Annotated in this window: 37 protein-coding genes; 21 read left to right on the forward strand and 16 right to left on the reverse strand. The window is 70.9% G+C overall.

The window, feature by feature from the left end; translation table 11 throughout:
* The first annotated feature begins 563 nt into the window (after nt 1-563).
* Nucleotides 564-2,309 carry a serine hydrolase gene (locus tag HNQ61_RS27200; protein WP_170035022.1) on the forward strand — a complete coding sequence of 582 codons (1,746 nt, stop codon included), beginning with the start codon at nt 564-566 and terminating at the stop codon, nt 2,307-2,309.
* Nucleotides 2,310-2,943: 634 nt separating this feature from the next.
* Here HNQ61_RS27200 and HNQ61_RS27205 read toward each other — a convergent pair.
* Complete coding sequence (locus tag HNQ61_RS27205) at nt 2,944-4,464, reverse strand: DUF1990 family protein (protein ID WP_170035023.1); 1,521 nt, start codon at nt 4,462-4,464, stop codon at nt 2,944-2,946.
* Between the two features lie 348 nt (nt 4,465-4,812).
* Here HNQ61_RS27205 and HNQ61_RS27210 point away from each other — a divergent pair, with 348 nt between their 5' ends.
* From HNQ61_RS27210 to HNQ61_RS27225, 4 genes are all read left to right on the forward strand, one after another.
* A complete protein-coding gene (locus HNQ61_RS27210; RefSeq protein WP_170035024.1) occupies nt 4,813-6,042 on the forward strand; it encodes a tetratricopeptide repeat protein in 1,230 nt (409 codons plus the stop codon).
* 388 nt (nt 6,043-6,430) lie between these two features.
* Complete coding sequence (locus HNQ61_RS27215; protein WP_170035025.1) at nt 6,431-8,401, forward strand: acyl-CoA dehydrogenase family protein; 1,971 nt, start codon at nt 6,431-6,433, stop codon at nt 8,399-8,401.
* 484 nt (nt 8,402-8,885) lie between these two features.
* Nucleotides 8,886-9,317 (forward strand): RDD family protein, encoded by a 432-nt coding sequence (locus HNQ61_RS27220; protein ID WP_170035026.1) that lies wholly within the window; start codon nt 8,886-8,888, stop codon nt 9,315-9,317.
* A gap of 248 nt (nt 9,318-9,565) precedes the next feature.
* On the forward strand, nt 9,566-9,766 hold the full coding sequence (locus HNQ61_RS27225) for a hypothetical protein (protein WP_170035027.1): 201 nt from the start codon (nt 9,566-9,568) through the stop codon (nt 9,764-9,766).
* Nucleotides 9,767-9,929: 163 nt separating this feature from the next.
* Here HNQ61_RS27225 and HNQ61_RS27230 read toward each other — a convergent pair whose 3' ends face one another.
* Entirely contained in the window at nt 9,930-10,703 is a 774-nt protein-coding gene (locus HNQ61_RS27230) for a creatininase family protein (RefSeq protein ID WP_170035028.1), read from the reverse strand.
* Between the two features lie 101 nt (nt 10,704-10,804).
* Complete coding sequence (locus tag HNQ61_RS27235; protein WP_170035029.1) at nt 10,805-11,470, reverse strand: hypothetical protein; 666 nt, start codon at nt 11,468-11,470, stop codon at nt 10,805-10,807.
* A 638-nt stretch (nt 11,471-12,108) separates the two neighbouring features.
* On the opposite strand from HNQ61_RS27235, the gene HNQ61_RS27240 reads away from it, so the two are divergent.
* Together HNQ61_RS27240 and HNQ61_RS27245 are read left to right on the forward strand one after the other, a co-directional pair.
* The gene (locus HNQ61_RS27240) at nt 12,109-12,555 is read left to right on the forward strand and encodes an Hsp20/alpha crystallin family protein (protein WP_170035030.1); all 447 of its coding nucleotides are present in this window, start codon (nt 12,109-12,111) and stop codon (nt 12,553-12,555) included.
* A gap of 100 nt (nt 12,556-12,655) precedes the next feature.
* Entirely contained in the window at nt 12,656-12,901 is a 246-nt protein-coding gene (locus HNQ61_RS27245) for a hypothetical protein (RefSeq protein ID WP_170035031.1), read from the forward strand.
* Between the two features lie 65 nt (nt 12,902-12,966).
* On the opposite strand, the gene HNQ61_RS27250 is transcribed toward HNQ61_RS27245, so the two are convergent.
* The gene (locus tag HNQ61_RS27250; protein ID WP_170035032.1) at nt 12,967-13,812 is read right to left on the reverse strand and encodes a phosphodiester glycosidase family protein; all 846 of its coding nucleotides are present in this window, start codon (nt 13,810-13,812) and stop codon (nt 12,967-12,969) included.
* A 131-nt stretch (nt 13,813-13,943) separates the two neighbouring features.
* On the opposite strand from HNQ61_RS27250, the gene HNQ61_RS27255 reads away from it, so the two are divergent.
* On the forward strand, nt 13,944-14,930 hold the full coding sequence (locus tag HNQ61_RS27255) for an ion channel (protein WP_170035033.1): 987 nt from the start codon (nt 13,944-13,946) through the stop codon (nt 14,928-14,930).
* Nucleotides 14,931-15,368: 438 nt separating this feature from the next.
* Here the strand turns inward: HNQ61_RS27255 and HNQ61_RS29400 are convergent, their stop codons facing one another.
* The 5 genes from HNQ61_RS29400 to HNQ61_RS27280 all read right to left on the reverse strand — a co-directional run bounded on the left by HNQ61_RS29400 (nt 15,369) and on the right by HNQ61_RS27280 (nt 21,332).
* Nucleotides 15,369-16,232 carry a MerR family transcriptional regulator gene (locus HNQ61_RS29400; RefSeq protein ID WP_170035034.1) on the reverse strand — a complete coding sequence of 288 codons (864 nt, stop codon included), beginning with the start codon at nt 16,230-16,232 and terminating at the stop codon, nt 15,369-15,371.
* A 41-nt stretch (nt 16,233-16,273) separates the two neighbouring features.
* Nucleotides 16,274-17,200, reverse strand: a complete 927-nt coding sequence (locus HNQ61_RS27265; protein WP_170035035.1) for a phytoene/squalene synthase family protein — start codon at nt 17,198-17,200, stop codon at nt 16,274-16,276.
* On the reverse strand, nt 17,197-18,729 hold the full coding sequence (crtI, locus tag HNQ61_RS27270) for a phytoene desaturase family protein (RefSeq protein WP_170035036.1): 1,533 nt from the start codon (nt 18,727-18,729) through the stop codon (nt 17,197-17,199). Before crtI ends, HNQ61_RS27265 begins: the two co-directional genes overlap by 4 nt.
* Entirely contained in the window at nt 18,726-19,850 is a 1,125-nt protein-coding gene (locus tag HNQ61_RS27275; protein WP_170035037.1) for a polyprenyl synthetase family protein, read from the reverse strand. Before HNQ61_RS27275 ends, crtI begins: the two co-directional genes overlap by 4 nt.
* A gap of 243 nt (nt 19,851-20,093) precedes the next feature.
* Nucleotides 20,094-21,332 (reverse strand): lycopene cyclase family protein, encoded by a 1,239-nt coding sequence (locus HNQ61_RS27280; RefSeq protein ID WP_170035038.1) that lies wholly within the window; start codon nt 21,330-21,332, stop codon nt 20,094-20,096.
* A gap of 107 nt (nt 21,333-21,439) precedes the next feature.
* Here HNQ61_RS27280 and HNQ61_RS27285 point away from each other — a divergent pair, with 107 nt between their 5' ends.
* From HNQ61_RS27285 to HNQ61_RS27310, 6 genes are all read left to right on the forward strand, one after another.
* Nucleotides 21,440-22,537, forward strand: a complete 1,098-nt coding sequence (locus tag HNQ61_RS27285) for a hypothetical protein (protein ID WP_170035039.1) — start codon at nt 21,440-21,442, stop codon at nt 22,535-22,537.
* Complete coding sequence (locus HNQ61_RS27290) at nt 22,537-23,751, forward strand: glycosyltransferase family 2 protein (RefSeq protein ID WP_170035040.1); 1,215 nt, start codon at nt 22,537-22,539, stop codon at nt 23,749-23,751. Before HNQ61_RS27285 ends, HNQ61_RS27290 begins: the two co-directional genes overlap by 1 nt.
* A 568-nt stretch (nt 23,752-24,319) precedes the next feature.
* On the forward strand, nt 24,320-25,066 hold the full coding sequence (locus HNQ61_RS27295) for a lysophospholipid acyltransferase family protein (protein WP_170035041.1): 747 nt from the start codon (nt 24,320-24,322) through the stop codon (nt 25,064-25,066).
* A complete protein-coding gene (locus tag HNQ61_RS27300; protein WP_170035042.1) occupies nt 25,059-26,540 on the forward strand; it encodes a phytoene desaturase family protein in 1,482 nt (493 codons plus the stop codon). Before HNQ61_RS27295 ends, HNQ61_RS27300 begins: the two co-directional genes overlap by 8 nt.
* A gap of 26 nt (nt 26,541-26,566) precedes the next feature.
* Nucleotides 26,567-27,337 carry a hypothetical protein gene (locus tag HNQ61_RS27305; RefSeq protein WP_170035043.1) on the forward strand — a complete coding sequence of 257 codons (771 nt, stop codon included), beginning with the start codon at nt 26,567-26,569 and terminating at the stop codon, nt 27,335-27,337.
* Nucleotides 27,338-27,365: 28 nt separating this feature from the next.
* Nucleotides 27,366-27,776, forward strand: a complete 411-nt coding sequence (locus HNQ61_RS27310) for a DUF3085 domain-containing protein (protein ID WP_170035044.1) — start codon at nt 27,366-27,368, stop codon at nt 27,774-27,776.
* 347 nt (nt 27,777-28,123) lie between these two features.
* Here the strand turns inward: HNQ61_RS27310 and HNQ61_RS27315 are convergent, their stop codons facing one another.
* The 7 genes from HNQ61_RS27315 to ggt form a co-directional block, all read right to left on the reverse strand.
* Nucleotides 28,124-28,711 (reverse strand): hypothetical protein, encoded by a 588-nt coding sequence (locus tag HNQ61_RS27315; RefSeq protein ID WP_170035045.1) that lies wholly within the window; start codon nt 28,709-28,711, stop codon nt 28,124-28,126.
* A gap of 136 nt (nt 28,712-28,847) precedes the next feature.
* Nucleotides 28,848-29,201 (reverse strand): hypothetical protein, encoded by a 354-nt coding sequence (locus tag HNQ61_RS27320; RefSeq protein WP_170035046.1) that lies wholly within the window; start codon nt 29,199-29,201, stop codon nt 28,848-28,850.
* Nucleotides 29,202-29,289: 88 nt separating this feature from the next.
* Entirely contained in the window at nt 29,290-29,670 is a 381-nt protein-coding gene (locus tag HNQ61_RS27325; RefSeq protein WP_170035047.1) for a hypothetical protein, read from the reverse strand.
* A gap of 54 nt (nt 29,671-29,724) precedes the next feature.
* Nucleotides 29,725-30,087 (reverse strand): DoxX family protein, encoded by a 363-nt coding sequence (locus tag HNQ61_RS27330; protein ID WP_170035048.1) that lies wholly within the window; start codon nt 30,085-30,087, stop codon nt 29,725-29,727.
* Between the two features lie 53 nt (nt 30,088-30,140).
* Nucleotides 30,141-30,443 (reverse strand): helix-turn-helix domain-containing protein, encoded by a 303-nt coding sequence (locus tag HNQ61_RS27335; protein WP_170035049.1) that lies wholly within the window; start codon nt 30,441-30,443, stop codon nt 30,141-30,143.
* A gap of 138 nt (nt 30,444-30,581) precedes the next feature.
* The gene (locus HNQ61_RS27340) at nt 30,582-30,965 is read right to left on the reverse strand and encodes an endonuclease domain-containing protein (protein WP_170035050.1); all 384 of its coding nucleotides are present in this window, start codon (nt 30,963-30,965) and stop codon (nt 30,582-30,584) included.
* Nucleotides 30,966-31,195: 230 nt separating this feature from the next.
* Entirely contained in the window at nt 31,196-32,983 is a 1,788-nt protein-coding gene (ggt, locus tag HNQ61_RS27345; protein WP_170035051.1) for a gamma-glutamyltransferase, read from the reverse strand.
* Between the two features lie 179 nt (nt 32,984-33,162).
* On the opposite strand from ggt, the gene murQ reads away from it, so the two are divergent.
* The 7 genes from murQ to HNQ61_RS27380 all read left to right on the forward strand — a co-directional run bounded on the left by murQ (nt 33,163) and on the right by HNQ61_RS27380 (nt 42,958).
* Nucleotides 33,163-34,080, forward strand: a complete 918-nt coding sequence (murQ, locus tag HNQ61_RS27350) for an N-acetylmuramic acid 6-phosphate etherase (RefSeq protein ID WP_170035052.1) — start codon at nt 33,163-33,165, stop codon at nt 34,078-34,080.
* Nucleotides 34,077-34,538, forward strand: a complete 462-nt coding sequence (locus tag HNQ61_RS27355; RefSeq protein ID WP_170035053.1) for a hypothetical protein — start codon at nt 34,077-34,079, stop codon at nt 34,536-34,538. The genes murQ and HNQ61_RS27355 overlap by 4 nt, the downstream gene beginning before the upstream one ends.
* Nucleotides 34,535-35,686 (forward strand): anhydro-N-acetylmuramic acid kinase, encoded by a 1,152-nt coding sequence (locus HNQ61_RS27360; protein ID WP_170035054.1) that lies wholly within the window; start codon nt 34,535-34,537, stop codon nt 35,684-35,686. The genes HNQ61_RS27355 and HNQ61_RS27360 overlap by 4 nt, the downstream gene beginning before the upstream one ends.
* A gap of 17 nt (nt 35,687-35,703) precedes the next feature.
* A complete protein-coding gene (locus HNQ61_RS27365) occupies nt 35,704-36,909 on the forward strand; it encodes a HEAT repeat domain-containing protein (protein WP_170035055.1) in 1,206 nt (401 codons plus the stop codon).
* A gap of 133 nt (nt 36,910-37,042) precedes the next feature.
* Complete coding sequence (locus HNQ61_RS27370) at nt 37,043-38,545, forward strand: glycoside hydrolase family 3 protein (protein WP_170035056.1); 1,503 nt, start codon at nt 37,043-37,045, stop codon at nt 38,543-38,545.
* Nucleotides 38,546-38,970: 425 nt separating this feature from the next.
* Nucleotides 38,971-40,278, forward strand: coding sequence for an AmpG family muropeptide MFS transporter (locus HNQ61_RS27375; protein WP_205761544.1), 1,308 nt, complete (start codon nt 38,971-38,973; stop codon nt 40,276-40,278).
* Nucleotides 40,279-40,987: 709 nt separating this feature from the next.
* Nucleotides 40,988-42,958: an N-acetylmuramoyl-L-alanine amidase gene (locus HNQ61_RS27380; RefSeq protein WP_170035057.1), complete on the forward strand. Its 1,971-nt coding sequence runs from the start codon at nt 40,988-40,990 to the stop codon at nt 42,956-42,958.
* Nucleotides 42,959-43,351: the final 393 nt, after the last annotated feature.

Here is a 43,351-nt window from a genome sequence, read left to right on the forward strand (position 1 = left end):
TACACTACCACCAGTCAACCGCTTCCTAACCAGTTGCAGCTCTTCGACTTGTAAGCCGGACAGTAGTGGGGGGAGGGTTGGGGCGGGCGGATGGTTCGGCGTGTGGGGCGGAGTTCCGGGCGGGAGCGAGCCCCGTTGAGCGAATGAATCCGCCGCTCCAGAAGCGGGAACCCCCGACACGACGCCCACAGGCGCCGTTCGGGGCTTCAACTGCATCAGGAATACACAGCGCGGCGGCCGCAGTTCGCGCAGGCGGACTTCGTGTTCTTCGAGGCGCGGTTTCAACCGCCGGACGCAAGCCCGCGAACGCGCCCCGAATCCATTCCCACACCGATCTGGGGTGTGCTCCCTCTCCCACATCCGTTCGTGGGAGAGGGTCGTCGTGCGCAGCACGCGGGGTGAGGGCCCAGCCCGCCGCCGCGCACCGACCCGTGTCCCACGCGGATGCCTTCCATCCCCTCCCGACCAGCCAGCACGCGCAAAACCTGAAACCCCGGGCACCCCATCCGCCGTACGGTGCCGCACATCATCCCATCCGGCCTCTCCCATCTCCATCGAAACCGATGACCCGTCGTTCAGGGCTCGCGCCCCTCGCACTCGTCGTGTCCCTGGCCGCCGCCGGGCGCGCGGCGGCGCGAACCGGGCCCGGCGCACCCGCGTCACCCGCACTCAGCGCGCGCATCGCCCGGCTGGAGGCCGAGGTCCCGCGGCTGATGGCGGCGGGCGAGGTGCCCGGCGTTTCCATCGCGCTCATCGAGGACGGACGGGTCGCGTGGACGCACGGGTTCGGCGTGGCGAACGCGGATAACCGCGATCCCGTGCGGGAGAACACCGTCTTCGAGGGGGCGTCGCTCAGCAAGCCAGTGGTGGCGTACATCGCCCTGCGCCTTACGGATGAGGGGCGGCTGGATCTGGACGCGCCCCTCACGCGCTACGTCCCCGATCCCTTTGTCGCGGGCGATCCGCGCCTCGAGCAGATCACCGCGCGGCGTGTGCTCGACCACACCTCGGGGCTGCCGAACGGGCGGACGGCCGACGCGATCCGCATCCACTTTGCGCCCGGCGAGCGCTTCAGCTACTCTGGCGAGGGCTACATCTACCTGCAGGCCGCCCTGGAGCGCATCACGGGCGAGCCGCTGCAGACCCTTGCTGAGGGCATGGTGTTCGGGCCGATGGGGATGACGAACAGCGCGTTCGTGTGGCAGGAACGGCTCGACTCGCTGATGGCGTACGGGCATGCGGAAACGGGCGAGGTCACCGGCCGCCGCCGCTTCCCCGTGGCCAGCGCCGCGTCCAGCCTGGAAACGACGGCCGGGGACTACGCGCGCTTCATCGCCGCCGTGCTGGGCGGCGCGGGCCTGCGCGACGAAACGCGGTCGGAGATGATGCGCGCGCAGGTGCGGACGGATTCCACCTGTTCGGTGTGCGTGGAGCAGCGGACGGCCCCGCGCACCGGCGCGGACGGCTGGGGGCTGGGCTGGGGCGTCGCGCCCACGGCGGAGGGCGGCACCGTGCTGTGGCACTGGGGCGACAACGGGGTGATGAAGGCGTACGTGGCCGTCCGGGCGGATGGGCGGCGCGGCGTGGTGATCCTGACGAACGGCGCCAACGGGCACGCCATCACCCCCGACATCGCGGCCGCTGCGCTTGGTGCGCCGGCGCCGGGGTTCGCGTGGCTCCGCTACGATCACTACGACTCGCCCGGGCGGCTGCTGCTGCGCCGCATCGTCGCGGGAGACGCGGCGGCGCTCCCGGACCTCGCCGCGCGGCAGCGGGGAGAGCGCCCGGAGCCGGCGCTGGAGGAGACGGACATCAACAGCCTTGGATACCGCCTTCTGGCCCGCAAGCGCTTCCCCGACGCCGTCCGCGTGCTGCGGATGAACGCCGAGCGCCTGCCCGCCTCCGCCAACGCGCACGACAGCTACGGCGAGGCGCTCCTCGCGGCGGGCGACACGGCCGCGGCCGTCGCCTCGTACCGGCGGGCGGCGGAACTGGGCGGAGAGAACGCCGCCGCCGTCCTCGCCCGGTTGACGCGCCCCGTGGTGCGCGTGGCGCCCGGGATCCTGGACGCGTACACCGGCCGCTACGACACGCCCATGGGCCCGCTGACGGTCACCCGCGACGCGGACGGGCTGGAGGGCACGCTGGGCACCGAGGGCTCCGCGCGCCTGATCGCCATTTCCGAGACGCGGTTTTCAGTCGGAGGCAACAGCAACACGGTGGATTTCGTGCGCGGCGCCGACGGGCGGGTGACGCACGCCATCATCCGCGCGGGCGGCCAGGAGATCCGCGCGACCCGCGTTCCCTGATCGCCGGACGCGCGTGGATGCGGTGGGGACGGGGTGTGGAGGACGGCGGGTGGAGAAGGGCGGGGAGGATGGGAGGAGTTACGTGGGGTACCAACCTGATGTGCGGTCCGCGGGCTGTGGGCCCTCACCCCGCGTGCTGCGCACGACGACCCTCTCCCACGAACAGATGTGGGAGAGGGAGCACACACCAGTATCGGTGTGGGAATGGATTCGGCGCGGTGGCGGGCTTGCGTCCGGCGGTTGAAACCGCGCCTCGAAGAACACGAAGTCCGCCTGCGCGGACTGCGGCCGCCGCGGTGTGTGTTCCTGATGCAGTTGAAGCCCCGAACGGCGCCTGTGGGCGTCGTGTCGGAGGTTCCCGCTTCTGGAGCGGCGGATTCATTCGCTCAACGGGGCTCGCTCACGCTACGATCTTCGCCCCACACGCCGAACCATCCGTCCGCCCCCAACCCTCCCCCAGTCTTTTTTGGGGGAGGGTGGGCCGGTGGTGCCGGCCCGGGTGGGGGCCGCCCTGAGCTCCGCCACCTACAACGAAGCGGCCGGAGCATCGCTGCCCCGGCCGCTGTCGCTTCTGTCTGCATCATCCGGTCGGATCGAGACGATCACCAATCTCCTGATCCCGCCTGCGCCGGCCTCAGCCGTTGGAGGTGCCTTCGCCCTGCGCGGGCGACTGGCTGCGGCGAAAGTCCATCACCACCTTTTCCACCCAGTCCTCCACGTCCTTGGCGGCCTGCCCCTCCAGCGTGTCCTCCTCCTCTTTCACGCCGTCCACCGCCGTTCCGCCGCTGCGGTCCACCACGGCGTCCACCACGGAGCGCCAGGTCGCGCGCTGGGCCACCTTGCCCACCGTCCGCATCCCGATCAGATCAATCAGCCCCGCGGACCGGGTAAAGGAGCGCACCTCGAACCGCAGCATCCCCGGCCCCTGCTCCGTCACGTCGAAGCGGATGGCGCCGGTGAGCGGATGCCCTTCCAGCGTCACCAAGGTGATGGTGTTGTCGCGCACCTCCACGCACCGCACCTGGATGTGGCCCCGCATGGGGATGGAAAGCGTCAGCGTGGCGCCTTCCTGGATGGCCGTTTCCGTCCCCGGCTCCACCCCCACCTTCATCAGCGGCTCCGGCGCCAGGCTGTAGAACTCGCCCTGCACCGTGCGGAACAGCTCGTCCGCGGTCAGCTGGCTTCCCCCGATGTCGGCCCAGTAGCGCTGGCGGTGCAGCTGCCCTGTCCCCTCCGACGGAAGCGACTCGGGGAGCGTGTCGGCCAGCTTGCCGATTCCCTCCGCCAACCGCGTGGGCGTCACGCCGAAGATTTCCGTCAATCCGTTGACGCCACCCTCCGGAATCAGGTTCCCTTCCTCCAGCATGGTCAGCTGGTCCGGCTTGATGGGGAATCCGACGCCCGCCACGTCCAAGGCGTGCGTCCCCATCCTGGCCAGAAACTCGGGGACGGGGATGAGGACGGGGTGCAGTTCCGTCACGTTGCCCATCAGCTCGATGAGCCCGCGCATGCTGGTGGTTTCCGTTCCGGCGATGTCGATGACGGTTTCCCGCAGGTCCTCGCGCTCCACCGCGCGGGCCAGCGCGAGACCCAGGTCATCCACCCACACGGGCTGAAACGGCTGCTCCCCCGTGCCGACCAGGGGGATGGCGGGAAGGGTGCGCACCATCTTGAGCAGCAGGGAGATGACCTCGTCCCCCGGGCCGTACACGTTGCCGGGACGCACGATCAGCCATCCATCGGGCGCCACCTCGCGCACGGCGAGCTCCGCCTGGTACTTGGACTTGTGATAGCCGCTCTGCCCGCCCTCCGCGCCCAGCGACGAGACATAGACGAAGCGCCGCACCCCCGCCCGCTTGGCCTCGCGCGCCAGCCGCCGCGTGCCGTCCACGTTTACGGCCTGAAAGGTGACTTCGGGCGGCTCCTCGGCCACGATGCCGGCCACGTGCAGCACCGCGTCGCAGTCGTTGGCCGCGCCCAGCACGGCCTCGTCGGACGAGACGCTCCCCGCGTGCGCCTCCACGCCCTCCGCCCACTGCTTCGCATCCTGCTCCGCCCCGCGCGACAGCAGCCGCACCGTGTGGCCGGCCTTGAGCAGCTCGTTGACCGCCGCGCGGCCCACCACACCCGTTCCCCCCGTCACCAGCACCTTCATCCCGTCCTCCCGGTTGCCGTTTGCCGGGGGAGCAAGGGCACGTCCGGTGCCAGCATGCGCCGGCCCGAACGGCGCTCACATGGGGACAGCCGAACGCGCTGATTCGCGCATCCGGAGCAGTCGAACGAACGTCCGCCACTCGAAACTCTGGTGAAGACGGCCTCGGTGCCGCATAATTAGCACACTAGAAAACTCCAATCCGGTTTCGTGCCGGTCCGGTGCCCCCGCCCATGCCCCGATCGATCGGGGTGCGAGCGGGTTCCTGTCCTTCTTTTCAGACGCCGAGACGCCATGGAAGCATCGCCGCCAAACCGCCCCCGCAAGCCTCGCCGCCGTTGGCGCTGGCACGTGCCTCCCGCCCTGGTGCATGGCGGGGAAAGCCTGGAAGGCGTGCAGGTGCTGGACGAAGTGCAGGGGCCGCTTGGGCTGTTGCTGTGGGAAACGTACCGCGACGTGGCGCTGTGGGCGTCGGTGGAGCCGGAGGAGCGGGCCGGCCTGTTCGCCGCGGGATCGTACGAGGCGCGGATGGCGGCGCTGGAGAGCGCCGGCGCCGACGCCACGCTGGAGCCCGCCCTGCGCGCGGCCGCCGAGGTGCTGCGCGAGACACCGACGGTGGATGAGCCCGAAGTGACCGCCGCCTGCCGCAAGGCTGCGGAGTGGGCCGAGTCGCGCGGGCTGCTGGCCACGGCGGTCACGCTGGCCACCGGCGCCGCGCTGGCCTCGCCGGCGGACGCGGGCGCCGCCTTCCGCGTAGGACAGATCGCGCGGGAGCGGGGCGAAAACAACCGTGCGGAAACGTGGTTCCGCCGCGCGGTGGGGCTGGGCCGGCAGGCGCGGGACTGGGCCAGCTACAGCGAAGCCTTTCTGGGCCTGGGCAATCTGTACAAGCTGCGCGGCAACTACCCCGCGGCGCGGCGCTTTCACATCCGCGGGCTGCGGGCGGCGCGCCGTCACGCCCTGCGCGACATTCAGGCGCGCGCGCTGCACGACCTGTTCTGCATCGCCGTGGAAACGGCGACGCCCAAGGAAGCGCAGGATCTGGCCGTTCTGGCGTTCCGGGCTTACGGACCCCGGCACCCGCGGCTTCCGGCGCTTTCGCACGACGTCGCCTACTTCTGGATGGAGCAGGGCCGCTTTGCCCCGGCGGGCGAGGTGTTCCGCGCCGTGCTGCCGCACATTGCCGGGCCGCGCGAGCGGCTGCTGGTGGCGGCCAACGCGGGTCGGGCCGCCGCCGGGAGCGGTGACCGCGCCGCGTTCGAGGGCGCGTGGGAAACGGTGTGGGCCGCCAGCGGCGAATGGGAGCGCGCACCCCGCGCCGCCCAGGCGCTGCTGGAACTGGCGCGCGGCGGCACCTCGCTTCGCGAGTGGAGCCGCGCCGAGCGCGCCGCCGAGGCCGCGCGCGATCTGGCCCAGCGCACCGGGCAGGGGCAGGTGGTGATCGAGAGCGAGGCCGTGCTGGACAACGCCCGCCGCAAGGGCGCCGTCAACTTCGGCGAGCCCGTGCCGCTGGGCGAAGAGGGCGGCGAGGCCGAGGGATTGGCCGCCGACCTGGTGCGCTCCCTGGCCCGCGTGCGCTGAACCGGCCGCGGCAGCAGAACGTGCAAAGGGCCATCCGCCGCGAGGCGGGTGGCCCTTTGTACACTGCTCCGGATGCAGGACGACGCAGCCCCCCGCGCGTCACGCGGCATTCCGCGGCCCCCGCTGCGACAGCGCTCTGAGGATGACGGCGATGGTCATCCGCCGGCCGGCGGGCCTGCGCTGTCCCAAAGCGAACGCGCCCCTACCCCCGGCGCTGTTCCCCATTCCCTATTCCCCATTCCCTATTCCCTATTCCCTATCCCCTGCATTTCCGCCTGTTGCGTGAGCCCCGCTCACCCGTAACTTGACGAACGGGATGCCGCCGGACGGGTCCGCGACTTGCGCGACCGGCGCCCGGACCCGCCCACACCCTGACGAACACAGAGCGATGAGCGCCAAAAACGGCCAGACCGCACCGAGCGAGCAGGAGTCCCGCGATGTCGCCGAGGCGGCGCGCGAAACCGAGTGGACCGCGCCCAGCTTCGTGCGCGAGCTGTTCCTGGGCAACTTCCGCCTGGACCTGATCCACCCGTATCCGCAGCAGTCCCCCGAGGACAAGAAGCGCACGGACGACTACATCGCCAAGCTGCGCCCCATCATTGAGCGCGCGGACAGCGACGAGATCGACCGCACGGGCGAGCTGCCGCCGGAACTGGTGCAGGACCTTCGCGAGGTGGGCGCCTTCGGCCTCAAGATCCCGCAGGAGTACGGCGGCATCGGGCTGAGCCAGGTGGGCTACGGCCGCACCGTGGGCATGGTGACCAGCAAGGACGGCAACCTCACCGCCCTGCTTTCGGCGCACCAGTCCATCGGCGTTCCGCAGCCGCTCAAGCTGTTCGGCACGCCGGAGCAGAAGAAGAAGTACCTGCCCCGCATCGCCAAGGGCGCCATCAGCGCGTTCGCGCTCACGGAAGACGGCGTGGGCTCCGATCCGGCGGCGCTGGCGACGACCGCGACGCCGACCGAGGACGGCAGCGCGTTCATCATCAACGGCGAAAAGCTGTGGTGCACCAACGGCACCCTGGCCGAACTGCTGGTGGTGATGGCCCGCACGCCCGACAAGATCAAGAACGGCAAGCCCATCCCGCAGATCACCGCCTTCATCGTCGACACCAAGGCGCCGGGCGTCACCATTCAGCGCCGCTGCCGCTTCATGGGGCTCAAGGCGCTGCAGAACGCCGTCATCACGTTTGAGAATGTCCGCGTTCCGCGCGAAGACATTCTGTGGGGCGAGGGCAAGGGCCTCAAGCTGGCACTGGTCACGCTGAACACCGGCCGCCTGACGCTGCCCATGTCGGCCGCGTACGGCGCCAAGGCCGCGGTGGAAGTGGCCCGGAAGTGGGCGGCGGAGCGCGTGCAGTGGGGCCAGGCCGTCGGCAAGCACGACGAAGTGGCGCAGATGCTGGGCGGGATGGCCGCGGACACCTTCGGCCTGGAAGCCATGGCCGAGATGTCGAGCGCGCTGGCCGACCAGGCGCAGAACGACATCCGCCTGGAAGCTGCCATCGCCAAGCTGTGGACGTCCGAGGTGGGCTGGCGCATCATCGACGACCTGATGCAGATCCGCGGCGGCCGCGGCTACGAGACGGCCGACTCGCTCAAGGCGCGCGGCGAAAAGCCGATCGCCGTCGAACGGATGATGCGCGACTTCCGCATCAACCGCATCTTCGAGGGCACGTCCGAGATCATGCACCTGTTCATCGCGCGCGAAGCGGTGGACACGCACCTGTCGGTGGCCGGCGACATGATCAAGCCGGACATCAGCATGGGCACCAAGCTGGCGGCCATGGCCAAGGCCGGCGTGTGGTACGCGGGATGGCTGCCCAAGCGCTTCGTGGGCGGCGGGCAGCTGCCGGGCTCGTACAGCGAGTTCGGGCCGCTGGCCGGGCACGTGCGCTACATCGAGCGCACCTCGCGCAAGCTGGCGCGCGAAATGTTCTACGCCATGGGCAAGCACCAGGCGAAGCTGGAGCGCAAGGGCAAGCTGCTGGCGCGCTTCGTGGACATCGGCGCGGAGCTGTACGCCATGTCGTGCGCCTGCGTGCGCGCGCAGTCGCTGCTCAAGGAAGCGCACGGCAAGGACGCGCAGCGCCTGGCCGACGTGTTCTGCCGGCGCTCGCGCCTGCGCATCCGCGACCTGTTCGCCGCGATCCACAAGAACGCGGACGAGGCCACGTACCGTCTGGCGATGGACGTGCTGAAGGGCAAGTACGCGTGGCTGGAGGACGGCGCGATCAGCGCGTGGCCGGCCGAGGGCGGCGAACCGAAGAGCCCCGGCGCGGGTGCCGCGGGCACGACGGACAAGCGCGCCAACATCAGCGACACGCGCGTGGCCACCCAGGTGGGCGCGGGCGGCTGATCGGCTTCAGCTCTTGAATGGATGAACGGCGGCCCCGCGACGAACCTTGTCGCGGGGCCGCTTGCCTGCGTGCCGCGTCCCCTCGTCCATTTGCGCACATCGACAGCCTGAAATGACATCGAGCGTTCGGGCGACCCTGCGCTCCGGCTTTTCGGCCGTACCCCGCGAGCGTCTGCTCCTGAACGTTCCCGGAGGCCGGGGCGAATGACGTTGTTGTAGGTATCCCGGAGGCTGAAGAACCTTGTCGCGGGGCCGCTTCGTTTGCCGCGCGGGCAGAGTCCGCAACACCGTTTCACGCGGGGGACGCGGAGGGCACGCGGAGGTCGCGGGGGAGCCCGGCGCGGCGGAGAACGGGAGGCGTTTCCGGATGATTGGGCGCGGCAGGTCGATCGCGACAAAACTGTTGTGAAAGGATTCTGACGCATTCATATTTGGAGAATGGCCCGATGTTCATCGTGTTGTTCCTCCTTCATCCTCCCCGATCATGCCCCTCGCTTCACGCGGCACCCGCCTTTTCGCCCAGTTCATCGATGGATTCGTTGGACTGATTGCGTTCATCCCCGCGGGGATTTTTCTGCTCGTGGATGAAACGGCGGGAGGGCTGGCGATCATCGCCGCCGTCTTCTTCTACTTTGCCTACCTGCTCTTCTCGGACGCGCTGCCGGGCGGGCAGAGCATGGGGAAGCGGATGCTGGGCATCGCGGTGGTGGACCATCGCACGTATCAGCCGTGCACCGGAGGGCAGTCGTTCGTGCGCAACCTTCTGCTGTGCATCCTGGGCTTCTTTGACTGGATTTTCATCCTGGGCGACACCAAGCGCCGCCTGGGTGACATCGTCGCGGGGACCATCGTGATCAGCACCACGCCGGTCTACCAGGCCGCGCCGTACCAGTCGGCTCCGGCCTGGCCTTCCTGATCGCGCTTGGCAGGGATGGATGAACGGCGGCCCCGCGACTGGTTCTCTCGCGGGGCCGCTTTTTTCGATCGGTCGATGGAGTGCGTAAACTGCCCTCACGCGGGGGTCGCGGGGGTACGCGGAGGTCGCGGGGAGTGTGGGGCGGGGGAGAGTGTTGCGCGGTTCGGGGCGTGTGTGGCGGATCGGGAATGCGGCTTGCTCCCCGGCATCGCTCCCAGTTTTTTCGGGCGATTTCAGGAGGAGGATGGATGGCCAGCAACAACGCAAACAACGCGGGCGACGCGCCGACGGGGAGCACGGAGCTGAACTCGTCGCCTCCCACGCGCGACCCGCAGGACAACCCGGTGCTGCAGACGGGGCTCAACGCGCCCGACGTGCTCGCCGATGAGGTGCGCGACGGCACCTGGAAGACCGCGCAGGAACAGCGCGACGACCAGCGCGGCCAGTAGCGCTCCCGATCCACAGAAGCCGCGCCCGCCATCCCCGGCGGGCGCGGCTTTCTCGTTTCATCCACTCCCCTGAATCCATCTCCCACGGACGTCGCGACCAAGCGGCCGCCAACACCGTTCTCCGCGACCCCCGCGACCTCCGCGACCTCCGCGTGAGGCCGTTCTACGAGGCCTCGGATTGGTACGCATCATCCGGATCGAGCGAGGCGAACTCCACCAGAAACCCGCTGATCCGCTCCGTGACGGCCGCCAGGAACGCCGCGCCCTTCTCCGCCGCCGACTGCGACGGATCGCCCACGCCGGTGTCGGACGAGATGGCCGTCCATCGCCGCGGCGCCCACGCCCATCCCTCGCGCACGCCGGCCAGCCGCGACTTGCGCTCGCTGCCGTCGCCGGCCTCCTCCAGCGGCAGCACCAGATCGGGTGCGATGTGCATCATCACGCTCGTTTCCAGTTCGCCCGCGTGGTCGCCCGGCGCGGCAAAGAACGGACGCGGATCCACGCAATTCCACCAGTTGATGGCGCACAGAAAGATTCCGGGGACGGGCTGCAGTTCGCGCAGCATCGCCCGGAAGTCGTTGCCGCCGTGGCCGTTCAGAATCACCAGCCGGCGCACGCCCTGCCCCGCCAGCGCCATCACCAGATCGCGCAGCACCAGTGCCTGCGTGCTGGGGTTCAGGTTCAGGCAGAACGGAATGTCCAGCTGCCCGGCCTGCACCCCGAACGGCACCGTGGGGAGCACCGCCACGCGCGCGCCGCGCTCCCACGCCAGCCGCGCCGCCTCCGCCGCCACGTGGTCGCACTGGATGACGTCCGTGGCGTATGGCAGGTGGTAGTTGTGCGCCTCCGTGGCGCCCCAGGGAAGCACGGCCACGTCGAACGCGGTGTCGCGGACAGCCTTCCAGTTGGTTTCGGCGAGAATCCAGGGACGCGGCACGGTCGGTTGTCAGTGCGGGTGATGGCGGATCATGGATGCGAAGAGGGCCGCGCGAGCAGTGCCGCGCGGCCCTCCGTCATCCTGTCACAATCCGCGCCGGGTTAGTAGAAGCGGTACAGTTCCACGCGGTTGTTGGCCAGAAGGGTGCCTTCCAGCCGCACATTGTCGCCCTGGCGCAGGCGGCGGAACTGGTCGCTGGTGGCCGCGCCGGGGTTGTACGGCAGCGAGACGGTAACCGTGCCGCGGTTGGTCTGCAGCGAGAACCATCCCTGGTTGTAGTCCACCTGCGCCACGCGGCCGGTGAACTGCTGCACGTTGTTGTTGTTGCCGTACGTGCCGCCGTTGGTGGTGCCGGTGTTTCCGCCGTAGGTGCCGCCGTTGCTGGTGCCGTTGCGGTCCTGCACGCTCTGCTGCACCACGATCTGCTGTACGTACGCCTGGCCGTTCTGCGTCTGCTGCACCGTCACCGCCACGATGTCGCCGCGCTCCAGCGCCGTCACGTCGTACCGCTGGTTCTGGTAGCTGACCACGGTGTTCTGGTCGTAGCGAAGGTCGCCGCTCTGCCCCTGCTGCGTGGTGACGCGAATGATCTGGTTGCGCGTGTCGACGCCCTGGACTTCGGCCACGATCTGCCCGCCCTGCTGCTGCTGGCCGCCGCCCAGCACCCCGCCCAGAACCTGCTCCAGCCCGCCCAGCCCGCCACCCGCGCAGGCGGTGGTGGCAAGGACCATGGCGCACGCCGCGGCCCGCTTTGCAACATTCATCATCGACATCCGGCGTCTCCGCGAGAAAGGAAAGATCAGTTCAGCATCCATCGGTTGAGCCGTCCCACAGGGGCAAGAGCAATGCCGGATAGGGTTATGTGTTTGTCGTACAACAACTTGCAGCAATGGCGCCGATTTCGGGCTGTCGGGATGACGAGCATCCGGAGCACCCGATCCACCACGGGGACACCGGGTGTCATCCACCTGCTACCGTCGCGCATCGGTGTGGATCATCGATACGACGCCGTTCTGTCCGCTACGTCACGTCAAACGGCCCGTCGCCCCTCTCTCCCGTCAAACCCCGCCCAAAGGCGTCATCCTGAGAGAGCGTGCGCCGCCCTCTCCGCCGCGCCGAACCCTGCGCGACCGAAGGATCTACCATCTGCCGAGCCAACGTCGCGACACGCACGCCCGTTCTCGCGGCCAGCGACGGCGTCCCGCGGCGTGGGATGAACATCATCCGCAAACGTCTGCCGGGGTTGCAGTTGGGTATGTCGATGTGATCGGCGGAACGGTCATTCTGGCCGAGAAGGAGTGGAACGCCGGTTGCCTTTTTCCGGGCCAGCCGCGCGGGGCACGGTGCCACGCGCTTGTTGACCCAGCGTCTGCCCACGGGGCAAGCAACCGCAGGAGACGAGACCATGTATCCGACCCGTACCAACGATCCGTTCGACCAGCTGTTCACCAGTGTCTTCAACCGCAACGGCAACGGCGCCACGCTCATGCGCGCGCCCGAGACGGACGTGATGGAGACCGAGCGCGAAATCCGCGTCATCACCGAGATGCCCGGGCTCAAGCGCGAGAACATCGAGATCGACGTGGAGAACAACGTTCTGACCGTCCGTGGCGAAAAGCGTGAGGAGCGCACCGAGGGCGAGCAGGGCAAGTGGCACCTGGCCGAGCGCCGCTACGGCACCTTTGCTCGCTCGTTCGTGCTGCCGCGCGACGTGGACGCCGACGGCATTCAGGCCCACTTTGAGGACGGCGTGCTCACCGTGAGCGTGCCCAAGAGCGAAAAGGCGCGCCGCCGCCGCATCGAAATCGGTGGCAGCGCCGCGCAGTCCGTGAGCGAAGGCCAGCCCGCCTGACCCCCGGCCTGAAGACGCGAGCGGCCGGCGACACCCCGTCGCCGGCCGCTTCGCTTTCATGATCCAACGCAATCCCCGCGCACCTGTCCAATCCCGCCACATGCGTCTGCAACGTACCACCCTTGCCGGGGCCGTCATCGGCGGCGTGCTCGCGGTCTTCTACCTGGTTCCGGTCGCGTTCGCCGTCCTCATCCTGCGCTCCACCTCCGGCAGCCACGGCGCGTCCACCGGGGCGTGGGTGGTGATCTGGATCGTGGTCGCGCTCGTCGTGCTCGCCGCGGCGGCGCTGGGCGGCGCACTCGTGGCGCTGGCCGCGCGGCTCATCCGCCGGACCCGCCACCGCTGAGCTTCAGACGCACAGGCCTGCGGTGATAGGCGATCGCGGCGGTTTTCGTCGATCAACGGAAACGATCAGCGCGAGGCCCGAGCGCGGCTGAGGACGAGGATGCCGGCGAAGTCGCCGTCTCGGTCGCGCCGGTTGATCGAGGGGGCATACATCCGCGAAATGCCGCCGTCCAGGTACAGCGCGTCGGGGCAGCGCAGCACGTCGCGGTACAGCGTGGCAAAGGTGTTCATGTCCACCGGATCGGCGGAGATGACGAACACCGCCGTCCGCCCGCCGCGCACGCCCACGCCGTTGCGGACGTTCACGCGCCGCGACGGATTGCGAAAGGCGCGGTGGATGACCCCCGCGCGCACCAGCAGCGGTCCCGACTGTGTCGCGATCCGTACGCCCCGCGGCGTGCGCGCGGCGTAGGAGCCCGTCTCGCGCACTCCCGCACTGTCGCCCGCGACGAAGAAGACGCCGTTGGGCTTGATGTAGAAGTTGCCGCCCGCCGAGTCGCGCGCGTTCAGCGGCGCGCGGACGACGCCCTCCTGCACCAGCAGGCCCACCGGCGCATGGCTGGCGTGAAACATCCCCGCGTTCATCGCGAACAGCGCCTCGCGCCCGCGCGCGGCCATGGCGTCCGCCACCGCGCCCAGGCGCCCGTATCGCCGCCCCTGCGCGTCGGCCACTTCCAGCCGCAGGTCGGCCCGCCGCACATCCACCGTGACCACGTGGAACTCGTGCCCGCGAAACCGGATGCGCTCCGCCTTCCACCCGGCCGTGTCCTGCGCCGCGATGGGGGAAGAATTCGCTCCATCCGCCTCGTGGACGAGTGCGCCCGCCACACCCAGTCCGACAGCGGCGATGGCGCCAACCGTGAGTGCGAGCGCGCGAAAGCGGCGGGAGGGGAGACGATGGATCAGGCGCATTCAATCGACCGGGAACGAGAACACGGATTCGCGAGGAGGCCGGGATCCGCGCGGAAAGCTGGCGCGGGCGGCGGCGCGGCGGCTACCTTCGAGCGCAGCCGGTCCTTCCGGGACGAGCAATCCACAGGCCGATGAGCGAACGGAACGCACTGGACCAGGACCTGGGCTTCGGGGCCGTAGTAGCGCAGGAAAGCCACGGGCGCCTGCTGAACCGGGACGGCAGCTTCAACGTGGTGCGCGAGGGCATCAGCCGCCTGTCGTCGGTGAGCATGTACCACGTGCTGCTCACCGTGTCGTGGCCGCGGTTTCTGCTGATGGTGCTGGCTGCATACCTGTCCGTCAACGCGCTGTTCGGCGGCGCGTACTTCGCGCTGGGCGCCGGGGCGCTGGGCGGCGACGAGGCCGCGACGTCGTTTCAGCGCTACCTGCTGGACTTCTACTTCAGCGTACACACCTTTGCGACCATCGGCTACGGCAACGTGCACCCGCTGCGCAACGCCGCGCACCTGCTGGTGACCCTTGAGTCGCTGGTGGGGCTGCTGTCGGTGTCGTTGATGACGGGATTGGTGTTCGCGCGGTTCGCCAGGCCCGTGGCGCGCATCCTCTACAGCCACCAAGCGGTCATTGCACCGTACGCGCCCACCGGCCGCGCCTTCATGTTCCGCCTGGTGAACGGGCGCAGCAACCAGTTGATCGACCTGCACGCCACCGTGGCGCTCAGCATGCTGCGCGAGGATGGAAAGCCGGGGCGTGCGTTCTTCGATCTGCCGCTGGAGCGCGAGGGAGTGATGCTGTTTCCGCTCGCGTGGACCATCGTACACCCCATCGCGCCCGGCAGCCCGCTGTACGGAATGACGCGCGAGCAGATGCGGGAGCGCGATGCCGAGTTTTCGGTGGTGATCCGCGCGACGGACGAAACGTTCGCGCAGGGCGTGCACTCGCGCACCTCGTACCGGGTGGACGAGATCATCTGGGGCGCGCGGTTCAGCGACCTGTTCCTGCGCCGGCCGGGGCAGCCGCTGGGCATCGACATCAGCCGCATTCACCTCACCGAGCCCGCCGCGCTCCCGGACGCGCGTCCCGCCGCCCCGCGCGAACTCTCCATCGTCCGCGACTGAAGGAGAATGGTGCGCGGAGCGAGTTCCAGGGCGGCCCCCACCCGGGCCGGCACCACCGGCCCACCCTCCCCCAAAAAAGATTGAGGGAGGGTTGGTCGGGGCGGAGAGTTCGGTGCGGACCAGCGAGTGCCCGGCGTGAGCGGATCTCGTTGAGCGAATGAACATGAATCCGCCGCTCAAAAAGCGGAAAGCCCCGACACCGGCCGCTCGCGCGTCCGGTTCGGGGCTTCAAGTGCATTGGGGATCCGCGACAAAGCCACCCGCCTCCAGTCCGCGCAGGCGGACTTCGTGTTGTTCCAGGCGCGGTTTCAACCGCCGGGTGAGAGCAGCCGGCCCGTCCCGAACCGTCCTGAGCGTGTCGGATCTTCCGTCGAGACGCAAGAAGCCCCCGCAGAGTGCGAGGGCTTCTTGCGTTCCATCATCCACAAAGGCGAAAGTCTACATCGCGCGGGTCAGGTCGGTGAACTCGCGGGCGATGTGGATGCCGTCGATGCCGGGAACGTCGGTGCTGTCCGGCAGCCCCGCGCCCCCGATGACGATCTCCGTTTCCGACGGCGTGGCGTCGCGCAGGTCGCGCGCGAACTTGCGGAACTCCGCCGTGCTCATGCGGTTCACCAGCGACGTGCACAGCAGCGCCGGCTTGCGGCGGTGCAGCACGCGCGACACCTCGGCCATCGGCAGCCCGGAGCCCAGGTACAGAACCCGCCACCCGCGCGTCGCCAGGTAGATGGTAGTAGCCAGCAGCCCGAACTCGTGCCGCTCCGATTCCATCGTGGCGCACACGCACTCCGGGCCGCGCGCGGCGCCGGTGTCCAGATCCTCGATGAGCCCCACCAGCTTTTCGCGGATGAACGCGGAGGCGAAGTGCTCTTCGGCGATGCCGATTTCGTGGCTGCCCCACAGGTCGCCCACCTCTTCCGCCAGCGGAAGCAGAACTTCTTCCACCCGACGGTCCGGCGGCAGCAGCGACACCGTCTCATACGCCATCAGCGCGCCCCGGCGGTCGAAGGCCAGCAGGCACTCCTGCATGCGCGCCCGGGCGTCGCGCACGGAAGGTCCGTCCACGTCGCGCGGCAGCGGCTCGCTTCCCCGGCGCACGCGGGTGATGGCTTCGCCGATGGTAAGCCCTTCATCCACAAGGGCCTTGATCCGCGACAGCATGGCCACGTCCTCGTCCGTGTACAGACGGTAGCCGGAGTCGGTGCGGTCCGGCGCCACCAGCCCGTACCGGCGCTCCCAGGCACGCAGCGTGGCGGGATTGATTCCCGTAAGATGCGCGACGCGCTTGATTCGGTAGCTCATTGATCTACACCCGGGTGAATCGCCGCGCCCGGGCCCGCCAGTCAGGCGTTGGCGCCGGGCAGTCCCCGCAGTGCGGCGTGAAGCGTTGCATCGTGCGCCCAGCGCGGAGTGGCACCCCGCATTCCGGGCCGCAGCGCCTCGGCGACGGCGCGCGTTCCCCAGTACATCTTTTCCGGCCACGGAACGACGGTCCGCCCCCCCAGTGCGTCACACCGGCGGCGGCGCAGCCGCACCCCGATGGCCCGATACACCCGGCTGGCCACCAGAATGGCCGGCCGCACCCGCGGCGGCAGATCGCGCATGCCGCCGTCCGCGCTGGCGTAGTAGCGGTCCGCCATCTCCAGCGTTCCGCGCACCACCTCCGCCACCCCGGCCGCGGAGGCCCGCCCGCGCACCAGGTCCTCGGGATTCACCCCAGCCCGCGCCAGGCGGTCCGCCGGCAGGTACACCCGGCCGTTGGCGGCGTCTTCGGCCACGTCGCGGCAGATGTTGGTGAGCTGCATGGCGATGCCCAGATCCACCGCGTGCGGCAGCGCTTCCCGCCGGCGCACGCCCAGCACGGCGCACATCATCAGCCCCACCGTGGAGGCCACGCGGTAGCAGTACCGCAGCAGCTCGGCGTCGTCCGCCACGCGCACCACGTCCAGGTCGCCGCGCGCGCCCTCGATCAGCTCCAGCGCACTGTCCAGCGGCAGGTTCAGGCGCTGCGCCGCGGCGCGGAACTCGGCGACCAGCGGACGGGGCGTGAACGACCCTTGAACTTCGCCGTGAAGCGCCGCCAGCGCAAGGCGCGCGTGTTCCGCGTCCAGATCTTCATCCGCCGTGTCGTCTACCAGGCGGCAGAATGCGTAAACCAGTGCCGCGTCGTCTCTTGTATCCGCCGGAAGCAGCCGCGCCGCCCACCAGAAGGTGCGCGCCTTGCGCCGGAACACGTCCCGGCTGTCGTCCAGGATTCCCGCGTCCGTCATGCGGGGACGGAAAGCGTGCCCCGCGTGCGGGCCGTGGCGGGAACCGGGTCTGCATGTGGCGGCGCGGGAACGATGCGGTCCAGTACCTTGGCCGTCGAAAGCACGCCCGGCACGCCGGCGCCCGGGTGCGTTCCCGATCCCACGAAGTACAGCCCGCCCACGTGCGGAGACTGGTTATGGTAGCGAAAGTACGCCGACTGCGTGAGCCGCGGCTCGATGCCGAAGCCCGCGCCGTGCGTGGAGCGCAGCGTGTCGCGAAAGTACGTGGGCGTGACGTGAAACTGCGTCACCAGGTTCTCCCGCAGCCCCGGAAGATAACGATCCTCCAGCGCGTCCAGAATGCGGTCGAAGTACGGCCCGCCCTCGCGCTCCCAGTCAATCCCCGCCTGCAGGTTGGGGACGGGGCTGAGGACGTAGAAGCACTCGTGCCCCGGCGGCGCCAGCGACGGGTCCGTCCGCGTGGGCGCGTGCAGGTACAGGGAAAAATCGTCCGCCAGGATCTTGCGGTCAAAGATGTCGCGCAGCAGTTCCCTGTAGCGCGGCCCCATCAGGATGGTGTGGTGCGCCAGCTCCGGATACGTCTTCTTCGTCCCGAAATATCCCACGAAGAGGCCCATGGAATACTGCCGCGTCCTGAGCGCCGCCCGGGTGCGCAGGTTGCGCTTTTCCGCCGGGATCAGCTCGCCGTACACGTGCGTGGGATCGGCGTTGGCCACCACCACGTCCGCCGCGATCCGCTGCCCGCCCGCGTGCACGGCCACCGCGCGGCCGTTCTCCACCTCGATCCGCTCCGCGGGGGAGCTGAGGCGGATGTCGATGCCGATCTCCTCCATCAGCCGCGCCATTCCCGCCACGATGCTCGTCGTGCCGCCGCGGCCGAACCACACGCCCCACTTCCGTTCCAGCCAGTGGATGAGCAGGTAGATGCTGGTGATGCGAAACGGGTTGCCGCCCACCAGCAGCGGCTCGAAGCTGAACACCTGCCGCAGCCGCTCGTCCTGGATGTACTCCGCCACCTGCGCGTACACGGACTTGTGGTTGCCCAGCCGCAGCATCTCCGGCACCACGCGCAGCATGTCGCTCACGCGGCCGAACGGCACGTCCGAGAGCCGCGTGTAGCCCACGTCGAAGATGCGCTCCGCGTGCGCCGCCAGCTTCCGGTATCCCTCCACGTCGGCGGGATTGAAGGCGGCGATCTGCTCCAGCAGCCTCTTCTCATCCCCCACGTAGTCGAAGCGCGTTCCGTCCGGAAACTCCACCCGGTAGAACGGATCGACGGGGATGAGGTCGAAGTAGTCGCGCCAGTCGCGGCCCACGAGGGAAAACAGCTCCTGCAGCAGATACGGCGCGGTGATGACCGTCGGCCCGGCGTCGAAGGTGAAGCCGTCGCGGCGGAAGACGGCGGCGCGCCCGCCGGGCTGGTCCATCCCTTCCACGAGCGTGACGCGAAAGCCGCGGGCGCGCAGGCGGATGGCGGCGGCCATCCCCCCGAATCCCGCGCCGATGACCACGGCGTGCTGCGGCTTCATCGCGCCGCCTCCAGCGCGGCGCAGACGTCCGGGCGGATCAGGTGGCTGATGGGATCCAGCGCGACGCACACCAGCTCCCACGCAACGGCGCGCAGAGCCACCTCTTCCGCCAGCGCCGACGCGGAAATGACGCCCGTCGCTTCGCCGTTGATGCGGGCCAGCACGCGCTCCAGCGCGCCCCCGGCGCGGAATCGCTCCATCGCGAGCTCCACCTGGTCCTGCGGCGTGGCGTCGCGGGGCAGGGCGAGGAGGCCGCGCAGCCAGGGGCCGTCCTGCGGATGCAGCTCCAGGTGCTCCACCACGAGCGCGCTCACCTTGCCCTCGCGCAGATCGCTGCCGGGAAGGCCGCGTCCCTTTTCGCCATACAGGTCCAGCACGTCGTCCTGCAGCTGGAAAAGCACGCCCACGCCGCGGAAGGCACCGGCGATGGCGCGCGCCTGCACCCGCGTGCGCCCGGCGAGCAGCGCCGCGCCTTCCACGGGAAGCTGAAAGAGCGCGCCGGTCTTGCCTTCCACCGCGCGCAGGTACTCCGCCCAGCTGATGCGCTCCTCGCGCGCCATCGCCAGCTCCGTGGTCTGCCCGCGGACGGTGGCGGTGGCGTGCTGCGCCAGCGCCATCACCATCGCCAGCCGCTGGTCCGGCGTGGCGGCGACGCGGTCGATGGCGAGATAGGGGAGCATGAGGAGAAGGTCGCCGGCGTTGACGGCCTGCGCGGCGCCGTGGCGCACCCAGGTGGTGTCGTGGCCGCGGCGGGTGCGGTCGCCGTCCTGCAGGTCGTCGTGGATGAGGGTGGCGTTGTGCAGCAGTTCGCACGCGGCCGCCCATCCAATTCCCGCCGCGCGGGGAACGCCCAGGACTTCCATCGCCGACAGGGCCAGCCGGGCGCGCAGCCGCTTGCCGCCAGTGGACAGGTGCTCGTGGGCCATGGTGGCCGCGAGGTCACCGTCGCCGGCAAGCTGCGCCATCATCGCCTCCACCTCCGCCAGCCCCGCATCGGAGCGGAGGCCCGCGTCCGCGACGGGAGGCGCGGCGAGCGCGGGCTCCGGGCGCCGCACCCAGCTGGGGAGCGGCCGCGAGCGGGGCGCGTGGGTTTCGGTGGCCGCCTGGGCGGAGGGGGTCATGCGGGTCCTGTGATCATCCACGTGAAAAGCAATCCGCCGGAAGTTCGCGACCACGAGCCTCCCGGTCCGTCCGCGTGCTCGGCTCAACCGGCCGCAAGCCGATGCCGCCCTCACCGTCGCGCGTTTCGACGCCGGCTGTCATCGCGGGTGATGGGCATCGGTCGATCCTTCGCCGTCATCCGCCGCGCGATCTTGATCCGTCCTGTGCCGAACAGCGAGACGGAAGCGATCAGCTACTTCCCGTCATCCACCGCGCCGGACACCGAGCCGTCCGAGCAGGGCGCCGGCCAGCGCGCGTCCGGGGCCGGCGATCATTCCCGCGCCGAGTCTGGAGCGGACCGGCGGCGGCGCGGCGGCGTACAGGCGCGCCATCATCGCCATCATCCGCGCGCTGGACAGGCGGTCGCTCAGGTAGCCGGTCCATTCCGCGCGGGGAAGCTGAAAGAACGCGTCGAAAAAGGCGCGCGTCTCTCCGCCGTCCATCTCCCGCAGCATCTCCATCCCGTAGCGGTACAGCGCTGACCGCAACCGTGCGTCCGCGGGCCACAGCGCCTCCCACGCATCCGCCGCCACCTGGTCCGGCGCGTGCCCCGCGCCGAGTGATGCCGACACGGATTCCGCCAGCACCGGCGCGGCGCGGAGCGAGCGGGCGACGGAGTAGCCGGTGGCGGGGTGGATCATTCCGCCCGCCGCGCCAAAGCCGATCACGCGCTGCGGCACGGGAAGCGCGCCGCCCATGGGAATCCACACCCGCTCGTGATGCACCACGCGGTGGATGCGCAGCCCCATCTCGTCCAGCCGGCGGCGAAGGCGGCGCTCCAGCGTGTCATCACTCACAGCGGGCCTGCGGACGAGCGCCGTTTCTTCCAGAAACCAGCGGCGGCCGGGGAGGCCGAAGGCGTACAGAAAGGTGGGCGCGGGGTCCGCGTCGCGCCATTCGCGCCCCCAGTCCATCAGCAGCGTCTCGTCCGCGCGCAGGGGAACGCCGTCCGCCTCCACTGTCCATCCCACGGCCGTCTGGAACGCCGCTTCCGGCCGCCGCTCGCGCCGCACCAGCGCCGCGTCCCATCCGGTCGCGTCCACGATGACGCGGGCCGCCGCGCCTCCACCCTCCCGGAAGCGGACACGGCTGCCGTGCGCGTCGTGCGCCGCGTCCGCGACCGTGCCGGCGATCCACTCCACCTCGCGCGCCTCGCACCGGCCGCGCAGCACGTCCGCCAGCGCCGCGTTGTCCAGCAGCGCGTATTCGCGGTCGATGACGTGCCGCTCGCTGCCGACGACTACCGCTTTAGGCCAGCGGGCGTGCACCAGCGTCCGCAGATCCTCCGGCAGTTCGTCCGTCCACGCCGCGTAGCGCGCGGGCCAGTGCACGGGGCCCGCCGGCCCGGAGATGCCGACGTGCAGGCCGCGTCCGGCGAGGGCGGCGGCGGCGGCGAGCGCGGCCGGGCCCTTTCCCAGAACCAGCGCATCCAGCATCCTCATGGGCGTGCGCGGTGCATCGGCGGCCGGGTTTGTCTTTGCACAAAGATTATACAGGCAGTATATATGCCGCGCGAACAGGAGAGCAAGGTCGTCAAACGGAGGCAGGGGTGATCGAGATCGCGGGCGCGGCGCAGGCGGTGGACCCCGGGCTGCTGCGCGCGCCGGGCGGTTTTCTGTGGTGGTACGCGGACGTCGTAACGCCCCGGGGCGACGGCGCCGTGCTCATCTGGTCGTACGGACTGCCCTTTCTGCCCGGCTACGCGAACGCCGCGCGGCGGGGCAGGGCGCAACTCCCCATCGGCCGGCCCAGCGTGAACCTGGTCGTGTACCGGCGCGGCGTTCCCGCCTTTTACCTGCTGCAGGAGCATGCGCCCGCCCCGGTGGACGAGCAATCGCTTTCCGACATCCAGCGCATCGGCGGCTGCACGTTCCGGCGCCGTGTGGACGCGGGACGCTGCACGCTGGATGCCGCCATCGACTGCAGCCTTCCGGGGACGACGGACCGGCTGACGGGCACCTTTCACCTGGCCGGTACCGCGCGGCGGGGAGATGACGCGTCCGTGGCGGCTTCCGAGCACCTGTGGACGCCGCTGACCGGGCCGTGCGAGGCGGAGGTGGACCTGTCCGTCGGCGGAAAGCCGCTGGGGCTGATCCGCGGGCGGGGGTACCACGACCGCAATGGCGGCCGCGTGCCGCTGCACGACCTGGGGATTGAGCGGTGGATGTGGGGGCGCCTTCCCTTCGCCGGGCACGAGCGCATCTACTACCTTCTCTGGCCGCGCGAGGCGGAAAGGGAAATGATCGCCACCGGCGTCATCATCGGCGCGGACGGGCGGACGGAGCGGGTGCCGCTGGAGGTGGAACTGGGGCGCGAGCGGATGACGTTCGGCGGGCTGCGGCGGCCGGAGCACATCGTTCTGCGCCACGAGGGGCGCGAGTGGCTGACCGTGCGCCACACCGTGGTGAGCGACGCGGGTCCGTTCTATCTGCGGCTGCTTTCGGAAGGGTCCGTTGACGGGGAGACGGTGACGGGGTGGAGCGAACTGGTGCACCCGGACCGGGTCGATCTGGCGCGGCACCGGCCGTTCGTGCGGATGCGCGTCCATCATCCGGCCGGACCCAACTCGCCTTGGCTGCCGCTGTTCACCGGCCCGCGCGCCGGACGTCCCGCGCGGCTCGTGCGCCAGTGGCTGGGGATGGGCTGATGGACATGGTCATCCACGATCCGCCACCGGGCGTACCGCTGTGGATGTGGATCATCGCCATCCTGCCGTGGATTGTTCTGGCGATGGCGGCTTTCAACGTGGTGGCGTGGCCGCGCGGGCGGCGGGACGGGCGGATGCCGGGGCGCGTTTCCGTTCTGATCCCCGCGCGGGATGAGGCGGAGCGCATTGAGGCGTGCGTGCGCGGCGCCCTGGCCAACGCGCCGGACGAGGTGATCGTCTACGACGACGGCTCGACGGACGGGACCGCGGCGATCGTCGCGCGGTTGGCGGAAGAGGACGGGCGCGTGCGGTTGATGAGCGGCGGCCCGCTCCCGGCGGGATGGGTGGGAAAGCCGCACGCCTGCCATCACCTGGCGAACGCGGCGACCGGCGACGTGCTCGTCTACATGGACGCGGACACGGTGGCGGAACCGGAGTGCCTGGCGCGCATGGGTTCGCTGTTCGACCGGATGCGCGCGGACGTGGTGACGGCGGGAACGCGGCAGGTGACGGGGACGTTCGCGGAACGGCTGATCATCCCCCTGCTGCACCTGACGTACCTGGCGTGGCTGCCGCTGCCGCTGGTGTGGCGCTCGCGCGATCCGCGCTTCCTTGTCGCCAACGGACAGCTTCTGGCCGTCCGTCGCGCCGCGTACGCCGCCGCGGGCGGATGGTCCGCCGTGCGCGCGGAGGTGGTGGACGACATGGCCTTCTGCCGGCGGGTGAAGGAAAGCGGCGGGCGCGTGGTGTTCGCGGACGGGCACCGGATGGCGCGGTGCCGCATGTACCGCGACGGCGGCGAGGTGGTGCGCGGGTTCAGTAAGAACCTGTACGAGGGCGTAGGCGGGCGTCCGGTTGGACTGGTGGGATTCGCGCTGGTGCACGCCGCCATGTTTCTGCTGCCGTACGTCGCGATGGTGGCTGGATTGGTGATGGTGGCCCGCGCGGTTCCGCACGTGGATCACCGCGGCGTACACCTCGTGCTGACCGGCGCGCTGGGCGTGGCGGCGAACGTGATGCTGCGGCTGCTGCTCGCGATCCGTTTCCGCCAGCCGTGGGAGAGCGTGCTGCTGCATCCGTTCGCCGTGCTGGGGCTGATCGGGATCGCCATCAACTCGGCGCGGTGGAGCGGGCGCGGGGAGATCCGGTGGCGCGGGCGGACGTACGGGGCGCGGGCGGCGCGCGTGGCGGGAAGTGGAAGCGCGGCGGAGTAGCGGCGGAAGAGTGGCTCGGGCGCGGAGGCCGAATGGAATCGCACGCGGCGGAAAGTGCCTCATGCCGGGCGGAGTTCGCGGGCGGCCCCCACCCGGGCCGGCACCACCGGCCCACCCTCCCCCAAAAAAGACTGGGGGAGGGTTTTTGGCGGCTGACGGGCCGGTGGGGCAGGCGAGGATTGGCGCTGCCCCGGCTGTCGAGAGCGAATGAATCCGCCGCTCCAACAGCGGTAAGCCCCGACTCACGGCCGCTGTCGCGCCCGTGATCGGGGCTTCAACCGACCCGGCAGACGGCACGGCGGGGGACGGCGGCCGCAGTCCGCGCAGGCGGACTTCGCGCCGTTGTTGCCGCGACTGCGAGCACCCCGGCGCGGAAGCCGCGGACACGCGCCGCACCGTCCGTCCGCGCCGAACGGCTCCCCCTCGCCCGCTTGCGGGAGAGGGGGCTGGGGGGTGAGGGCTGCCTCGGCATGCGCCAATCCCCGCCCGACACACGGCACCCAGCACTTTCCTTGGCTTTTCGCACTCACGCACTCACGCACTCACGCACTCACGCACTTCCGTCATCTTGCCTTCTCCCGCTCCCAACCCAGCCCCCGCCTCCCTCCGCTCCGCGTGGTTCCTCGCGCTGGCGCGGCGCTACGTGCGCCGGCGCATCGCGCGGGGGCTGGACGGGCTGTACGTGGCGGGATTGGATGCGGCGCGCGAGGCGGCGCGGCGCGGGCCCGTCATCCTGGCCGCCAACCACGTGGGGTGGTGGGATTCGTTTCTTGTCATTGCGCTGGACGAGGCGCTGAACACGGAAGGCTACGCGCTGATGGATGCGGAAAGCGTGCGGCGGCTGCCGTTCTTTGCCCGCCTCGGCGCGTTGCCGCTCGACCGGAGCGGTGGCGCACGTGCCCGCGCCGGCCTGCGCGCCGGGGCGGACCGGCTGGACCGCCCCGGCCGCGCGCTCTGGGTTTTTCCGCAGGGCCGCCACCGCCCCGCGCACCTGCGCCCGCTCGGCTTCGAGCCCGGCATCCGGCTGCTGGCGCGATGGGTACCGTCCTCCACCGTCGTCCCCATCTCCATCCAGTACGCCTGGGGCGACCAGCCCGGCCCCGCGGCCTACGCCCGTCTCGGCGCGCCGGTGTCGGCTTCCGGGCTGGATCTGGACGCGCTGGAGGCGGAGATCATCGACGGGCTGGCGCGCATCGATGGAGCGGTGGACCGGGGTGAGCCGGGGTTCATCCCCCTGATTGCGGGGCGCACGGCCTCACCGGAGGGCGGCTGGGGCGCGCGGCTGCTGGGCGGAAGGGAGGCGGCGCATGACTGACGTCCTGGTCGTCGGCTCCGGCATGGGCGGCCTGTCCGCCGCGATCGCGCTCGCCGCGCGTGGGTTGTCTGTCCAGATTCTGGAGGCCGGGCCGCGTCCCGGCGGCAAGATGGGGATCGCCGTCATCGATGGCGTGGAGGTGGATACGGGGCCCAGCGTGCTCACCCTTCCCGACACCCTCGACCGCACGCTTCGCCTCGCCGGATCGTCGCTGGCGGACGAACTGACGCTGCCCGAGCCGGAGCCGGGCTTCCGTTATCTGTATCCCGACGGTGTGGCGCTGGACGTCCATTCGCGGCCCGAACGCACGCTGCAGTCCGTGGAGCAGACGCTGGGCCGGGTGGCGGCGGACGAGTTTGCGGCGTTTCTGGCCTATGCGGGGCGCATCTGGGACGCGGCGGCTCCGCACTTTGTCCACGGTCACGCGCCGTCTGTCGGATCGCTCGTCCGTGGCGGATTGGGATCGCTCGCGCTCCTGCCCCGTATCGATCCGCTGCACACCATGTGGGGCGCCATCCGCGCGCGCGTCCGCGATCCGCACCTGCGCTGGCTGCTGGCGCGGTACGCGACGTACAACGGGTCGGACGTGCGGCGCGCGCCCGCGACGCTGCACTGCATCGCCCACGTGGAGCTTTCCCTTGGCGGATTCGGTGTGGAGGGCGGGATGTACGAGATCGTCCGCGCGCTGGTACGCGCGGCGGAGCGGCTGGGCGTGCGGATGGAATGCGGCGCGCGCGTGGACGGATTGATCGTCCGCGACGGGCGGGTTCGCGGCGCGCGCACGGCGGACGGGCGCGAGTGGTCGGCGGACGCGGTGGTCGGCAACGCGGATGCGGCGCACGTGCTGGGCGATCTTCTTCCGCCACCGTCGCGGCCCCGGCGGGGCGCGGTGCCGCCTTCCACCTCCGGATGGACCGGCATTCTGCGCGCGCGGCGGCGGAGCGGGGTTGACGCGCGCGTGGCGCATACCGTCCTTTTCCCGCGCGAGTACCTGGAGGAGTTCGCCGACATGTTCGACCGCGGGCGTCCTCCCATCGACCCAACGGTCTATCTCTGCGCGCAGGAGGCGTGTCACGGGCGCGCGGGATGGACGGAGGAGGAGCCCGTCTTTGTGATGGCGAACGCGCCCGCGGAGCCGCCCGGGGGATCATCTGCCGCCACGTGGGATACACTGCGTGCGACCGTGCTGCGCCGGCTGGACGCGGCGGGCCTTCGCGCGGAGGGCGACGACCTGGTGTGGGAGCGCACGCCGACGGCCCTCGCCGCGCAGTTCGCGGGGAGCCGCGGGGCCATCTACGGCGCCGCGAGCAACTCGGCGCTGGCCGCGTTCCGGCGCCCGGCCAACCGTGTGCCCGGCGTGCGCGGGCTGTACCTTGCGTCTGGGAGCGCCCATCCGGGTGGCGGCGTGCCGCTGTGCGTACTTTCCGGCCACGCCGCGGCCGCCGCACTCCTGGCGGACCGCGGACGGGGCTGATCGAAGTCGGAGGAAGTAAATCGTTGATGACGGATCGAATGCCCGGCGCGCCGGGACGTGTTCTGCGGATGGGGATTCTGGCCGCGCTGCCGCTGCTTCTGGGCGCGGCGGTTCCGGCGGACCCCGGCGCCACGTGGGCGGGCCGCTACGCGATGGAGATGCGCATCGGCACGGTGACGCGCGTGCCGGTGGTGGGGAGCGAGCGCAGCGTCACGCGCACCCTGCTGCTGGTGGACATGCGGCGCGACGGCTCGCGCTGGGTGCAGCGGCAGACGGTGTGTGACGTGCGCATCGAGAGCCCGCGCATGCGGATGACCGTGCCCGCGGCATTCGTGCGCGGCCTGCCTCCGCGCGAGTACACCGGCGTGGTGCAGGGCGCGGGCGAGCGCGCGGCCTTCACGGCGGACCTGGGCGTGGAGGCCATCGGCTACGATCCCGCCCTTACCGGCGGCGAACTTCCCCTGAACGCCGCGGCGCGCGGCGTGGTGGACAACGACGGAGACGGACGTCCGGGAGCGACGGTCATCGGCCACTTTCCGCTCTTTGGGCGCGTGCGGCTGTTCATCGCGCAGCGCTCGCACCTGGTGCTGCACGGGCGGCAGACCTCGGACGACCGCATCGAGGGGACGATGGAAATCCGCGCGATGGAGCAGCGTACGCTGGGCGCGGACAACCGGCTGTTCCGCCGCACGCTGCCCATGCAGGCGGACCCGGCGGCCAGCGGGTTCGTGATGGTGCGCACCGCCGCCGCCGACTGCGCCGCCGTGCGCCGCGATTCCGAGACGCTGTTCCGCTGATTCTTTTCTGTCAGGACGGGAGGGGTAGATGGAAGGGAAGTTCGAGTTCGAGGGGGCGGAGGTGCGCGCGCTGGTGGAGGAGTCGCGCGGCGCCAAGGAGCGGGTGATGACGGAGGCGCAGCGGCTGATCGCGGCCGGCGTGGACCTCGGCGGCGATCCCGCGGAGTGGGACGGCGAGGTGGACCACCCCGGCACCGGCGCCCCCGCCGGGCTCTGGCTGATGAACGACCGCGGCGTGTATCTGCGCAGCAACGCCGGCAAGCGCGCGGCGGAAAGCGTGGCGCACGCGGCCGGCTATCGCAGCGAGAGCGCCGTGGGCGGCGAGCCCATCTGCGAGTTCATCGATGCCGCGCAGCTGGATCCGGTGCGCGAGGGCGACACGCTGGTCATCACCCTCACCGAGCAGAAGGTGCGCATGTCCCTTCGCCGCCCCGGCTGATCATCCGCCCACCGCTGGCGTGATCTGGTGGATGGACGGCTACGGCGCGAGCGGATGAATTCGCGTACCAACTGCGGAAAGCCTCACAACCAGACGTGACGCTTTACCTGCACGGAAGCCGCGGTTCCTGTGTAGTTCTCCCCTCTCCGTGCGGCAGTTTGCACGAGGAGGGGCCGGGGGAGGGGCCCTCACAGCCCGACGACGAGCGAACCTTTCCGTCGCAGAACGGAGACGGCCGCCACCCTGTCTGACCATCTCACGGCTGGCGGAAAACGAGGGCAAAGAGAAACCGCCCGGCGGCACGATCACGTGCCGCCGGGCGGTTCTTTCTGCTCGATGGATGCCGATCAGGCCAGCGCCGAGCCGGGCTGCTGCTTCTGGAACGCGATCGTCGCCATGAGCGCCTTGTACGACATCACCGTGATCGCGCACCAGATGATCATGCGCATCATGTTGAAGTTGCCGCTGGAGAACGCCATCACCTCGTGCAGCACGGTGTACCCGGCGTACGCCGTCAGCAGGCCGGCGGCCACGCGGCTGTGCAGGTGCTGCAGCCCCGCGGCCAGGCCGGCCAGCAGAATTCCATCCACATACCAGAACGGCACCTCCGCCCGGACCAGGAAGCCCAGAATGCCGGTCAGCGCGGCCACGATGTAGAAGCGCTTGGCCGTGGTGTTGATGGCCTCCAGCCCTTCCTCGTTCAGCACGACGTCCGCGCTGCGCGTCACGGGCGGAACGTACGGCGCGGCCGCGGCATTGTTGTCAAAGATCGCGAACGCGTTCGCGGCGCCGCCGGGGCGTACGGTCTCGCGGTGGCTGTCGTGCGAGCCGTCGGGGAGGGCCACCCACTGGAGCACCGGGTTCAGAATCCCGCAGGACGGGCAGGAGCGGGCGGAGGCCGCGGTGGGCTTTCCGCAGTCGCGACAGGGTTGCATGGAGCGTAGAGCGGTTGGGACGGGTGGGATGACGAGGTACAAAGATGCGGAACCGCGCGCCGGCCAGCAACGGCGGGCGGGCGGACCGGTGCGGTAGACGACGAATCCGTCCTCCGCGTCACTCTCCCCCGGTGTGTCAGCCCCAGCCGCCGATGAAGTCCTCCACGCCGGGGTCGTCCGCGGGCAGGCGGGCGCGCGCGGCGGCGGCCATGTGCACCGCGCGGGCGGCCAGCGCTTTCGCTCCCGGGCCGCCGAGCGCGGCGCGTTCGTGCAGCAGGCGGGCGAACGCGGCAATGCGCAGCGGCTCGCCCAGCATCTGCGCGGCCGTGTCCGCATCCATGCGGGGAACGATGTCCGCCATCGGCCCGAGCAGCGCGCGTTCCGCGTCGCGAAGGGCATCCAGCGGGTTTTCCGTGCGCGCGGCCTGCAGGGCCTGCGTCAGGTCGCGCATCAGGCGCAGGATCTGGTCACGCTGGGACGCTCGGATCATGGCAGTGGGATGAGTGAGATGTCAGCACCGGCTGGATGCCGCCACGAACCGCATTCGTCGTTCCGGCCGGGCGGCGAAGGGCGGGACATCACGCCCAGCCGCCGAGCAGTTCCTCCATGCCGGGATCGTTCCCGGGGGCGAGGGTGCGCGCGATGGCAGCCAGGTGGGCCGCCCGGGCGGCCAGCGCGTCCGCATCCGGCCCGGCGAGCGCGGCGCGTTCGTGCAGCAGGCGGGCATACGCGGCGATGCGCATCGGTTCGCCCAGCATCTGCGCGGCGGTTTCCGCGGCCATCATGGGCAGGATGTCCGCCATGGGCCCGACCAGCGCCTGCTCCGCGTCGGAGATGGCGTTCAGCGTCGCCTGCTCCACGCTCGTGCCGTGGCCGATCAGTGCCGCCACGAAGCCCGCCAACTGGCGGATCATGCGGAGGATGTAGTCCTCGTGCTGCTGCGCGGTAGGCCGGTTCATCGCTGGCGCCTTGTGATGGGTTTCGCCCGGAGCCCCGCGCGCGGTGATGGATGGTCAGCGGCGGCGGAGGCCTGCCGCCCACCCTACGCACCAGATCAAAACGAGTTGCAGAGGCATTCTCAACAGAAAGAGCGTCTGCGCGGTGGCGGATGCGCCGGCGGCGCGCGCGTTCAGGTACATCTGCCAGTTGGCGGGCGCCACGGCCACCAGCAGCAGAATGAGGCCAATGCCCGCCGCGCGTCGCAGGCGCGGCACCAGGAGCCCCGCGCCACCCGCGATTTCCGCCACGCCGCTCACCAGCACCAAGCCGCGGTGCCACGGCAGCCACGGCGGCATGACGCCGACGTACTGGTCCGTGATCACGAAGTGCAGCACGCCCGCTACGATGAAGACGGCCGCCAGCACCACCCGCGACACGGCGCCCCGCTTCGACGTTTCTGACTGCTGGACTGGATCGCCGGAAAGGGGCACTAGGCCGCCGCCTCACGCAGGACGTCCGGGTTCATGGCCGCGGCTTCCAGCAGGCGCATGGCCGGGTGGTCGGGATCGCGCCGCCCCTGCTCCCACGCGCGCAGCCTGCCCACGCTGATGTTGAGCGCCGCCGCGAACTCCTCCTGCGTCATGTTCGCCCGCGCGCGCACTTCCCGAGGGTCAGGCTCGCCGGAGAAGTGGATCAATTCCGGCGGCAGGTCGATCTCGCCGCGCGCATGGGCGATGACTTCGTGGAGCGCTTCTTCGATTTCATCCATCAACGCGAAAGTCACCGTCCTCATTCTCCCTTAGAGCGTTCAGCGGACTGTGGGGTGGCGGCCGGCTGTGGGCCCTCACCCCGCGTGCTGCGCACGACGACCCTCTCCCACGAACAGATGTGGGAGAGGGAGCACACACCAGTGTCGTGTCGGCAGCGGGGTTCACGGCGTGGGCATGGCGGCGGGGGCGGTGGCGGTGGCGGTGTGCGCGATCTGGTTCAGCACGCCGGGCAGGTCATTGAAGACCTGCTCGTTCGGGAAGCGGATGACGCGGATTCCGTGCGCGTGCAGCATGGCCGAGCGCAGCTCGTCGCGGTCCTGCTGTTCTGCATGGATGCCGCCATCCAGTTCCACGCAGAGGCGCGCTTCGGCGCAGTAGAAGTCCAGCACGAACCCGTGCAGCGGGTGCTGGCGGCGAAACTTGAGCCCGTTGACCGCGCGGCTTCGGAGCAGCCGCCAGAGCCGCTGCTCCGCGGGGGTGGCGGACTGGCGCAGAACCCTGGCCTGCGCGCGAACCCGCGGGGCGCTGTCCCTGCGCTGACGCATGCGTACGACCTCGGACTGGGGTGTGCTCCCTCTCCCACATCCGTTCGTGGGAGAGGGTCGTCGTGCGCAGCACGCGGGGTGAGGGCCACAGCCCGCGGCCGCACGACATCTCGCAGCAATCACCTCAATCCTACACCCCGTCCGCTCCGTCCGGAAGAGGTGGCGGGAAACGGGTCCGGGAGCTGGCCCGATCTACGCTTTCCCCCGTCCTTCACCTCCTCTTTTCGCGCCTACTGCACCACGCGCCGCACCTCGCCCACGCCCACCGCGGCGCCGCCCCGCCGCGGGTCCGACGCACCCGCCTGGTAGCCGCTGGGCAGGATCACGATGGAGTTCTCATCCCCCTGAAAGCCCTGCCGCTCCGCCACCGCGTGCCCCATCGCGCGGAGCCGCGCCGCCGTGGCCGCCGTCAATCCGCCGCGCTCGTAGCGCAGCGTGTCCGGCAGGTGCTGGTGGTGCAGCCGCGGAGCCAGCGTCGCCGTGGCCACGTCCATCCGGAAATCCACCACGTTGCTCACCACCTGCGCCACGGAGGTGATGATGGTGGATCCGCCCGGCGTCCCCGTCACCAGCAGCACGCGCCCCGTCGGGTCCAGTACGATCGTGGGCGTCATGGCGGAAAGCATCCTCTTGCCCGGCGCGATGGCGTTCGCGCGGCCCTGGACGAGGCCGAACTGGTTGGGGATGCCCGGCTTGCTGGTGAAGTCGTCCATCTCGTTGTTGAGCAGGAAGCCGGCGCCCGCCACCGTCACCAGGTTGCCGTACAGCGAGTTGAGCGTGGTGGTCACCGCCACCGCGTTGCCGTTCGCGTCCACGATGGAGTAGTGCGTGGTGTGCTCGCCCTCGTCCGCGGCGCCCAGGCCGGGGGTGATCGCCGACGATGGCGTGGCGCGGTTGCGGTCGATGGTGCGGCGCCGCTCCGCCGCGTACGCGTCCGACGCCATCCGCGCCAGCGGCATCTGCACGAAGTCCGGATCGCCCAGGTAGCTGTTGCGGTCCGCGTACGCCCGCCGCGTCGCCTCGGCAAAGAGGTGCGCGTGCTCCGCGGACAGGTAGCCCATGCGCCGCAGGTCGTAGCCTTCCAGGATGTTCAGCAGTTCCGCCATGGTCACCCCGCCCGAGCTGGGCGGCGGCATGCTGATGACTTCGTGGCCACGGTAGCCGAAGCGGATTGGATCGCGCCACACCGCGCGGTATCGCCCCAGGTCCTCCGCCGTCATGATGCCGCCGCCGCGCCGCATCTCCTCATCCACCAGCTGCGCCGTGCGTCCCTTGTAGAAGCCGTCCGCGCCCTCCGCCGCGATGCGCCGCAGCGTGCCGGCCAGGTCCGCCTGCACCAGCCGGTCGCCCACCCGCGGCGCCGTTCCGCTGGGCAGAAAGATCGCGGTGGTGGCGGGAAAGAGGCGCAGGCGGTCTTCCATCATCCGCAGCGAGTAGGCGAGCCGCTCGTGGATGACCAGCCCCTCCGCCAGGTTGATGGCCGGCTCCAGCAGCGACGCCCAGGGCAGCGTGCCGAAGCGCCGGTGCGCCTCCCACATTCCCGCGACGGAGCCGGGAACGCCCGCCGCCTGGTGGCCGATGAGGGAGAGGCTGTCGCTGACGTTGCCGAGCGAATCCAGGAACATGTCGGCGGAGGCGGCCATCGGCGCGGTCTCGCGGAAGTCCAGCGAGGCCGTGGTGCCGTCCTTCATCCGCACGACCAGAAAGCCGCCGCCGCCGATGTTGCCGGCCTCGGGATTGACCACGGCGAGCGCGAAGTGGGTGGCGATGGCCGCGTCCACCGCGTTGCCGTTGCGGCGCAGGATCTCCGCGCCCACCTCGCTGGCCACGCGGTCGGTGCTCACCACCATGCCGCGCGCGGCCAGCACGGGGGCGATGGAGCCGCGGGGAAAGTCCCACCCCGAGGCAAAGGTGATGGTGTCCTGCGCGGACGCTTCGGCGCGGGCGGGGCCGGCGGGCCCGCAGCGGGGAAGCGCCAGCAGGGCCAGCAGCGGAAGCAGGGCGCGCGAAGGGATCATGGCTCGCATGGGGGCTGGTCGCGGGAGTGGCGGCGCGGTACGTTGCGGTCCCAAAGTACGGAAGCGGAGTTCCCCGGCAAGCGCCCGGGCGGGGCGGACGCACTCTTGCGTGGCTCCGCGGCCCCGGCGCAGCTTGGCTCCGCGCCCGTTTCTGGCACTTTCCTGAGTTTCGCGCACGCATGACTCCCAGGCCGCCGCAGGACCCCCGGCTCACCGAGCAGCGCAACCCCGCCACCGCGGAAATCGACCAGCTTTCCGCGCTGGAAATCGCCCGCATCATCAACGACGAGGACCAGAAGGTCGCCCCCGCGGTCGGCGGCCAGCTGGACGCGCTGGCCCGCGCCATCAGCATGGCCGAGGACACGTTCCGCCGCGGTGGCCGCCTGTTCTACGTGGGCGCCGGCACCAGCGGCCGCCTGGGCGTGCTGGACGCGTCGGAAATGCCCCCCACTTACGGCACCGATCCCGCCATGATCCAGGGGATCATTGCCGGCGGGTACACGGCGCTGCTGAACGCCGTGGAAGGCGCCGAGGACAGCCGCGAGGACGGCGCCGCGGAAATGGACCGCGCGGAGATCGGCCGCGACGACTTCGTCTTCGGCATCGCCGCCAGCGGGAGCACCCCGTACGTGCACGGCGCCCTCACCCGCGCCAAGCAGCGCGGGGCCAAGACGGGCTTCCTGCTCTGCACGCATCCGGAGGAGTGGATGACGGCCGTGTACGACGTCGTCATCGCCGCGCTGGTGGGCCCGGAAGTGGTCACGGGGAGCACGCGGATGAAGGCGGGGACGGCCACCAAGCTCGTCCTCAACACCATCACCACCGGCGCCATGATCCGCCTGGGCAAGGTGTACGGCAACCTGATGGTGGACCTGCGCGCCACCAACCTGAAGCTGCAGGACCGCAGCGAACGGATTCTGATGGAAACGCTGGACCTGGAACGCGACGAGGCCCGCGCGCTGCTGGACGAGGCGGGCGGCAGCGTAAAGCTGGGAATGGTGATGCACTGGACCGGCGCGGACCGCGACACCGCCGCCGCCCAACTGGCGCGCACCGGCGGCCGCATCGGCGACGTGCTGAAGGGAGAAGCGAAGTGAGCATCATGTTCGATCCCCGGACCTTTCCCGAGCGTCCGCCCAGCGAGGTGGAGTGGGAAGACATTCTCCTCCGCGTGGAGATCGCCCCGCGCGCGCTGCGCGTGGCCATCGACGACGTGGCGCCCGGGCACCCCGGCCTCGCCCCCGTGCTGCAGACCGCCGTCCTGGGCGAACGCATTCTGCACCTGCAGTTCGAGGCGCTGGCCGCGGGCGAGCCCAGCCCCGAGACGGCGGACATCGACGGCATCGGCGCGGACCCGGCGGTGCTGGCCGACGACTTCGTGCGGCTCCGGTCGCGGACGTTCGCCATGGTGCAGCGGCGCGGGCTGAACGTGTGGGAGTGGCGGGTGCGCGGCGGGCCGTTCGACGGCGCGACCTCCTATCAGCTCCTCCAGTCCACTGCGGCGGCGGACGGCGCCTGGCTCAAGGCGATCCGGTCGATGACGGGGACCCCGTGACACTGCGGGTCGTGGGGTTGATGTCCGGCACCTCGCTGGACGGCATCGACGCGGCGATCGTGGACATCGACGGCACCACGGTGGATGACGTCGCCGTGCGGACGGCGGGCTTTCTCTCCATCCCGTTCAGCGACGCGCAGCGCACGGCCAGCCACGACGCCATCGTCGCGGGGACGGCGGAGGCGCTGTGCGGGCTGCACGCGGATCTGGGCGAGTGGATGGCGGACGCGGTCCTGCGCGTCTGCGCGGAGTCCGGCGTGCCGATCGAGAGCGTGGACGCGGTCGGCTCGCACGGGCAGACGGTGTGGCACCGTCCCGCGGCGGAAGGACGGCGCGGCGCCACGCTCCAGCTGGGCGACGCGTCCACGATCGCGGAGCGGACGGGGCGGCCCGTCATCCACGACTTCCGCACGCGCGACGTGGCGGCGGGAGGACAGGGCGCGCCGCTGGTGCCCTGGGTGGACCAGCTGCTGTTCGCGCTGCCGGACCGCGCGCGGGCGCTGCAGAACCTGGGCGGCATCGGCAACGTGACGCGCGTGCCGGCAAAGGGAAGCACGGAGCCGGTCTTCGCCTTCGACACCGGGCCGGCCAACTCGCTGATCGACGCCGCGGTGGAGATCGCCACGGACGGACGGCACCGCTTTGACCGGGACGGCCGCCTCGCCGCGCGGGGGACGGTCGACGAAACCCTGCTGGCCGAGCTGCTGCGCCATCCGTACTTCGCCGCGGAGCCGCCCAAGAGCACGGGGCGCGAGGTGTTCGGCCGGCCGTTCGTGGAGCGGCTGGTGGAAGTCATCCATCCGGAAGGCGACAAGGACTGGATGGACCTGATCGCCACGCTGACGGAGCTGACCGCGCGCACGGTGGCGGACGCGTACGCGCGGTGGATCATCCCGCGGGGAATCGACGAGGTGGTGCTCACCGGCGGCGGCGCGCGCAATCCCACCCTCGCGGGGCGGATCCGCGAGCTGCTGGCGCCGCTGCCTGTCACGGACGGGGCGGCCCTGGGCGTTGATGGAGACGCCAAGGAAGCGGTGGCCTTCGCCGTGCTGGCGTGGGCGCACCTGAACCGCATTCCCGCCAACGTCCCCGCCGCCACCGGCGCCGCCGGCCCGCGCGTGCTGGGCTCGTACACGCCCGGCGCCTGATCCGCATCACGGACACCATGCCGCTGACCCGTCCCACCCGCCCGCTGCTTCGCGCCGTCCGGGCCGCCTTTGCGGCGGCCGGGACGGCGGCGTTGGGCGCGTGCGCCGGGGCCGGGGCCGGGGGCGCGCCGGCGTACGGTCCGCGGCCGCTGGTAAACGACGTGGTGCGGCTGCTGGACGTGTCCGAGCCGTCGCCGGCGTACTACCGGGACCGCGCGCGGCTGGAGGTGCTGGGGCCGGAGCTGGACGCGGTACTCATCGGCCTGATCGAGGACGTGGGCGCGGACGAGGCGGTGCGCGCGAACGCCATCGTCCTCCTGGCGGACCGCCGCGCGCCGGGGTCCATGGACATCCTGCGCCGCCAGTTGGCCGCGAGCGCGTCGGACGCGGTTCGCGCCGCCGCCGCGCGCGGGCTGCAGAACTTTCTTCCCGACTCGTCCGGAGCACGCAACGCGCTGCGCGCCGCCGCGGGCGATCCGGCCGCCGTGGTGCGCCTGGTCGTCCTGCAGCGGCTGGACGTGGAGGACGCGCCGCTGGTGCGAGCCATTCTGCCGCGGGAAGAAAACGCGCAGGTGCGCACCATCGCCCAGCAGCTGCTGACCCTGCTGGAGGCGCGGGGCGCGTCGCTGGCCATGGACGAGCGCGGCGACCTGCGCACCACAGGCCCCGTGGACGGGCCGCGCATCGTGTTTCACGCCACTTGGGCCGATTCCGTGGCGCGGCTTCAGGCCGGCGCGCTCTGGGTGGAGATGCCCCGCGCGCAGCTGGTGCCGCTGGGCCAGCAGGTGGAGGTCGTCGCGGGGATCGTTCCCGGCTTCTTCGATCCCACGCGTTCCGTGGTCGTCTACGAGGCGGACCGCGAAATCCACATGCGCGACCTGCGGACGGGGACCACGCGGGCGATGGGGCGCGGGGTGGCGCCGCGCGTGGTGCCATTCACCGAGGAGTTCGTCTTCGTGCGCGAGGTGCTGGGCGCGCGCACGGTGGAGGGCGAGGGGCGCGTGCGCATCGAATACGAGGTGCTGCGCTCCTCCTTCAGCGGCGAGGAGCCGCGGGTGATCGGCCGGCTGATGGCCACGGCGCGCACGGAGGTGCGGGGCGGGGCGTCGCCGGTGCGGTGGATGGTGGTGGGCGAGGCGCGCGACGGCTTCATGCTGCGCGGGCCGGGGATCACCCCGTTCTCCCTCCCGGGGACGATGGATCAGGACGCGGGGCGCCCCTGAACGGGGGTGGATGGCAGAGGCCCGCCGCCCGTCCGGGCGAGGCTGGACCGGGGGTTGCGTCGGCACGGCCGGGGCGCGGGAGAGGGTCCGCGCTCCGGCCTTCGTTTTCGGCCAAGGCGCGGAGCGATGGCGGATGGGAAACCTGAAAATCGACGAGATGATGCAGAGCGATGGGCTGAACGTTGCGCGGCTGCTGCTGACGGTGGTGCGCTGGAGCGATGAAACCGGGTGGGAAGGCTTTCGCGCCTCGATCGAGCACGGGCTGGACGTGGGGATCGGCGGCTTCATCCTCTTTGGCGGTCCGGCGGACGCGGTGCGCGAACTGACGGCGGAACTGCACCGCCGCTCGCGCCATCCGCTGCTGATTGCCAGCGACCTGGAGCGCGGCGCGGGGCAGCAGTTCCGCGGCGGCACTCCGCTCCCTCCCGCCGCCGCCATCGGCTGGCTGGATGACGAGTCCATCACCGAGCACGCGGGCGAGCTGACGGCCCGCGAGGCGCGCGCCCTGGGCGTGAACTGGGTGTATGCGCCCGTGGCGGACGTGGACCTGGAGCCGGAAAACCCCATCATCGGCGTGCGCGCGTTCGGCGACGAGCCGGAAGCCGTCGCGCGGCACGTGGCGGCATGGGTGCGTGGATGCGCCCGCGGCGGCGCGCTCTCGTGCGCCAAGCACTTTCCCGGGCATGGGCGCACGCGCGGCGACTCGCACGTGGAAAAGCCGACCGTCCGCGTGTCCCGCGCGCAGCTGGAGGACGACCTGGCTCCGTTCCGCGCGTCCGTGGCGGCAAACGTGGATTCGATGATGACGGCGCACGTCGCCTATCCCGAGCTGGATCCGGAGGGCCGCCCGGCCACGCTGTCGCCGCGCATCCTGCAGACGCTGCTGCGCGAGGAGATGGCGTTCCGCGGCCTGGTGGTGACGGACGCCATCATCATGGAAGGATTGACGGAGGGCGGGAGCGAGGCGGAGGCTTCCGTGCGCGCCCTGGCCGCCGGCTGCGACGTCCTTCTGTATCCGCAGGACGCGGACGCCGTGATCGCCGAAGTGCTGGCGGCGATGGAGGATGGGCGCCTCCCCCGCGCCCGGGTGGAAGACGCGCTGCGCCGCACCGCCGAGGCCGCCGAGCGTGTGGCCGGCGTCGTCGAGGGCGCGTCGGTGGGCGGCGACGCGGACCGGCGCTGGGCGCTGGACATCGCGGTGCGTTCGCTGCGCGTGTGCCGCGGCCAGCCGTCTATCCCCGCCGGCCGCGTGCGGCTGGAAGAGGTGGAGGATGACCTGGGGGGACCGTGGCCGCCGTATCCCCGCGTCGCCTTTCCCGCCGCGCTGCGGGCGGCCGGCGTGGAGCTGGGGGATGACGGAACGCCGCTGATCGCCGTCTACTCCGACATCCGCGCGTGGAAGGGCCGCCCCGGCATCAGCGCCGCCGCGCGCGAGCGGGTGCGGGAACTGCTGGCCGCGCATCCCGACGCGACCGTCGTCCTGTTCAGCCACCCGCGCCTTGCCGGCGAACTGCCGGACGCGCGGCACCTGCTGGCGTGCTGGGGCGGCGAGGGGATCATGCAGGAGGCCGCGGTGGCGCGGCTGACCGGAACGGCGCAGGGGATGGTGGGGCTGGGGGGCGGGCTGGACAGGTAGACCGGGCGGGCTCCAGGGCGGCCCCCCACTCGGGCCGTCACCACCGGCCCACTCTCCTCAAAAAGATGGGGAGGGTTGGGGCGGCGGATGGATCCGCGCGGAACGCGGAGATCGGCGCGTGAGCGGATTCCATTGAGCGAATGAATCCGCCGCTCAAACAGCGGGAACCCCCGACACGGCGCTATTCGCGCCCCGTTCGGGGCTTCAACCGCATCGTAGCGGCGGTCCCGGCGCGCGTCGGATGGTTGGACCGGCCGCGTTGTGAGAGATCGGTGAAATCGCAGTCCGCGAAGATGGACTCGCGGCCGTTACGGCGCGGCTCTAATCGCCGGAGTCAGGCCGGATAAAGTGCTCATGATCGCCCACTAACGCACTTTCGTACTCTCGTACTTTTGTACTCCCTCAACCTGCCGCCGGGACGAACCGTGACCGACCCTCGCCGCGCGCCTTCCATCTTTGACGTTTTCGGCCAGCGAAAGATGGCGGCGCTGCTGCTCCTGGGCTTTTCGTCCGGGATGCCGCTGTTCCTTACCAGCAAGACGCTGCAGGCCTGGATGACGGTGGAGGGTGTCGACCTGTCCACCGTGGGCAAGGTGAGCTGGCTGGCGCTGCCGTACTCGCTCAAGTTCCTGTGGGCGCCGCTGCTGGACCGCTACGTGCCGCCCTTTCTGGGCCGCCGCCGCGGCTGGCTGATGATCACGCAGGTGCTGCTGGGCATCCTCATCGCCAGCATGGCGCTGCATGATCCGAAGCAGGCGCTGACGCTGATGTTCGTCAACACGGTGCTGATCGCCTTTTTCAGCGCCACGCAGGACGTGGTAGTGGACGCGTACGGCGTAGACGTGCTGGAGGAGCGGGAGATGGGCGCGGGCGCCTCGCTCAAGGTGATGGGCTACCGCATTGCCATGATCCTTACCGGCGGTCTGGCGCTGGTGCTGGCCGACACGCTGCCGTGGGCCACCGTGTACGTCATCATGGGCGCCTTCATGTTGGTGGGCGTGCTGGGCACGCTGCTGGCGCCGGAGCCGGTGCTGCGCGAAGGGCCGCCCGCCACGCTCGCCAGCGCCGTCATCAACCCGTTCATGGAGTTCTTTCGCCGCGCCGGGCCGGCGATGGCGATCGTGATTCTGCTGTTCACGGTGCTGTACTCGCTGTCAGACCGGCTGGTGCAGAACATGGCGAATCCGTTTCTGCTGGCGTCGGGATACACGCTGGTGGAGGTGGGCGCCATCACGCAGGCGCTGGGGCTGGCGGCGACCATCGTGGGCGTGGTGGTGGGAGGGGTGTTCGTGGCCAAGCTGGGCATCAACCGCTCGCTGTGGGTGCTGGCCTTCATCCAGATGGGGAGCAACCTGGCGTACTACCTGCTCGCCGTGAGCCCCAGGAGCCTCAAGCTGCTCACGGGCGCCATCCTGGTGGAGAACTTCAGCGGCGGCCTAGTGACAGCGGGGTTCGTGGCGTTTCTGATGTCGCTTGCCAGCCGCAAGTTCTCGGCGACGCAGTACGCGCTGCTCAGCAGCCTGATGGCGTTCGGGCGCGACTTTCTGGGCGGATACGCGGGCGATGTGGCGCAGGCGGCGGGGTGGCCGCGCTTCTTTCTGATTACCATCGCGGCGGGGATTCCGGCGCTGCTGCTGCTGCCCATCGTGGCCCCGCTCACGCGTGAAAACCCGCGGGGCGCCGCGGATCACTCGGGCGAGGTGACGGACGATCCGGAAGCCGCGCTTCCCTGATCCACGCACGTCCCTGTCGATGAACGACTTCCGGCCGGCCCGCGCACTACGCGGCCGGTCGGCTTCGTGTAGCGACCGGCCGATGGAGAGGTGCGATCAGGCGGCGGTGTGCCGGGCGTGCTTCACGGGCGGCCCCCACCCGGGCCGGCACCACCGGCCCACCCTCCCCCAAAACGGACTGGGGGAGGGTTGTTCGCGGGCAGTGGAACCCGTTGCAAGCGGCGGGGTTGGGTGCAGCCGCGAGTATCTGGAGCGAATGAATCCGCCGCTCCAACAGCGGGAACCCCCGACCCGTCGCCCACAGGCGCCGTTCGGGGCTTCAACGGCAGCTCGGGATGCGGAGGATGTATCAGGCACAGTCCGCCGAGGCGGACTTCGTGTTTCTCGAGGCGCGGTTTCAACCGGCGGGCGGAACCCGCCACCCCGCACCGACTCTCCTCCACACGATCCTGGGGTGTGCTCCCTCTCCCACATCCGTTCGTGGGAGAGGGTCGTCGTGCGCAGCACGCGGGGTGAGGGCCACAGCCCGCGGACGCGCACCGACCTTCGTCGCCCGCGCCGAACTCCGATCATCCACCCACCCGAAGCGCGTGGCACCCCGCCGGTTGCGGTTCCGCGGCGGGGTTCGTCTTTTACGGCCAGCCCTGTTCTTGCAACGCCCCCGCACGCCGCCGCCCGGCGGAAACCCCCAACCTGGAGCGCGTACGGGATGTGGCGAACGTCGCTGGTATCCGGAGTTCTTCTCGCGGCGTCCGCCGGCTGTACCGCGGGCCCGCGCACCACGGCGGAGCCCCGGCCCGCCGCCGGCCCCCGCGCCGCCCCTGACACTGCCGCGGCAGACGGGCGCACCTGGACGCCGCGCGCCATCCGCAACGACCTTCCCGCCATTCCGCCGCGCACCGGCCCGCTCCGCATCCAACTGATGTATCCGGGTGAGGGCTACGCCGTTTCCGTCGCCGACAGCAACTTCATCTTCGGCAACGTGGGCACCGGCGGCGCCACGCTCACCATCAACGGCGCCCCGGTGGAGGTCGCGCCCAACGGCGCCTTTCTGGCCTTTCTCCCCGTACCTTCTGACGGGCTGTACCGGCTGGCGGCGGCAAAGGGCGGCGAGCGCACCGAACTGCAGCGCCGCGTGCGTGTTCCCGGTGGCGCCACCGGTGCGGGAGAGACGGGGATCGTCGCGGCCTCCGTTACCCCCGCGGGGGCGCTGACGGGGGTGGAGGGCGAGCGGATCACCGTGCGCTTCCGCGGCGCGCCGGGCGCCGTCGCCCGGCTGCTGCTGCCGGACGGGCGCACGGTTCCTCTGGTGGAGCAGCGGTCCGTGGAGCGCGCCGAGGGCTTCATGCAGGACCGCGCCGTGGCGCCGCGGCAGGTGACGGAGTACGCGGGATCGTTCGCGCTCACGCAGGCAATCACGTCGCGCGACACCGCGGTGCGCGCGCCCACGCTCGTCACCGCGGAGCCGAACGCGCGCGCCGCCGTCATCGAGTTCACGCGCGACGGGCGGACGACCCAGCAGCCGTTGTCCCTTTCCGCCGGCGTGCTGCGGGCGGGGGAGACGAGGAAGGGCGTGGCGGCAACCGGTCGTGTGGAGGCGACGGTGATCGGGACGGCGATTCCGGGATCGGGAACGCCGTACGAGTGGTTCTTTCCCAACGGAACGCGGTTCACGATCGATGGCGAGCGCGAGGGCGCGTACCGCGTGCGCCTGTCGCGCGACCAGTCCGTGTGGGTGTCGGCGGCGGACGTGCGGCTGGAGCCCGTGGGCGCGCCGCCGGTGACGGGAACGGTGGGAACGGTGCGGCTGGATCCGGCTGCGGAATGGACGGAGCTGCGCATCGTGACGTCGGACCGGCTTCCGTTCGAGGTGCGCGCCGAAGAGCGTGCGCTGGAAGTGCGCGTCTACGGCGCGGAGACGAGGACGAACTGGCTGCAGTACGGCGCCGCGGACCCGCTGGTGCGCCGCGCGGAGTGGCGGCAGGAGGCGGATGACCAGTACGTGGTGCGGCTGGAACTGAATGCGCCGGTGTGGGGATGGCGCTCGTTCTGGGACGCGTCCGGCGCGCTGGTCGTTCGGGTGCGCCGCCCGCCGCTGATCGACGCGGCGGCGCCGATGCGCGGGCTGCGGATCGCGCTGGACGCGGGGCATCCGCCGGGCGGGGCCATCGGGCCGACGGGGCTGACGGAGGCGGAGGCGAACCTGGCCATCACCCGGCGGCTGGCGGCAATGGTGCGCGCGGCGGGCGCGGAGGTCATCGAGACGCGGCCGGATGAGCGGCCGGTGGAGCTGGGCGCGCGGCCGATGCAGGCCGCCGCGCAGGATGCGGATCTGCTGATCTCCATCCACAACAACGCCTTTCCCGACGGCGTGAACCCGTTTGAGAACAACGGGACGGCGGCGTTCTACAACCAGGCGCCGTCGCTGGAGCTGGCGCGGCGGATGGAAGCGGAGATCGTGGGCGAGCTTGGGCTGCGCGAGCTGGGGGTCGCGCGCTCGGACCTGGCGCTCGTGCGGCCGACGTGGATGCCGTCGGTGCTGACGGAAACCATGTTTCTGATGGTGCCGCAGCAGGAAGCCGCGCTGCGCGACCCCGCCGTCCACGAGCGCATCGCCCGCGCGCACTTCCGCGCGATCGAAGGGTTTCTGCGGGCGCGCGCGGCGGGTTCGGAGCGGTAGGCGCACCTCACGGCGGCCCCCACCCGGGCCGGCACCACCGGCCCACCCTCCCCCACAACGGACTGGGGGAGGGTTGTTAACGGCGGAGGTTTCGGCGCCGGAGGCGGAGATCGGCGGTGCCGCGGCTGCCGGGAGCGAATGAATCCGCCGCTCAAACAGCGGGAACCCCCGACACCGGCCGCTGGCGCGTCCGGTTCGGGGCTTCAACCGCGCGGGAGCAGCAGCGTCGAACTACAGTGCGGCGCTCGCGCTGAGGTCTCCCCCTCTCCCGCTTGCGGGAGAGGGGGCCGGGGGGAGAGGGGCATACGCGTTAACTTTATCTTGTCGGCGGGGTAGGGGCGGGATATTCTGCTCTGCATGAGAGCTGACCTACTTGCCGAGGAGTGGGGTGTG

The organism is Longimicrobium terrae, assembly GCF_014202995.1.
GTDB lineage: Bacteria > Gemmatimonadota > Gemmatimonadetes > Longimicrobiales > Longimicrobiaceae > Longimicrobium > Longimicrobium terrae.

Excerpts from the sequence above, each read along its gene's own strand:
- HNQ61_RS27325 (WP_170035047.1), bottom strand. The coding sequence starts at position 29,670 with ATGAACCGGCCTACCGCGCAGCAGCACGAGGACTACATCCTCCGCATG.
- HNQ61_RS27320 (WP_170035046.1), bottom strand. The coding sequence starts at position 29,201 with ATGATCCGAGCGTCCCAGCGTGACCAGATCCTGCGCCTGATGCGCGAC.
- HNQ61_RS27245 (WP_170035031.1), top strand. The coding sequence starts at position 12,656 with ATGCGTCTGCAACGTACCACCCTTGCCGGGGCCGTCATCGGCGGCGTG.
- HNQ61_RS27200 (WP_170035022.1), top strand. The coding sequence starts at position 564 with ATGACCCGTCGTTCAGGGCTCGCGCCCCTCGCACTCGTCGTGTCCCTG.
- HNQ61_RS27300 (WP_170035042.1), top strand. The coding sequence starts at position 25,059 with ATGACTGACGTCCTGGTCGTCGGCTCCGGCATGGGCGGCCTGTCCGCC.
- HNQ61_RS27235 (WP_170035029.1), bottom strand. The coding sequence starts at position 11,470 with ATGATGAATGTTGCAAAGCGGGCCGCGGCGTGCGCCATGGTCCTTGCC.
- murQ (WP_170035052.1), top strand. The coding sequence starts at position 33,163 with ATGACTCCCAGGCCGCCGCAGGACCCCCGGCTCACCGAGCAGCGCAAC.
- HNQ61_RS27380 (WP_170035057.1), top strand. The coding sequence starts at position 40,988 with ATGTGGCGAACGTCGCTGGTATCCGGAGTTCTTCTCGCGGCGTCCGCC.
- HNQ61_RS27275 (WP_170035037.1), bottom strand. The coding sequence starts at position 19,850 with ATGACCCCCTCCGCCCAGGCGGCCACCGAAACCCACGCGCCCCGCTCG.
- HNQ61_RS27220 (WP_170035026.1), top strand. The coding sequence starts at position 8,886 with ATGCCCCTCGCTTCACGCGGCACCCGCCTTTTCGCCCAGTTCATCGAT.
- HNQ61_RS27290 (WP_170035040.1), top strand. The coding sequence starts at position 22,537 with ATGGACATGGTCATCCACGATCCGCCACCGGGCGTACCGCTGTGGATG.
- HNQ61_RS27305 (WP_170035043.1), top strand. The coding sequence starts at position 26,567 with ATGACGGATCGAATGCCCGGCGCGCCGGGACGTGTTCTGCGGATGGGG.
- HNQ61_RS27335 (WP_170035049.1), bottom strand. The coding sequence starts at position 30,443 with ATGAGGACGGTGACTTTCGCGTTGATGGATGAAATCGAAGAAGCGCTC.
- HNQ61_RS27250 (WP_170035032.1), bottom strand. The coding sequence starts at position 13,812 with ATGCGCCTGATCCATCGTCTCCCCTCCCGCCGCTTTCGCGCGCTCGCA.
- HNQ61_RS29400 (WP_170035034.1), bottom strand. The coding sequence starts at position 16,232 with ATGAGCTACCGAATCAAGCGCGTCGCGCATCTTACGGGAATCAATCCC.
- HNQ61_RS27255 (WP_170035033.1), top strand. The coding sequence starts at position 13,944 with ATGAGCGAACGGAACGCACTGGACCAGGACCTGGGCTTCGGGGCCGTA.
- HNQ61_RS27240 (WP_170035030.1), top strand. The coding sequence starts at position 12,109 with ATGTATCCGACCCGTACCAACGATCCGTTCGACCAGCTGTTCACCAGT.
- HNQ61_RS27315 (WP_170035045.1), bottom strand. The coding sequence starts at position 28,711 with ATGCAACCCTGTCGCGACTGCGGAAAGCCCACCGCGGCCTCCGCCCGC.
- ggt (WP_170035051.1), bottom strand. The coding sequence starts at position 32,983 with ATGATCCCTTCGCGCGCCCTGCTTCCGCTGCTGGCCCTGCTGGCGCTT.
- HNQ61_RS27340 (WP_170035050.1), bottom strand. The coding sequence starts at position 30,965 with ATGCGTCAGCGCAGGGACAGCGCCCCGCGGGTTCGCGCGCAGGCCAGG.
- HNQ61_RS27215 (WP_170035025.1), top strand. The coding sequence starts at position 6,431 with ATGAGCGCCAAAAACGGCCAGACCGCACCGAGCGAGCAGGAGTCCCGC.
- HNQ61_RS27310 (WP_170035044.1), top strand. The coding sequence starts at position 27,366 with ATGGAAGGGAAGTTCGAGTTCGAGGGGGCGGAGGTGCGCGCGCTGGTG.
- HNQ61_RS27225 (WP_170035027.1), top strand. The coding sequence starts at position 9,566 with ATGGCCAGCAACAACGCAAACAACGCGGGCGACGCGCCGACGGGGAGC.
- HNQ61_RS27280 (WP_170035038.1), bottom strand. The coding sequence starts at position 21,332 with ATGAGGATGCTGGATGCGCTGGTTCTGGGAAAGGGCCCGGCCGCGCTC.
- crtI (WP_170035036.1), bottom strand. The coding sequence starts at position 18,729 with ATGAAGCCGCAGCACGCCGTGGTCATCGGCGCGGGATTCGGGGGGATG.
- HNQ61_RS27205 (WP_170035023.1), bottom strand. The coding sequence starts at position 4,464 with ATGAAGGTGCTGGTGACGGGGGGAACGGGTGTGGTGGGCCGCGCGGCG.
- HNQ61_RS27365 (WP_170035055.1), top strand. The coding sequence starts at position 35,704 with ATGCCGCTGACCCGTCCCACCCGCCCGCTGCTTCGCGCCGTCCGGGCC.
- HNQ61_RS27265 (WP_170035035.1), bottom strand. The coding sequence starts at position 17,200 with ATGACGGACGCGGGAATCCTGGACGACAGCCGGGACGTGTTCCGGCGC.
- HNQ61_RS27370 (WP_170035056.1), top strand. The coding sequence starts at position 37,043 with ATGGGAAACCTGAAAATCGACGAGATGATGCAGAGCGATGGGCTGAAC.